Annotated in this window: 57 protein-coding genes and 1 pseudogene (2 of these 58 only partly in view); 33 read left to right on the top strand and 25 right to left on the bottom strand. The window is 51.2% G+C overall.

The window, feature by feature from the left end; all coding sequences use genetic code 11:
- On the bottom strand, window positions 1-194 hold the 5' end (the start) of the coding sequence (paaI, locus tag AC3QL0_RS01350; protein WP_493009730.1) for a hydroxyphenylacetyl-CoA thioesterase PaaI. Its footprint begins 256 nt before the window's first position; 194 of the gene's 450 nt are visible here — the first part of the coding sequence; its start codon is at window positions 192-194; its stop codon lies beyond the left edge, outside the window.
- A gap of 1 nt (window position 195) precedes the next feature.
- A complete protein-coding gene (gene paaG, locus AC3QL0_RS01355; protein WP_493009731.1) occupies window positions 196-993 on the bottom strand; it encodes a 2-(1,2-epoxy-1,2-dihydrophenyl)acetyl-CoA isomerase PaaG in 798 nt (265 codons plus the stop codon).
- Between the two features lie 166 nt (window positions 994-1,159).
- On the opposite strand from paaG, the gene paaN reads away from it, so the two are divergent.
- From paaN to AC3QL0_RS01440, 17 genes are all read left to right on the top strand, one after another.
- The gene (gene paaN, locus AC3QL0_RS01360) at window positions 1,160-2,821 is read left to right on the top strand and encodes a phenylacetic acid degradation protein PaaN (RefSeq protein ID WP_493009732.1); all 1,662 of its coding nucleotides are present in this window, start codon (window positions 1,160-1,162) and stop codon (window positions 2,819-2,821) included.
- 78 nt (window positions 2,822-2,899) lie between these two features.
- On the top strand, window positions 2,900-4,063 hold the full coding sequence (locus AC3QL0_RS01365; protein WP_493009733.1) for an ABC transporter substrate-binding protein: 1,164 nt from the start codon (window positions 2,900-2,902) through the stop codon (window positions 4,061-4,063).
- 69 nt (window positions 4,064-4,132) lie between these two features.
- On the top strand, window positions 4,133-5,005 hold the full coding sequence (locus tag AC3QL0_RS01370) for a branched-chain amino acid ABC transporter permease (protein ID WP_430221677.1): 873 nt from the start codon (window positions 4,133-4,135) through the stop codon (window positions 5,003-5,005).
- A gap of 3 nt (window positions 5,006-5,008) precedes the next feature.
- Complete coding sequence (locus AC3QL0_RS01375) at window positions 5,009-5,965, top strand: branched-chain amino acid ABC transporter permease (RefSeq protein ID WP_493009734.1); 957 nt, start codon at window positions 5,009-5,011, stop codon at window positions 5,963-5,965.
- Complete coding sequence (locus AC3QL0_RS01380) at window positions 5,965-6,756, top strand: ABC transporter ATP-binding protein (protein WP_493009735.1); 792 nt, start codon at window positions 5,965-5,967, stop codon at window positions 6,754-6,756. The genes AC3QL0_RS01375 and AC3QL0_RS01380 overlap by 1 nt, the downstream gene beginning before the upstream one ends.
- Window positions 6,743-7,444, top strand: a complete 702-nt coding sequence (locus AC3QL0_RS01385; protein WP_493009736.1) for an ABC transporter ATP-binding protein — start codon at window positions 6,743-6,745, stop codon at window positions 7,442-7,444. The genes AC3QL0_RS01380 and AC3QL0_RS01385 overlap by 14 nt, the downstream gene beginning before the upstream one ends.
- 3 nt (window positions 7,445-7,447) lie before the next feature.
- Complete coding sequence (locus AC3QL0_RS01390; protein ID WP_493009737.1) at window positions 7,448-9,499, top strand: 3-hydroxyacyl-CoA dehydrogenase NAD-binding domain-containing protein; 2,052 nt, start codon at window positions 7,448-7,450, stop codon at window positions 9,497-9,499.
- Window positions 9,500-9,532: 33 nt separating this feature from the next.
- A complete protein-coding gene (locus AC3QL0_RS01395) occupies window positions 9,533-10,420 on the top strand; it encodes a PaaX family transcriptional regulator C-terminal domain-containing protein (RefSeq protein WP_493009738.1) in 888 nt (295 codons plus the stop codon).
- A gap of 157 nt (window positions 10,421-10,577) precedes the next feature.
- Window positions 10,578-11,783 (top strand): 3-oxoadipyl-CoA thiolase, encoded by a 1,206-nt coding sequence (pcaF, locus tag AC3QL0_RS01400; RefSeq protein ID WP_493009739.1) that lies wholly within the window; start codon window positions 10,578-10,580, stop codon window positions 11,781-11,783.
- Between the two features lie 18 nt (window positions 11,784-11,801).
- On the top strand, window positions 11,802-12,794 hold the full coding sequence (gene paaA / locus AC3QL0_RS01405; protein WP_493009740.1) for a 1,2-phenylacetyl-CoA epoxidase subunit PaaA: 993 nt from the start codon (window positions 11,802-11,804) through the stop codon (window positions 12,792-12,794).
- Between the two features lie 89 nt (window positions 12,795-12,883).
- Window positions 12,884-13,168, top strand: coding sequence for a 1,2-phenylacetyl-CoA epoxidase subunit PaaB (gene paaB, locus AC3QL0_RS01410; RefSeq protein WP_135864575.1), 285 nt, complete (start codon window positions 12,884-12,886; stop codon window positions 13,166-13,168).
- On the top strand, window positions 13,168-13,941 hold the full coding sequence (gene paaC / locus AC3QL0_RS01415) for a 1,2-phenylacetyl-CoA epoxidase subunit PaaC (RefSeq protein ID WP_493009741.1): 774 nt from the start codon (window positions 13,168-13,170) through the stop codon (window positions 13,939-13,941). Before paaB ends, paaC begins: the two co-directional genes overlap by 1 nt.
- 5 nt (window positions 13,942-13,946) lie before the next feature.
- Window positions 13,947-14,462: a 1,2-phenylacetyl-CoA epoxidase subunit PaaD gene (gene paaD / locus AC3QL0_RS01420; RefSeq protein WP_135863704.1), complete on the top strand. Its 516-nt coding sequence runs from the start codon at window positions 13,947-13,949 to the stop codon at window positions 14,460-14,462.
- A 21-nt stretch (window positions 14,463-14,483) separates the two neighbouring features.
- A complete protein-coding gene (gene paaE / locus AC3QL0_RS01425) occupies window positions 14,484-15,560 on the top strand; it encodes a 1,2-phenylacetyl-CoA epoxidase subunit PaaE (RefSeq protein ID WP_430223884.1) in 1,077 nt (358 codons plus the stop codon).
- An 11-nt stretch (window positions 15,561-15,571) separates the two neighbouring features.
- Window positions 15,572-16,330, top strand: coding sequence for a Phenylacetic acid catabolic protein (locus AC3QL0_RS01430; protein WP_493009742.1), 759 nt, complete (start codon window positions 15,572-15,574; stop codon window positions 16,328-16,330).
- 30 nt (window positions 16,331-16,360) lie between these two features.
- On the top strand, window positions 16,361-18,409 hold the full coding sequence (paaZ, locus tag AC3QL0_RS01435) for a phenylacetic acid degradation bifunctional protein PaaZ (protein WP_493009743.1): 2,049 nt from the start codon (window positions 16,361-16,363) through the stop codon (window positions 18,407-18,409).
- A gap of 3 nt (window positions 18,410-18,412) precedes the next feature.
- The gene (locus AC3QL0_RS01440) at window positions 18,413-19,045 is read left to right on the top strand and encodes an acyltransferase (RefSeq protein WP_493009744.1); all 633 of its coding nucleotides are present in this window, start codon (window positions 18,413-18,415) and stop codon (window positions 19,043-19,045) included.
- Window positions 19,046-19,055: 10 nt separating this feature from the next.
- On the opposite strand, the gene ttcA is transcribed toward AC3QL0_RS01440, so the two are convergent.
- From ttcA to AC3QL0_RS01460, 4 genes are read right to left on the bottom strand one after another with little or no spacing between them, the layout of a single operon-like run.
- Window positions 19,056-20,033, bottom strand: a complete 978-nt coding sequence (gene ttcA, locus AC3QL0_RS01445; RefSeq protein WP_493009745.1) for a tRNA 2-thiocytidine(32) synthetase TtcA — start codon at window positions 20,031-20,033, stop codon at window positions 19,056-19,058.
- The gene (locus AC3QL0_RS01450) at window positions 20,030-20,431 is read right to left on the bottom strand and encodes a dihydroneopterin aldolase (RefSeq protein WP_493009747.1); all 402 of its coding nucleotides are present in this window, start codon (window positions 20,429-20,431) and stop codon (window positions 20,030-20,032) included. Before AC3QL0_RS01450 ends, ttcA begins: the two co-directional genes overlap by 4 nt.
- Window positions 20,432-20,448: 17 nt before the next feature.
- Window positions 20,449-21,225 (bottom strand): SDR family oxidoreductase, encoded by a 777-nt coding sequence (locus AC3QL0_RS01455; protein WP_493009748.1) that lies wholly within the window; start codon window positions 21,223-21,225, stop codon window positions 20,449-20,451.
- A 1-nt stretch (window position 21,226) separates the two neighbouring features.
- Complete coding sequence (locus AC3QL0_RS01460; RefSeq protein WP_493009749.1) at window positions 21,227-23,008, bottom strand: M61 family metallopeptidase; 1,782 nt, start codon at window positions 23,006-23,008, stop codon at window positions 21,227-21,229.
- 15 nt (window positions 23,009-23,023) lie between these two features.
- Between AC3QL0_RS01460 and AC3QL0_RS01465 the strand changes: the two genes are divergently transcribed.
- From AC3QL0_RS01465 to AC3QL0_RS01510, 10 genes are all read left to right on the top strand, one after another.
- Window positions 23,024-23,821: an enoyl-CoA hydratase gene (locus tag AC3QL0_RS01465; protein ID WP_493009750.1), complete on the top strand. Its 798-nt coding sequence runs from the start codon at window positions 23,024-23,026 to the stop codon at window positions 23,819-23,821.
- A gap of 273 nt (window positions 23,822-24,094) precedes the next feature.
- Complete coding sequence (locus AC3QL0_RS01470; protein ID WP_430223879.1) at window positions 24,095-24,580, top strand: ATP synthase subunit I; 486 nt, start codon at window positions 24,095-24,097, stop codon at window positions 24,578-24,580.
- A 50-nt stretch (window positions 24,581-24,630) separates the two neighbouring features.
- Complete coding sequence (gene atpB / locus AC3QL0_RS01475) at window positions 24,631-25,509, top strand: F0F1 ATP synthase subunit A (RefSeq protein ID WP_493009751.1); 879 nt, start codon at window positions 24,631-24,633, stop codon at window positions 25,507-25,509.
- A gap of 112 nt (window positions 25,510-25,621) precedes the next feature.
- Window positions 25,622-25,864 carry a F0F1 ATP synthase subunit C gene (atpE, locus tag AC3QL0_RS01480; protein ID WP_113933100.1) on the top strand — a complete coding sequence of 81 codons (243 nt, stop codon included), beginning with the start codon at window positions 25,622-25,624 and terminating at the stop codon, window positions 25,862-25,864.
- 136 nt (window positions 25,865-26,000) lie between these two features.
- Complete coding sequence (locus tag AC3QL0_RS01485) at window positions 26,001-26,471, top strand: F0F1 ATP synthase subunit B (RefSeq protein ID WP_135863682.1); 471 nt, start codon at window positions 26,001-26,003, stop codon at window positions 26,469-26,471.
- A gap of 14 nt (window positions 26,472-26,485) precedes the next feature.
- Window positions 26,486-27,025: a F0F1 ATP synthase subunit delta gene (locus AC3QL0_RS01490; RefSeq protein ID WP_135863681.1), complete on the top strand. Its 540-nt coding sequence runs from the start codon at window positions 26,486-26,488 to the stop codon at window positions 27,023-27,025.
- 36 nt (window positions 27,026-27,061) lie between these two features.
- On the top strand, window positions 27,062-28,603 hold the full coding sequence (gene atpA, locus AC3QL0_RS01495; RefSeq protein WP_135863679.1) for a F0F1 ATP synthase subunit alpha: 1,542 nt from the start codon (window positions 27,062-27,064) through the stop codon (window positions 28,601-28,603).
- A gap of 88 nt (window positions 28,604-28,691) precedes the next feature.
- A complete protein-coding gene (atpG, locus tag AC3QL0_RS01500) occupies window positions 28,692-29,600 on the top strand; it encodes a F0F1 ATP synthase subunit gamma (RefSeq protein WP_493009752.1) in 909 nt (302 codons plus the stop codon).
- A 43-nt stretch (window positions 29,601-29,643) separates the two neighbouring features.
- Window positions 29,644-31,062, top strand: a complete 1,419-nt coding sequence (gene atpD / locus AC3QL0_RS01505; protein ID WP_166406870.1) for a F0F1 ATP synthase subunit beta — start codon at window positions 29,644-29,646, stop codon at window positions 31,060-31,062.
- Window positions 31,063-31,071: 9 nt separating this feature from the next.
- Entirely contained in the window at window positions 31,072-31,494 is a 423-nt protein-coding gene (locus tag AC3QL0_RS01510) for a F0F1 ATP synthase subunit epsilon (RefSeq protein WP_135865769.1), read from the top strand.
- Window positions 31,495-32,092: 598 nt separating this feature from the next.
- Here the strand turns inward: AC3QL0_RS01510 and AC3QL0_RS01515 are convergent.
- From AC3QL0_RS01515 to cyoA, 6 genes are all read right to left on the bottom strand, one after another.
- A complete protein-coding gene (locus tag AC3QL0_RS01515; RefSeq protein WP_493009753.1) occupies window positions 32,093-32,680 on the bottom strand; it encodes an SCO family protein in 588 nt (195 codons plus the stop codon).
- A gap of 12 nt (window positions 32,681-32,692) precedes the next feature.
- A complete protein-coding gene (gene cyoE, locus AC3QL0_RS01520) occupies window positions 32,693-33,592 on the bottom strand; it encodes a heme o synthase (RefSeq protein WP_493009754.1) in 900 nt (299 codons plus the stop codon).
- Between the two features lie 87 nt (window positions 33,593-33,679).
- Window positions 33,680-34,015, bottom strand: a complete 336-nt coding sequence (gene cyoD / locus AC3QL0_RS01525) for a cytochrome o ubiquinol oxidase subunit IV (RefSeq protein ID WP_493009755.1) — start codon at window positions 34,013-34,015, stop codon at window positions 33,680-33,682.
- 1 nt (window position 34,016) lies between these two features.
- On the bottom strand, window positions 34,017-34,649 hold the full coding sequence (gene cyoC / locus AC3QL0_RS01530; RefSeq protein WP_493009756.1) for a cytochrome o ubiquinol oxidase subunit III: 633 nt from the start codon (window positions 34,647-34,649) through the stop codon (window positions 34,017-34,019).
- Between the two features lie 7 nt (window positions 34,650-34,656).
- A complete protein-coding gene (gene cyoB / locus AC3QL0_RS01535) occupies window positions 34,657-36,633 on the bottom strand; it encodes a cytochrome o ubiquinol oxidase subunit I (RefSeq protein ID WP_493009757.1) in 1,977 nt (658 codons plus the stop codon).
- A 5-nt stretch (window positions 36,634-36,638) separates the two neighbouring features.
- Entirely contained in the window at window positions 36,639-37,547 is a 909-nt protein-coding gene (cyoA, locus tag AC3QL0_RS01540) for a ubiquinol oxidase subunit II (RefSeq protein ID WP_493009758.1), read from the bottom strand.
- 198 nt (window positions 37,548-37,745) lie between these two features.
- Here cyoA and AC3QL0_RS01545 point away from each other — a divergent pair, with 198 nt between their 5' ends.
- From AC3QL0_RS01545 to AC3QL0_RS01555, 3 genes are all read left to right on the top strand, one after another.
- Entirely contained in the window at window positions 37,746-39,170 is a 1,425-nt protein-coding gene (locus AC3QL0_RS01545; protein ID WP_493009759.1) for an aminotransferase-like domain-containing protein, read from the top strand.
- A gap of 95 nt (window positions 39,171-39,265) precedes the next feature.
- Window positions 39,266-39,547 (top strand): hypothetical protein, encoded by a 282-nt coding sequence (locus tag AC3QL0_RS01550; protein ID WP_135866581.1) that lies wholly within the window; start codon window positions 39,266-39,268, stop codon window positions 39,545-39,547.
- 19 nt (window positions 39,548-39,566) lie between these two features.
- Entirely contained in the window at window positions 39,567-40,199 is a 633-nt protein-coding gene (locus AC3QL0_RS01555) for a DUF6436 domain-containing protein (RefSeq protein ID WP_493009760.1), read from the top strand.
- On the opposite strand, the gene AC3QL0_RS01560 is transcribed toward AC3QL0_RS01555, so the two are convergent.
- From AC3QL0_RS01560 to AC3QL0_RS01615, 12 genes and pseudogenes are all read right to left on the bottom strand, one after another.
- Window positions 40,196-40,927: an anaerobic ribonucleoside-triphosphate reductase activating protein gene (locus AC3QL0_RS01560; RefSeq protein ID WP_493009761.1), complete on the bottom strand. Its 732-nt coding sequence runs from the start codon at window positions 40,925-40,927 to the stop codon at window positions 40,196-40,198. The two genes, AC3QL0_RS01555 and AC3QL0_RS01560, sit on opposite strands and share 4 nt — an antisense overlap.
- A 5-nt stretch (window positions 40,928-40,932) precedes the next feature.
- Window positions 40,933-42,903, bottom strand: a pseudogene (locus AC3QL0_RS01565) (ribonucleoside triphosphate reductase).
- A gap of 469 nt (window positions 42,904-43,372) precedes the next feature.
- Window positions 43,373-44,341 carry a 2-hydroxyacid dehydrogenase gene (locus AC3QL0_RS01570; protein ID WP_493009762.1) on the bottom strand — a complete coding sequence of 323 codons (969 nt, stop codon included), beginning with the start codon at window positions 44,339-44,341 and terminating at the stop codon, window positions 43,373-43,375.
- 19 nt (window positions 44,342-44,360) lie between these two features.
- Entirely contained in the window at window positions 44,361-45,656 is a 1,296-nt protein-coding gene (locus tag AC3QL0_RS01575) for a TRAP transporter large permease (protein ID WP_493009763.1), read from the bottom strand.
- Window positions 45,649-46,134, bottom strand: a complete 486-nt coding sequence (locus tag AC3QL0_RS01580; protein WP_493009764.1) for a TRAP transporter small permease — start codon at window positions 46,132-46,134, stop codon at window positions 45,649-45,651. The genes AC3QL0_RS01575 and AC3QL0_RS01580 overlap by 8 nt, the downstream gene beginning before the upstream one ends.
- 24 nt (window positions 46,135-46,158) lie before the next feature.
- Window positions 46,159-47,208, bottom strand: a complete 1,050-nt coding sequence (locus tag AC3QL0_RS01585) for a TRAP transporter substrate-binding protein (protein ID WP_493009765.1) — start codon at window positions 47,206-47,208, stop codon at window positions 46,159-46,161.
- Window positions 47,209-47,244: 36 nt separating this feature from the next.
- On the bottom strand, window positions 47,245-48,204 hold the full coding sequence (locus tag AC3QL0_RS01590) for an NAD-dependent epimerase/dehydratase family protein (RefSeq protein ID WP_493009766.1): 960 nt from the start codon (window positions 48,202-48,204) through the stop codon (window positions 47,245-47,247).
- Window positions 48,195-49,004 (bottom strand): hydroxypyruvate isomerase family protein, encoded by an 810-nt coding sequence (locus AC3QL0_RS01595; protein WP_493009767.1) that lies wholly within the window; start codon window positions 49,002-49,004, stop codon window positions 48,195-48,197. Before AC3QL0_RS01595 ends, AC3QL0_RS01590 begins: the two co-directional genes overlap by 10 nt.
- Window positions 49,005-49,022: 18 nt before the next feature.
- Window positions 49,023-49,913 carry an NAD(P)-dependent oxidoreductase gene (locus AC3QL0_RS01600; protein ID WP_493009768.1) on the bottom strand — a complete coding sequence of 297 codons (891 nt, stop codon included), beginning with the start codon at window positions 49,911-49,913 and terminating at the stop codon, window positions 49,023-49,025.
- Window positions 49,910-51,628: a dihydroxy-acid dehydratase gene (gene ilvD / locus AC3QL0_RS01605; protein ID WP_493009769.1), complete on the bottom strand. Its 1,719-nt coding sequence runs from the start codon at window positions 51,626-51,628 to the stop codon at window positions 49,910-49,912. The genes AC3QL0_RS01600 and ilvD overlap by 4 nt, the downstream gene beginning before the upstream one ends.
- A 22-nt stretch (window positions 51,629-51,650) precedes the next feature.
- Window positions 51,651-52,337: a GntR family transcriptional regulator gene (locus AC3QL0_RS01610; protein WP_493009770.1), complete on the bottom strand. Its 687-nt coding sequence runs from the start codon at window positions 52,335-52,337 to the stop codon at window positions 51,651-51,653.
- Window positions 52,338-52,455: 118 nt separating this feature from the next.
- Entirely contained in the window at window positions 52,456-53,502 is a 1,047-nt protein-coding gene (locus AC3QL0_RS01615; protein ID WP_493009771.1) for a mechanosensitive ion channel family protein, read from the bottom strand.
- 232 nt (window positions 53,503-53,734) lie between these two features.
- Between AC3QL0_RS01615 and AC3QL0_RS01620 the strand changes: the two genes are divergently transcribed.
- Entirely contained in the window at window positions 53,735-54,040 is a 306-nt protein-coding gene (locus AC3QL0_RS01620) for a hypothetical protein (RefSeq protein WP_493009772.1), read from the top strand.
- On the opposite strand, the gene AC3QL0_RS01625 is transcribed toward AC3QL0_RS01620, so the two are convergent.
- Window positions 54,037-54,636 (bottom strand): helix-turn-helix domain-containing protein, encoded by a 600-nt coding sequence (locus AC3QL0_RS01625; RefSeq protein WP_493009773.1) that lies wholly within the window; start codon window positions 54,634-54,636, stop codon window positions 54,037-54,039. The two genes, AC3QL0_RS01620 and AC3QL0_RS01625, sit on opposite strands and share 4 nt — an antisense overlap.
- A 140-nt stretch (window positions 54,637-54,776) precedes the next feature.
- Between AC3QL0_RS01625 and AC3QL0_RS01630 the strand changes: the two genes are divergently transcribed.
- Window positions 54,777-55,907: an MlaE family ABC transporter permease gene (locus AC3QL0_RS01630; protein ID WP_493009774.1), complete on the top strand. Its 1,131-nt coding sequence runs from the start codon at window positions 54,777-54,779 to the stop codon at window positions 55,905-55,907.
- A 3-nt stretch (window positions 55,908-55,910) separates the two neighbouring features.
- On the top strand, window positions 55,911-56,761 hold the 5' portion of the coding sequence (locus tag AC3QL0_RS01635) for an ABC transporter ATP-binding protein (protein WP_493009775.1). Its footprint extends 1 nt past the window's final position; only the first 851 of its 852 coding nucleotides appear in the window; it begins with the start codon at window positions 55,911-55,913; the stop codon is cut by the window's right edge — 2 of its three bases fall inside, at window positions 56,760-56,761.

A 56,761-nucleotide genomic window follows, 5' to 3' on the forward strand; every position in this document is an offset into this window, starting at 1 on the left:
GTAAACATGTAGCCGCCGTGGCAAGTGCCGTGGCCGTTTAGCATGTGCTGCGCAATACGCATGCGGATGGAAGCAGTGCCTGCATCCACATTAAGCAATTCCATGTTCAGATGTTTGGTGGCGTGATCGTCCACCCACATGGCATCCGCACAGGCTTGTGCCAAAGCTTGAGGGGAAAGAGTCGTTGTGCTCATCTTATTTCCCCTTGAATTCAGGTGCGCGTTTTTCCAAGAAAGCGGTCACGCCTTCTGCGTAATCGTGGCTGCGTCCTGCACGGCGCTGTAAGTCACGCTCTAGATCTAATTGTTGATCCAGACTGTTTTCAGAGGCGGCTTGAATCGCTTGTTTGACTAAGCCTAGGCCAAATGTTGGGCCCTGAGCCAGTTGACGTGCCAGTTTAGTGGCTGTGTCTTGCAGTTCGTCGTCTTCTACGGCTTGCCAGATCATGCCCCATTCGGCGGCAGTAGTGGCCGTCACCGGGGCTGCAGTCAGTGCCAAGGCTTTGGCACGAGCCTCACCAATAAGGTTAGGTAAGCTCCATGTGCCGCCCGAATCTGGCACCAAACCAATCTTGGAAAACGCTTGGATGAACTTGGCCGAACGTGCAGCCAAAACGATGTCACATACCAGTGCGATATTGGCACCAGCACCCGCTGCTACACCGTTCACTGCGCAAATTACGGGTTTTTCCAACGCACGAATTTGACGAATCAACGGGTTGTAGAACTGTTCAATCGTCAGCCCTAGATCAGGTGCAGCTCCTGCTTTACGTGGATCCCTATCACCCAAGTCCTGTCCGGCACAAAATCCGCGGCCCGCACCAGTCAACAGCACAGCACGTACTTCAGGATCTTGGCTGGCGCGTTCTAGTTCGGCGCGCAAGGCCAAATGCATCTCGGTGTTAAAGGAATTTAGCTTTTCTGGCCTGTTTAGGGTCAGGTGTAGTACGCCTTGGTCAAGACGACTCAGCACGCAATCGTGTGCAGGGTTCATTGCATGTCTCCTATTGCTTTAGAACCAGTGGTGCCGAACCTTGCTTTGGTAGGCTTTGATTTTTTTGCTTATTTTCTCAAAGTTCGGGTATTCGGGTTGTTACTATTGCATAAACCGTCCGGTCGGTCAATAATATTTGCCAAATGTAGACATAGGAAAAACCAGTATGCAGAGTTTATTTGAACAGCACCGCGCCACCCTCGAGGCGGCGTTAACAGCCCTGCAAAAACGCGGGTTCTGGACAGCATATCCAGAAGTCCCCAGCGGCAAATTTTATGGTGAAACGGCCAAAGATGATGGCTTGGCAGCGTATAACGCTACGCTAAATAGTCACTTTGATTTGCCGGGCCATCCAGGTGCTTATACGGTAGGCCAAGAGCAGTCGCCGTATGGTCCGGTGCTGGGCATTACCTACCCTGCTGTCGATGCACAAGCACTGGTTACGCATTCTCAAGCGGCTGCAAAAGTGTGGGCAGCAGCATCGCACGAAGCACGTGCGGGTGTGTGTTTGGAAATCTTGGATCGCCTGAATAAACGTAGTTTTGAGATGGCCCATGCGGTGATGCATACCTCGGGTCAAGCCTTTCCTATGGCTTTCCAAGCAGGTGGCCCACACGCCCAAGATCGTGGTCTGGAAGCGTTGGCCTATGCGTGGGCTGAAATGGCTCGTATTCCGGCCGAAGCTCAGTGGGTTAAGCCACAAGGCAAAGCCGGTGACTTGGTACTGGAAAAACACTGGCAGATTATTCCGCGCGGCGTGTCGGTACTGATTGGTTGCCAAACTTTCCCTACATGGAACAGTTACTCCGGTTTGTTTGCCAACTTGATGACCGGTAATACTGTCATTGCCAAACCGCACCCTGCTGCGATTTTGCCTATGGCGATTACGGTACAAGTGGCCCGTGCTGTGCTGACAGAGCAAGGTTTCCCTGCAGATGTGGTGCTGTTGGCAGCAGAAGACGCCGGTACTGGGTTGGCCAAAGACTTGGCTGAACATCCTGATGTGGCACAAATTGATTACACCGGTTCACATACTTTCGGTAAATGGTTGCGTGCGAATGCTGCTACCCCGTTGGTGTACACCGAAGAAGCAGGCGTAAACAGCATCGTTGTATCAGCAACGGATGATTTCAAAGGCATGTGCCAGAACATTGCGTTCTCGTTGGCACTGTACAGCGGTCAGATGTGTACTGCTCCGCAGAATATTTTCATTCCCAAAACAGGGATACGTGCAGGCGACGGCCACAAAACCTTGGAAGAAGTGCAGCAAGGTATTGCCGCTGCGATTGATGGTTTGTTAGCAGACCCTGCGCGTGCCGCTATGGTAGCGGGTGCATTGGCGAATGCCGATACATTGGAGCGCGTGCAATCCATGCGCAATGTAGCCCCAATTGTGCGTGATTCTGCACCTATAGAAGGCTTAGAAGGCGCGCGCACTGCCACACCATTGCTGTTGTCGGTACAGGCTGAAGACGAAACGTTGTACGGTGCTGAATGTTTTGGCCCCATCGTATTTTTAGTGGCAGTAGACAGTGCAGAAGAGGGGGTACGTCGCGCTGCTACATTGGCTAGAACTAAAGGGGCGATTACCGCTGCACTGTACGAAACCGATGCTGACGCAACTCAAGTGGCTATTCAGGCCTTTGCGGCAGCGGGTGTGAACCTGTCCATCAACTTGATGGGCGGTATTTATGTAAACCAAAGCGCTGCATTCAGTGATTTCCACGTCACAGGGGCTAACCCTGCAGGAAACGCATGCGTGGCGGATGCTGCTTTTGTAGCAAACCGCTTCCGTGTGGTGATGTGGCGTAGGCCGGTGACACAGTAAGAACAAAGAAATCAGGGAGTGGCCAGCAAGGCCACCCCAATAACAAGTAGTTCACTTCAACAAGCTAGGAGACATGAGATGACTCAATACGCGTCAAAGAAAAACGTGTGCAAACTTGCTGTGGCCGCTGTGCTGTCTTGCATGGCAGTGAGCAGTCAAGCTGAAATCCTGATCGGCTCTTCCGTATCTTCCACGGGTTTTGCATCGTTTTTGGGCGAGCCTGAAGAACAGACACTGAAAATCCTTGTAGAGGATATCAATGCCAGAGGAGGTGTTGGTGTTAAGGGCGAAAAAATCCGTTTGATCTCGTATGACGATGCGAGTGATGCCAACAAAGCGCGTACTTTTGCGACGCGTTTGGTAGAAGATGACGAAGTTGTGGCCATCATCGGTGGTTCTACAACAGGCGCTACGATGGCGATCATGCCTGTAGTGGAAGAGGCAGGTGTGCCATTCATCTCGTTGGCTGGTGCGATTGAAATTACTCAGCCAGTACGTAAACACACGTTCAAAACCCCTCACACTGATCGTATGGCTTGTGCCAAGATTTTTGAGGACATGAAAAAACGTGATCTGCACAACGTAGGCTTGTTGTCCGGGTCGGATAGCTTTGGTTCTTCCATGCGCAAACAGTGCTTGGATATTGTGGACGAGTACGGCATCACTGTTGTGGGCGATGAGGTGTTTGGCCCTACCGATGCGGACATGACTCCACAGCTGACCAACCTGAAAAACAAAGACGGTATCCAAACCATCATGGTGATGGGTTTGGGTTCAGGCCCTGCCATCGTGACACGCAACTACTCACAATTGGCGATTGATCTGCCTTTGTACCAATCTCACGGTGTAGCGTCTGACGCGTTCATCGAGTTGGCTGGTGCTAAAGAAGCTGAAGGCATCCGTTTGCCAGGTACACCGTTGCTGGTAGCAAGTTTGTTGGCTGCTGATGATCCACAACGTCCTGCTGTGCAAGCTTACAAAGAGCGCTACGAAAGCAAAACAGGTAAACCTGTTTCCACATTCGGTGGCTATGCCCACGATGCGCTGTACTTGATCGTAGATGCGATTGAACGTGCTGGTTCCACTGATCCAGCAGCAATCCGCGACGCCTTGGAAGCTACCAAAGGTTTGGTAGGCACAACTGGTATCTACACCATGACGCCTGAAGACCACTTGGGTCTGGATTTGACAGCATTCCGCATGCTGGAAATCCGTGATGGCAAATGGACAATTATTGAGTAATAAGGTCATCCGTGGGGTGTGGCAGTAGCCACCCTCCACGGTGGGCACGCAGAACGTCTGGAGACAGATATGTCCGAATTTATGCAGTTCCTGTTATCGGGACTGACGGTAGGTGCCGTCTATGCTCTGGTGGCACTGGGTTTTACCATTATTTATAACGCTTCTGATGTGGCGAACTTTGCGCAAGGCGAGTTCGTGATGTTAGGGGGCATGATTACAGCTGCGGCGTATACCGCGGGCGCACCTTTACCATTGGCTGCCGCCTTGGCCATTGTGGTGACCGCAGCGATTGGTGTGCTACTGAATAAGTTGGCCATTGAGCCAGCACGTGGCGCACCGGTAGTAAGCCTGATCATTATTACGATCGGGGCATCCATTTTCGTACGTGGGGTAGTGCAACTGGTTTTTGATAAACAGTTGCATAGATTTCCTGCGTTTTCAGGTGATGATCCCATTCGGCTGCTGGGGGCAACAATTTTGCCGCAGAGCTTGTGGGTGATTGCTGGTGCGTTTGTGGTGTTCTTTGGGTTGTGGCTGTTCTTTACGCGCACCCTGACTGGCCGTGCAGTATTGGCAACGGCAAACAACCGTATTGCAGCGGTGCTGGTAGGTATCAACACTAAATACGTGATGACACTGTCGTTTGCTTTGTCGGCAGCTATCGGTGCATTGGCGGGTGTGTTGGTGACACCTATTACGCTGACCAGCTATGACATTGGCATGACCATGGCACTTAAAGGGTTTGCAGCTGCGATGTTGGGCGGTATGGGCAATCCTAAAGGTGCATTGGTGGGTGGTATTTTGCTGGGCGTGCTAGAGGCCATGACAGCGGGCTATATCAGTTCGCAGTACAAAGACGCAGCAGCATTTGTAGTGATTTTGGCGGTGTTGTTCCTGATGCCACAGGGGCTGTTTGGGCGTAAATCCATGGAGAGGGTGTAAACCATGAAAAGATTGTCTCCTAAACATACCACTCTGCTGATTCTGATTGCGCTGATCGCTATTGCGCCGTGGTTCTTCCCGTCCTCCTACTACCTACGCGTGGGTTCACTGGTGTTTGTGAACAGCTTGGCGGTGGTGGGGATTGTGATTCTGACCGGTTTTGTGGGGCAGATCAGTTTGGGTCATGCCGGGTTTATTGGTATTGGTGCTTATGCTTGTGCGTTGGCCCCTAAACACTTAGGTATCTCGGTGTTGTCTGCCGCTGTATTGGGCGCTGTGGTTTCCGGCGTTTTGGCTTGGTTGGTTGGGCGTCCCATCTTGCGTCTCAAAGGCTACTACTTGTCCGTCGCCACCTTGGGTTTTGGTGTGCTGATTTCCATGATTCTGACTAACGAGGCATGGTTGACGGGGGGCCCAGACGGTATCGTGGTGGCTGACCCGGGTTTGCGTGCGTTGCTTAAAGAGTGGGGTTTGAACCTGAATAATGCCGAGTTCTGGTATGCCTTTAGCGGTATTGCGTTGGTAATTGGTGCTGCCATTGCCTTGAACTTGCAATACAGCGCAACAGGTCGTGCCTTACGTGCTTTGCACGGTTCTGAAGTAGCTGCTCGCACCGTAGGTGTAGATGTAGCGCGTTTCAAACTGCGTGGTTTTGTGATCTCTGCCATTTATGCCTCATTTGCGGGTTCCATTTTGGCGATGCAAAACCGTTTTGTGACACCTGATGTAGCCGGGTTTATGCACTCCATTGAAATTGTGACGATGGCCGTGTTGGGCGGTGCGGCGTCTGTATTGGGTGCTGTGTTTGGTGCAACGTTGCTGACAGCGTTGCCGCAGGTGCTGACCTTCTTGCAAGAGTACGAGCAGATAGTGTTGGGCTTGATCATGATGCTGGTCATGATATTCATGCGCGAAGGCGTATTGCCTAGCTTGTCACAAAAACTACGCGGGAGAGGTTAATGAGTCTATTAGACGTTAAAAACGTAGGCATCTCTTTCGGTGGTTTGCGTGCTGTGCATGACGTAAGTTTTGCGGTGCGTGAAGGTGAAATTGTTTCGGTGATTGGCCCTAACGGTGCTGGTAAAACTACCTTGTTCAATATGCTGTCGGGGGTATACCAACCGCAGCAAGGCGAAGTGTTGCTGAACAATGAGCCTGTCACGGGTATGGCGCCACATTTATTGGCACGCCGTGGTATGTCACGTACCTTCCAGAATTTGCAGATTTTTCCTGCTATGACAGCTTTGGAAAACGTGGCGACGGGTTTTCACCTGCAAGAAAACGGTTCGTTATTGGCCGATTTGCTAGGCTTGCCTTCAGCACGTAGACGCACCAAGCGATCAGAAGACCAAGCGCGTGAGCTGCTTGATCGTGTAGGGCTAGGGCGTGCTGCGGAGTTCGAAGCAGGTTCGTTGTCTTACGGTTCGTTAAAGCGCTTGGAAATTGCCCGTGCATTAGCGTTAGGGCCCAAGCTGTTGCTGCTGGATGAGCCGGCGGCAGGGTGTAACGCGGTAGAAACGGAAGAAATTGAGAAGCTGGTGGCCGAGGTTGCTGGCAGCGGTATTGCGATTTTGCTGGTAGAGCACGACATGAAAATGGTGATGCGTATTTCCAATCAGATCGTAGTGCTAGATCATGGCGAAAAAATTGCAGAAGGGGTGCCCGCAGAGATCGCAAGCCATCCGCGCGTGATCGAAGCCTATCTGGGCGCAGCCGCTAAAGAGGAGGCAGCCAAATATGCTGAGTGTTAATCAACTACGTTCCAGCTATGGCCGCATTGAAGTGCTGCACGGTATTGATCTGGAAATCAGTGCGGGTGAGATTGTCGTGGTGGTAGGTGCTAATGGCGCTGGTAAAACTACCTTGTTGCGTTGCTTGTCTGGCATTCAGCCAGTGCAAGATGGCAATATTGTGTTTAGGGGTGAGAACCTGAACACCATGCCTGCTTACCAGCGAGTGAAGCGCGGTTTGGCGCAGTCACCCGAAGGACGCCAGATTTTCACCAGCTTAACGGTGGAAGAGAATCTGCGTTTGGGTGCGTATCTGTACACCGATGACAAAGTAGATAGAGACATGGAAGACGCCTTCAACATGTTCCCTATCTTGCGTGAAAAACGTAATTTGGCGGCGGGTGGGTTATCGGGTGGGCAACAGCAAATGCTGGCGATTGCGCGCGCGTTACTTAGTCGTCCGTCGTGCTTATTGTTGGATGAGCCTAGTATGGGGTTGGCCCCCATTTTGGTGGCTCAGATTTTTGATGTGGTGAAAAGTCTGAAGGAGTTGGACGTCACCGTATTGTTGGTAGAGCAAAATGCGTTTGGCGCATTGTCAGTTGCTGACAGAGGCTATGTGATGGAAACAGGGCACATCACCTTGTCCGGTCCTGCTCAGCAATTGATAGAAGACCCACGCATACGCTCGGCCTATCTGGGGATGTAAACGATGAATATTGCTATTGAACGTAGTGGGGCTATTGCGATTGTGCAGGTGGATAATCCACCCGTAAATGCACTATCCAAAGATGTACGCAGCGGCTTAATTGCTGCCGTACAAACGCTGGATGCAGACCCCTCTGTACAAGCGGTACTGCTGACTTGCGCAGGGCGTACCTTTATTGCGGGTGCAGACGTCAATGAGTTTGGCAAACCGCCTCAAGCACCGCACTTGCCTGATGTGATTGCAGCCATTGAGCAAGCCACTAAACCGTGGCTAGCAGCGATTCATGGCAGCGCGTTGGGTGGTGGTTTAGAAATCGCGTTGGCGTGTAGATTCCGTGTGGCGTTGAGCAATGCGCAACTGGGTGTGCCTGAAGTAAACCTGGGTCTGGTACCTGGTGCGGGTGGTTGTGTACGTTTGCCACGTTTGGTAGGTGCGCGTAAAGCGGCTGAGATGGTCGTTAAAGGTACTCCCGTTAAAGCGCCGGCGGCATTGCAAAGCGGCTTGGTAGATGCGGTGTTTGAAGCTGATCTACAGAAAAATGCACTCACGTGGCTAGAGCAGGTATTGGCACAGCCATTACCGCAGCCTGTATTGCAACGTTCAGTAGCGGGTGAGGCCTTGTCCTCCGAAGAGTGGGCACAACTGGCTAAAGAGTTGTTGCCACGAGATAAACGTTTGCAAGCTCCAGCTATGGCGTTGGAGTGTGTGAAACGTGCGTGCGAAGCGCCGGTAGCAGAAGCGCAAGCCTTCGAGCGTGAAACCTTCCTGACCTTGCGCGGTTCTGCACAAGCACGCGCATTGCGACATGTGTTCTTTGCAGAGCGCGGCGCGACCCGTCCACCAGAAATCAAAGGTATTGATACCAAAGAAATTCAGGTGGCTGGCGTGGTGGGTGGTGGGACCATGGGCGCAGGCATTGCCATGGCATTGCGTGATGCAGGCATCAACGTCGTGTTGATGGAGCGTGATGCTGAGTCGTTGCAGCGTGGTTTGGACCGTATCAGCTCTACGTACCAAAGCAGCGTGAAGCGTGGCCGCATCACGGCGGAAACTGCTGAAGCACGTATTGCAGGTGTGCGTGGTGTGACCGACTACACCGGCTTGGCCGAAGTGGATCTGGTTATCGAAGCCGTATTTGAAGACCTGCAAGTGAAGCGCGATGTATTCACGCAACTGTCCACCGTATGTCGTTTGGATGCCATTTTGGCGACCAATACGTCGTACTTGGATCCATCTGCTATCGCTCTAGATATCGTAGCGCCCGAACGTTTTATCGGCCTGCATTTCTTTAGTCCAGCACAAATCATGAAGCTGCTGGAAATCGTGCCAACAGAACAAACCTCCATGCAAACGCTGGCTACCAGTTTTGCGTTGGCGGCTAAGTTGCGCAAGATTCCAGTACGAGCAGGCATTTGTGATGGCTTTATTGGCAACCGAATTCTGCGCGTACTGCGTGCGCAGGCAGAGCGCTTGTTGCTGGCGGGTGCTACACCTAGCCAAGTAGACGCCGCGATGCGTGCCTACGGTATGCCTATGGGGCCGTTCGAAGCTCAAGATTTGGGTGGTTTGGATATCGCAGCCTTCCAGCGCAAAGCAGCGAAAGAGCGTGGCGAAGAGGTCTTTGCTCCAGTGGCTGAGCAATTGTGCGAGATGGGTAGATTAGGTCAGAAAACCAATGGTGGCTGGTATGACTACGTACCCGGTGAGCGTCAGGCTATAGAGTCGCCAGTGGTGGCTGAAGTCATCGCCAAAGTGGCTACTGATGGGGCCAAACAAGCATGGACCGAGCAAGACATCGCGGATTGCTTAGTGTTGCCTATGGTGAATGAGGCCGCGCTGATTCTGCAAGAAGGCATTGCACAACGTTCTGCTGATGTGGATTTGGTAGAGATTCATGGCTACGGTTTCCCACGTTGGCGCGGTGGCTTGTTGCAAGATGCTCAAGAGCGTGGCGTAGCCGAGGTGGTACAACGTTTGCGTCATTTTGCCGCAATGGGTATGACACCAGAGCCTTGCCAAAAGCTGCTAGCTGTAGCAGAAACTGGTACATTTTGAGGGTTGTAGCCCACTTAATGTTTTTTGAAGCCTATGCCACTCCTGTCTACATCTACGCCGAACACCAACGCGGGTCAGCAGCTAGTCGATACGTTGCTGCAAAACTGCCAGCTTAAAGCGGCAGCGTTTATCGTCACCTTGTACGGTGACGTGGTAGAACCGCGTGGTGGTGTAGTGTGGATGGGAAATATCATCGAATGCTGCGCTGCTGTGGGTATCAGTGAAAATCTGGTACGCACAGCGGTGTCGCGATTGATGGCGGCAGGGCAGTTGCAGGGTGAGCGGGCAGGGCGTCGCAGTTTCTACCGGTTGACCAACGCCGCGCGTACCGAGTTTTCGTATGCGGCAAAAGTGCTGTATGACTACCAAGCCACGCAGCAATGGCGCTTGGTCTACGTAGAAGGCGATGATTCTGATGCCATCATGCGTACCTTGAAACGTTTGGGCTATGCCGCAGTAAGCCCTCGCTTGGCGATGGGGCCAGATGACGTACCACTGCCCAAACAAGTATTGGTGTGGCAGGCCGAAGTATTGCAGGGGCGCGATAACATGCGCACCTTTGTGGCAGAGCATTGGGACTTACCGCGTTACGCCGAAGCGTATCAAGGCTTTATTTCACATTTCCAGCCAGTAGAGGCGTTGCTCTCGCAGTTAGAGCCCGCTACCGCACTGACATTGCGCTTGCTGATGGTGCATGAGTTTCGTCATGTAGCCTTGCGTGCGCCGCACTTGCCAGTAGAAGCCTTACCAGAAAACTGGGAAGGTCATGAAGCCCGTCAGTTGTTTGCCCGTTTGTATTTGGCTTTATCAAAAATGGCTGATACCAAGGTGGTGGCAGACTTCGTTAGTATTGACGGTGAATTGCCTGGCAAGAGCCAGCAAGTAAACCAACGTTTGGAACGTTTGGCGGCCGTTTTGTAAGTAGCAGCAAAAAAATTTAGCCTGAAACATTACAAATTAAGAGAAAACCCTCATTGATCTGTAATGTATTAAATGGCTAAATACTCATGTGAACATATATAACCGTCCGGTCGGTCATTAAATAGACTGGAGCAGATCCAACAGGAGAAACAGACCTATGTCCGAGGCTTTTATCTGTGATGCTGTACGTACACCCATAGGCCGATATGGTGGCGCACTGTCGTCAGTACGAGCAGATGATTTGGCGGCAATGCCGTTGACTGCGTTGATGCAGCGTAATCCTAATGCGGACTGGTCGCTGGTGGACGATCTGATTTTTGGCTGTGCGAATCAAGCGGGTGAAGACAACCGCAACGTGGCTCGTATGGCAGTATTGCTGTCTGGTATGCCAGTGAATGTACCAGCAACCACCATCAACAGACTGTGTGGTTCGGGCTTGGATGCCGTCGGTATGGCAGCTCGCTCCATTAAAGCAGGTGACTGTGATTTCATCGTGGCAGGCGGTGTGGAAAGCATGAGCCGTGCGCCTTTTGTGATGCCCAAAGCGACTAGCGCGTTTTCACGCAGCAATGCGGTGTATGACACCACGATTGGCTGGCGCTTTGTGAACCCCAAACTGGCAGCGGCCTTTGGTGTAGACACTATGCCGCAAACCGCTGACAACGTCGCGGCAGATTTCAATATCAGCCGTGAAGACCAAGACTTGTTTGCTGCGCGTAGCCAAGCACGTTGGGCAGCAGCACAGGCAGCCGGTGTGTTTAACGACGAACTGATGACCGTCAGCATTCCTCAGCGCAAAGGCGACCCTATTCTAGTGACCGAAGACGAACACCCACGTCCTGGTACTGGCGTAGAGCAACTGGCCAAACTGAAAGGCGTAAATGGTGCAGATCTGAGCGTGACAGCGGGTAATGCTTCTGGTGTGAACGATGGTGCATGTGCCTTGGTAGTGGCCTCAGAGGCTATGGCGGCACAACAAGGTTTCAAACCGTTGGCTCGCGTCGTAGCAATGGCTGCTGCGGGTGTAGAGCCACGCGTGATGGGTATTGGTCCAGTAGAAGCCACTCGCCGCGTACTGAAACGCGCCGGTTTGCGCTTGGAGGACATGGATCTAATCGAATTGAATGAGGCGTTTGCTGCCCAAGCTCTGGCCGTAACACGCCAATTGGGGCTGGCGGATGATGCGCCACATGTGAATCCCAACGGGGGCGCTATTGCTATAGGCCACCCACTGGGTATGAGTGGTGCTCGTCTGGCAGCAACCGCAGCATATCAGCTGCATCGCCAAGGCGGCCGCTATGCGCTGTGCACAATGTGCATCGGCGTAGGGCAAGGTATCGCACTGATTATTGAACGAGTATAGAACGCAAGGTGACATCCTATGTATGCACAGGTAATTAATACGGGCAGTGATCGCGTACGCCGCATTGATGAAATGTCGGCAGACGAGCAGGCCTTCATGGAGCGTATTGAGCGCGGCGAAAAAATCGAACCTAAAGAGTGGATGCCAGAAGGATACCGCAAAACGCTGATCCGCCAAATTGGCCAGCACGCGCACTCTGAGGTAGTAGGTCAGTTGCCAGAAGGTAACTGGATTACACGCGCTCCTACGCTAGAACGTAAAGCAATTTTGTTGGCAAAAGTACAAGATGAAGCCGGTCATGGCTTGTACTTGTACTGTGCGGCCGAAACGCTGGGTGTCAGCCGCGACGAACTCATCGAGCTGTTGAACTCCGGCAAGATGAAGTATTCCTCCATCTTTAACTACCCAACATTGAACTGGGCCGACATCGGCGCAGTGGGTTGGTTGGTGGATGGTGCCGCCATTATGAACCAGGTGCCTCTGCAGCGTACATCGTACGGCCCGTACAGCCGCGCCATGATTCGTATCTGTAAGGAAGAGAGCTTCCACCAGCGTCAGGGCTACGACATCATGATGAAGATGTGCGAAGGCAGCCCAGAACAAAAAGCGATGGCTCAAGATGCGTTGAACCGTTTCTGGTATCCCGCTTTGATGATGTTTGGTCCTTCCGACAAAGATTCTGTGCACTCGGCACAGTCTATGGCATGGAAAATCAAAATCAACACTAACGATGAACTGCGTCAGAAGTTTGTGGATCAAACCGTGCCACAAGCCAAGTACTTGGGCTTGACCGTGCCAGACGAAAACCTGGTGTGGAACGAAGAGCGCGGTGCATACGATTTCTCCGAACCTGACTGGAATGAGTTCTTTGAAGTGATCGCCGGTAATGGCCCGTGCAACAAAGAGCGCTTGGGTGCACGAGTTAAAGCGTGGGATGACGGTGCATGGTTCCGTGAAGGTCTAGCCGTACACGCTCAGAAAAAGCAGTCGCAACAGCGCAAGCACGCCTAAGCGTACAACACAGCGCCGATGGTGACATCGCTGTCGGCACGTACATCTAAAACTGTAGCAATAACAAGTGAGATAAGGAGGACAACACCATGTCTCAAGAATGGCCTCTGTGGGAAATTTTTATTCGTGGTCAACACGGTTTGAATCATAGACACGTAGGTAGCTTGCATGCGCCTGACGCGGAAATGGCAATCAACAATGCTCGTGATGTGTACACCCGTCGTAATGAAGGCGTGAGCATCTGGGCAGTGAAATCCGAGGATGTGGTAGCAAGCGCGCCATCCAAACGTGGCCCGTTGTTCGAACCTTCCAATTCCAAAGTGTACAGACACCCAACATTTTTCAAGATTCCTGAAGAAGTGGGGCACATGTAATGACTACTACCCAGTTAGACACAACGACGGCTTTGCAGCAGCTGTTGCTGCGCATGGGCGATAGCACTTTGATTCTGGGTCACAGGATTTCAGAGTGGTGTGGCCACTCCCCTATCTTGGAAGAAGATATCGCCATGGCGAACGTGGCGCTGGACTTGATTGGTCAGACACAGTTTTGGTTGGGTCTGGCTGCCGAGATAGAAGGCGAAGGCAAAACAGCGGATCACTTGGCTTACCTGCGTGATGCTGTGGCATTCCGCAATCTGCTGTTGGTAGAGCAGCCTAACGGCGACTATGCCCACACCTTGATGCGTCAGTTCTTATTTGATGCGTGGCACCACTTGCAACTGCAAGCACTGGAGCAATCCAGTGATAGCCGTGTAGCAGAGATTGCTGCCAAAGCCTTGAAAGAAGTGAGCTACCACTTGGAACGCAGCGGTGATTTGCTGATTCGTTTAGGTGATGGTACAGACGAAAGCCACCGCCGTATGCAAGAGGCACTGGATAACTTGTGGGCGTACACCGGTGAGATGTTCATGGGTGACGAATTTGATGCAGCCTTGGCAGAAGCCGGCATTGCACCACAACCTGAAAGCCTGCGTGACGCATGGTTGACTTGTGTGAAAGAAGTGATGGCAGCAGCCACACTGACCTTACCCGAGAATCCCTTCATGCATAAAGGCGGCAAACAAGGTCGTCACACCGAGCACTTGGGTTATATCCTTGCGCAAATGCAATTCTTGCAACGCGCCTACCCTGGCTGTACGTGGTAAGCATCATGAACACGCTATCTCGTCCAGAACTGGATCAGGTATGGCAATGGCTAGACGCCGTGCCTGATCCTGAAATTCCAGTGATCTCATTGGTGGACCTCGGCATTATCCGTGAAGTGTATTACGAGGAAGACACGTTGGTTGTGGTGGTGACTCCCACCTATTCCGGCTGTCCGGCCACCACTGTGATCAACGAGGACATAGAAGCCGCCCTGCGTGCTCAGGGTATAGAACAGGTGCGTTTGGAACGCCAGCTCTCGCCACCTTGGAGTACCGACTGGATGAGCGAACGCGGTAAAGAGCGTTTGCGGAACTACGGTATTGCACCACCAGTAGAGCAAAGTACCGATGGCAAGCCCGCTCGTATTTGGTTGCGAGCCGAAGGCGCACCAACGGTACCTTGTCCACGCTGCAACTCCACACGCACAGAACGGGTTAGCCAATTTGGTTCTACGCCCTGTAAGGCCAACTACCGCTGCCAGGATTGTCTGGAACCGTTTGATTATTTCAAATGTATTTAAGCCTAGCCATTGGAGGAAATCATGGCACGCTTTCACCCCTTGCAAGTTATAGATGTGCGTCGCGAAACGCGCGATGCCGTAGTCGTTACACTGAAGCCGCGTCCAGAAGACGACGCATTGTTTACGTTTATCCCAGGTCAGTATCTGACCTTCCGTCGCGAATTTGAAGGCGACGAGCTGCGCCGTTCGTACTCCATTTGCTCCGGCTTGGAGGAGGGCGTGTTGCGCGTGGGGATTAAACGGGTGGATGGTGGTGCGTTTTCCTCGTGGGCAAACGAAGAACTGACTGAAGGCGCTGTGCTGGAAGCCATGCCTCCTATGGGTAACTTCCATATTCCTATGGAACCCGAAAGCTCACGTCATTACCTAGGTTTTGCGGGTGGTAGCGGCATTACGCCTTTGCTGTCCATCATCAAAAGCACGTTGTCGAGCGAGCCACAAGCGAGTTTTACGCTGGTGTATGCCAACCGTCAGATCAGCTCCATGATGTTTCGTGAAGAACTGGAAGATCTGAAAAACCAGTACATGGAACGCCTGTCTATCATCCATATTTTTGATAGAGAAGGCCAAGAGATTGAGTTGTTTACAGGTCGTATTGACCGTGAAAAATGCGATGGTTTGTTTGGTGGTTGGATCAACCTGCCGTCCGTTCATACTGCCTTTATTTGTGGCCCTGAGCCCATGATGCTGACCATTGCCGATGCTCTGAAAGAACATGGTTTGGCTAAAGAACGCATCAAGTTCGAGTTGTTCGCTTCGGCGCAGCCTGGTCGTGCTCGTAAGCAATCTACCAGTTCTGAAGCCGGTAGTGCCGCCAGAATGTGTGCAGCAACCGTGACGCTGGATGGTGTAGCACGCAGTTTTGATTTCCCTAAAGAAGGTCAAAGCTTGTTGGATGCGGCGCTAGAAAACGATCTGGATGCGCCCTATGCCTGTAAAGCTGGCGTGTGCTCTACCTGCAAAGCCAAAGTGCTGGAAGGTGAAGTAGAAATGGCCGTCAACCACGCTCTGGAAGATTACGAAGTTGAGCAGGGTTATGTGCTGAGTTGCCAGTGCTATCCCTTGAGTGACAAGGTGGTAGTGAGTTTTGATGAGTAAGGGGAGTCGCTATGTCCGATACCATGAAAATTGAAGAATACTTAGAACAGGGCGGCGTACTGAGCTCGCCTGAAAATGCACCAGCTCGCTATCGTGGCGAGTTGATGCGCATGATGTCTGCTTTCGTGGATAGCGAACTGGCTGCTTCGGCAGGCTTTGCGTCTTCTATTAACTTTGCTCCCAACATCAAAGCACGTATTGCGGCTAGCCGTATTACGCTGGAAAAAGCCGATCACGCACAACGTGTATTGGAAATTATGCGTAGCTTCGGCACCGATGTAGAGCGTTACGAGCAACAGCATGACTGGGCCGCTCGTTTGCCTAGAGATAATGCGCTGCCTACGGCGCGTCAGGGTTCGGACATGCGCTTATCGGTGTTCTACTTCCCTCTGAGTAACTGGGTAGATGCGGTAGTGATGAACGTGCTGCAAGGTTTTGCCGCTGAAGTACAGTTGGAAGAGCTGAGCAAAGTGTCATACGGCCCCTTGGCTGAAGTGTTCCGCGAGATTGCCCCCCAAGAAGTGCGTCATGCCGAATTGGGTCAGGAAGGCTTGTCTGTGTTGGTAAAAGCAGGCACGCATACTCAGCAAATCAAAGAGAGCTTGGCGTACTGGCGCCCACGTGTAGCAGCAGGTTTTGGTCAACAAGACTCCACGCGCTACGCCATGATGTGCAGACTGGGTCTGCGTCATGAAAGCAATAGTGATCAGTTGCTGCGCTGGGAAAAGCGCGTGAACGATCATTTGCAGGCACTAGGTTTACACGCCTGATCAAAACTCTATAACAGGAAGGAAAGTTTCATGACCATTTCATCGTCAAAGCCCACGCGTCTTGAAAGCTATGTCTGCGGTAGCTGGACAACTGGTACCGGGGCCGGGCAGACGTTGTTGGATGCGGTAACTGGTGAGGCGGTAGCTGTAGTAGATTCCACAGGTTTAGACTTTGCAGCCATACGTGAGTATGGCCGCAAAACAGGTGGTAAAGCATTGCGTGCTATGACGTTTCATGAGCGCGCTGGCATGCTCAAAGCGTTGGGTTTGGCCTTGTTGGAATGCAAAGAGGAACTCTATGCATTGTCCACACGCACTGGTGCAACACGACGCGACAGCTGGATTGATATTGAAGGGGGTATAGGAACACTGTTGACCTATTCCTCTAAAGGTAGACGCGAACTGCCTAATACATCGGTATTGTTGGATGGCGGTATTGAGCGTTTATCCAAAGACAACAGTTTTAGCGCACAGCACATTTTGACACCGCTGCAAGGCGTGGCTATTCACATTAATGCGTTCAACTTCCCTTGCTGGGGTATGTTGGAAAAACTGGCGCCTACGTGGTTGGCCGGTATGCCTGCTATTGTGAAACCTGCCAGCCAAACCTCGTACCTGACCGAATTGATGGTGCGTCGTATGTTGGATACCGGTGTACTGCCTGAAGGGGCATTGCAGTTGGTATGCGGTTCAGTAGGTGACTTGTTGAGCCATGTAGATGGCCAAGATGTAGTCACCTTTACAGGTTCTGCGTCTACAGGCCGTATGCTGCGTAGCAGCCGCGCCATAGTAGAAAACTCTGTACGTTTCACGATGGAAGCCGACAGCCTGAACGCTACAGTTCTAGGCACAGACGTCACACCAGATAGCCCTGAGTTTGCGCAGTTTGTGCGTGAAGTCGTGAATGAGATGACCGTTAAAGCGGGTCAGAAATGTACCGCTATACGTCGTGTCATGGTGCCACGAGCATTGGTACCTGCGGTGCAAACGGCGTTGTCGGAAGCCTTGGGCAAAGTGGTAGTGGGTGATCCTGCTGCTGAAGGCACCAAAATGGGGCCTTTGGCTAGCCAAGATCAGCGCAAAGAAGTGCAAGAGCGTGTTCAAGAGTTGTTGGCAGAAACCCAAGTGTGGTTTGGTCAGCCAGAGCAAAGCGATGCAGGCGCATCGGGTGCGTTCTATAACCCGGTATTGCTGTACTGCGATCAGCCTATGAGCGCTAAAAAAGTACACGATGTAGAGGCGTTTGGCCCCGTTAGCACGGTGATGCCTTACGACTCCTTAGATGACGCGATAACGCTGGTACGTAAAGGGCAGGGTAGTCTGGTGACTTCCGTTTTCAGCTACGATCCAGCCGTTGTGCAGCACGTAGTGTTAGGCATGGCTGCATTCAATGGCCGTATCTTGGTGTCTAACCGAGATAGCGTGAAAAGCTCAACTGGGCACGGTTCGCCCGTTCCTGGTGTAGTGCACGGCGGACCAGGCCGGGCAGGCGGTGGCGAAGAGCTAGGTGGTTTGCGCAGTGTGTTCCATTACATGCAGCGTACAGGTGTGCAAGGGCCACCAACTATGTTGTCCGCCGTCACTGGCCGTTGGGTAGCCGGTGCTCCAGCACAAACAGAAGGGCCGCATCCTTTCCGAAAATCGTTGGCAGAGCTAAAAATCGGCGATCAGCTGATTACGGCAAAGCGTACGGTGAGTTTGGATGATATTGAACATTTCGCGCACTTCACAGGCGATACCTTCTATGCTCACATGGACGAAGAAGCTGCTAAAGCCAACCCCTTCTTTGATGGTCGTGTAGCACACGGTTATCTGGTGGTGTCTTTTGCGGCGGGCTTGTTTGTGGAATCGGCACCCGGTCCAGTATTGGCTAACTATGGTGTGGATAACCTGCGTTTCCTGACGCCTGTGTATGCCGGTGATACCTTGGGTGTGCAGTTAACGTGTAAAGAAATCAATCCACGCAGCAGCGCTGAACACGGTGAGGTACGTTGGGATTGCGAAGTTACCAATCAAAATGGTGATGTAGTCGCACTCTACGATGTACTGACTATGGTTGCGAAAAGCTGGGAGAACTAACCCATGGCCCAGATTTTTTCTTTCGGTGGCGTGATCCCCGTTGTAGACCCTTCAGCGTACGTGCACCCTTCGGCGACGCTGATTGGTGATGTCATCATCGGCCCTGCTTGCTATGTAGGCCCGGGCGCTGTATTACGTGGTGATTTTGGCCGCATACAGTTGATGGCTGGGGCTAACATTCAAGATAACTGTGTCGCCCACAGTTTTCCGGATGCTGACGCCATCGTAGAAGAAGATGGGCATATTGGGCATGGCGCTATTTTGCATGGCTGCAGAGTAGGTAAAAATGCCATGGTAGGGATGAACGCCGTCATCATGGACCGAGCCATAATTGGCGAAGACTCTATTGTGGGGGCGATGGCGTTTGTCAAAGCCGCCATGGAGATTCCACCGGGGCAGTTGGTGATGGGGGCGCCTGCACGTATTGTGCGCTCGCTCAAGCCTGAAGAAATTGCGTGGAAAAGCGAAGGTACAGCGTTGTACCAGCGGTTGGCACTGGAAGCAGGCCAAACTATGCGTCAAGAAGCAGCGCCGTTGTCTGCACCCGAGCCAAATCGGCCTAGGGTACAGGGGCCTGAGTATGATCCGTTATTGATCACACGCTTAAAACGGGCCGCTGGGATAGAACCCAGCTAAGCAAGCCGCGTTATTTATCTAGACGGGCCACCACAGCAGGACGCTTGGTGGCTTCGTCGTTTTCATCCTGCCCAAACGTGTGAGTAAGCGGCTGGTTGAAGTCTTCTGTGTCAAAGGCCATATCGCCTTCAGCATCAGGCTGACCGCTGATGGTTAAGCCTTCAAAGTCGAACAGCTCTTTGTCCATCAAGTGTGATGGCACCACTTTGTTCAACGCACCAAACATATTCCATGTACGGCCTGGGAATTTTTTGTCCCATTCTGCAATCATGCGGTTGGCTTCTTGGCGTTTCAAGTTGACTTGAGAACCGCACAAGTTACAAGGGATGATGGGGAATTCGCGAACTTGAGCGTATTCAATAATGTCTTTCTCGGCCACATACGCCAGAGGACGGATCACAATGTGCTTACCGTTATCCGACATCAGTTTTGGTGGCATGGCTTTCAAGCGGCCACCATAAAATAGATTCAGCATAAAGGTAGCCAGAATATCGTCACGGTGGTGACCCAAGGCAACCTTGGTCGCGCCCAGTTCTTCGGCTACACGGTACAAGATACCGCGACGCAGACGTGAGCATAGCGAACAGGTAGTTTTACCTTCGGGGATCACACGTTTGACGATGGAGTACGTGTCTTGAGTTTCGATGTGGTAATCCACACCAATACTTTCTAAGTACTCAGGCAATACATGTTCAGGGAAACCGGGTTGTTTCTGATCCAGGTTCACTGCCACGATATCAAAGTGTATAGGCGCACGGGCTTTAAGCTTGATCAGTAGATCCAGCAACGTGTAGGAGTCCTTACCACCCGACAAACAGACCATGATCTTGTCGCCGTCTTCAATCATATTGAAGTCGCCAATCGCACGTCCGGCTTCACGCAGCAGGCGTTTTTCCAGTTGCAGGAAGTTGTGACGTTGTTTTTTTTCTTCGCGGGTCAGTGCGGACGTTTCTTCGCTGACGGCGGCTTCAGGGGAGTGGAGAGTCATGGTGTAACGATACGGCTTTGTTCAAGTTCAATGCCAACGGCATCGCAGTCGCTGAATGCCTGAGGTTTGCTGATGCGCAAGCGTAGGCGCATAAGGTCCGGGAAATCGGTAAATAGCCTGCGGGCTACTTGTTCAACCAGAGTTTCGAGCAAGTTTACGTGGGCTTGTGTGCACTCTTCAATGATGGCGTTACGCAATTGGCGGTAATCCAACACCGTAGCGATATTGTGATCATCTACAACGTGGTGTGTGAGCACGTCGAATTCAGCATCAATATTAATAGGCTGTGTAGCGCGTAGCTCATGCTCCAGTATGCCGATGCGGGCACCCAATTCCAGATTGGTAAAGAAAACGCGGCGAACGGAGGGTGGCGGAGGTATTGCCGAAGCGAGAGTCATAACAAAAAGAAGAGTATTTAAAGCAAACTGAAATCGCGTTGTAGGCCCATGAGGTGTTGGCCACCATCTACAACAAGAGAGGAACCGGTGATGCTGGGGTTTTCTGCCAGCATTAATGCCGCATTGGCGATGTCATCCGGGGTGCTGGCGCGACCTAGAGGGGCCAGAGCATGGGTGCGGGCGAAATCGTCTTCACTTTGCAGATGACTGGGCATGGTCAGGCCAGGAGCTAATCCTACCACGCGAACATAGGGTGCTAGCCCCTGAGCAAGCATGGTGGTGGCTGATTGCAACGCTGCTTTACACAGCGTGTACGAGAAAAAGTCGGGGTTATAGCCCCACAATTTTTGGTCCAGCAAGTTGATCACCACACCTTGGCGCGCAGGGTGGTGGGGTTGTATGTGTTGCTGAAGTTGTTGTGCGAGCTCTATAGGCGCAACAAGGTTAGGCCCCAAGTGCTGGTTTAACAGCTCGGCTGAAAACTGGCTGGCATTGTCATATTCGAACAGCGAGGCGTTGTTAATCACTGCATCTAGCTGCCCTAGTTGTTCCACGCTACGGGTGAAAATGTCTTTACGATCTTGAGCATTCGACAAATCACCCTGTACCAGAGCACAACGACGTCCTAAGGCTTCTATTTCTGCTGCGGTCTGTAGGGCTTGTTCATGCGAACGATGATAATGCAGGGCAATATCCCAGCCCTGACGGGCAAAGCGTAATGCCATGGCTTTGCCCAAGCGCTGGGCTCCGCCCGTAATCAGTACACAGTTAACAGCAGATGAAGCGTGTGTCATGTCAGGAAATAAGACGTTTAAGCGAACAAGTCTGTTGTGGGGCCGGGCCTAATTTGGCACGGAAGCTGCGTAATTCATCACGGCGAAATACGTGTAGCTCTACCTTGTCTCCGGCGGTGTAAGCGGCAAGCAGCTTGTTTAAAGATGCTTGATCGTTGACGCGTAAACCATCCAGAGCCACGATTATATCGTTTGCAGAAATTCCTGCGCGATGAGCTGCACCGTCTTCATAGGCAGTTGCCACTTGCAGCCCTTGTGGGCTGTTTTTGAGGCGTACCCCCAAGGAAGGTAGAGGACTCTCTGCTTGCCATTGTAAATCTATGCCTTGAGCCTGTAATAGCGGCTGCAGAGGCACATCGTCACGGCCATGGGCATAGCGCTGAATGAAGTCGCTAGTATCTACACCTGTGGCCTCTAATATCAACCCAGGAATAGCTGCTTCGGTAACGCCATGAGGTTTGCCTTGGTAGAAGTCACGGCCATAGCGCTGCCACAATAAACGCATGACATCATCTAGACTGCGTTGATCTTGTGTGTGTTGACGCAAATAGAGGTCTAAGCCTAAGGCTACCAAGGCCCCTTTACTGTAATAGCTCACTAGTGCGTTAGGCGAGTTCTCGTCTTGTTTGTAGAAACGCGTCCACGTATCAAAGGAGCTTTCCGTGATGGATTGCTTAAATCTACCGCCTGTACGGTGTACTACGTCAATGTTTTTGGCCAACAAGCTCAGGTATTGCTCTTCGCTGACTACCTTGGCGCGCAACAGCATCAAATCATCGTAGTACGAGGTAAAGCCTTCAAACACCCACAGCAGCTCGGTGTAGTTAGGCTGTAAATACTGATACGGCGCAAAGGCGGCAGGTTTAATACGTTTTACATTCCAAGTATGGAAGTATTCGTGGCTGACTAAGCCCAAGAAGGTTTGATAACCGGCAGTTTTGGGCTGGCCGCGTTGGCTAAGCGTAGGCAAGTCACAGCGAGAAGCCATCAAGGCTGTGGAGCTGCGATGTTCCAAGCCGCCGTAGTCGTCACCTGTCACCATGGTCATAAAGACATAGCGATCGGAGCTATCTAAAAACGGTACACGGTTGTCATCGGGCTCAAATAAGCTGATTTGGGCTTCGCAAATGGCTTTGGCGTCAGCGGCAATGCGTTCCAGATCTAGGTTCGGAATAACGCCGGTAAACACCATTTCGTGCAATGCACCATGGGCATGAAAGCTGATATGCTGTGGTGTACCCATCTCTACAGGGTGATCCAGTAGAGCGTCATAATCTGGAGCCATATACAGCCCAAACTCATGACGTTTTGCAGCACCTTTGGTGCGTTTTGGGGCCAGCGGCAAGCTGGTGTAAACGCGCCAGTCTTTTTGTTTTTTTGGTGCTTGCAAATCGACAAAGCAGGGCTGATCTTCTTGACCGTGTACGCCTAAAAATACGCTGGTGCCGTTAAAGAAAGAATGGCTTTCATCGACGTGAGCGCTGCGCACTGACAAATCCCATGCATAGACGGTGTACTCAATATGCAAAGGGCCGTTAGTAGGAGCGCATAGCCAGCGGTGGCTATCCAATTTTTGTACGGCAACGGTTTTTTTGTCAGACATGGCGCTTAAGCTCTCGATTTGACGGGAAAAGTCTCTAATCAAGTAGCTACCAGGGATCCACGCAGGTAAAAAAAGTTCTTGTCCTTGGGGATTGGGTTTGGGAATATGCAGGGATACCTGTATACGGTGTCCGGCAAGATCAGGAAAACAAACGCGATACAGTATATTTTTGGCAGTCATCTTTTACTTTCAAGAATGCTTAACGGAGGCAATGTGAGCGAACCATCTTTAGTTCTGGTCGAAACCCGCGGACGCGTGGGTCTCGTGCAGATGAATAGGCTTAAGGCACTGAATGCATTAAATAATGAATTGATTAGCGAGTTAGCGCAAGCCATGCGGGCGCTGGACGTTAATCCTGATATCAGTGTGATCGTATTGACGGGCAGCCCCAAAGCGTTTGCGGCTGGTGCTGACATTGCCGCCATGAAAGACTGGTTCTTTCAAGACGTGTATGGCGCTGATTTCTTGGGTGGCAATTGGGAAGACTTACGTCGTATACGCAAACCAGTGATTGCAGCCGTGTCAGGCTACGCATTGGGTGGTGGCTGCGAGTTGGCCATGCAGTGCGACATGATTATCGCTGGCGATAACGCGCAATTTGGTCAACCTGAAATCAAGCTGGGCATTATTCCTGGTTACGGCGGCACACAGCGCTTGCCTCGCGCCATTGGTAAAGCCAAAGCGATGGATATGATCCTGACTGCACGCATGATGAACGCGCAAGAGGCTGAAGACGCTGGTCTGGTGTCTCGTGTAGTGCCAGCTGAATCACTGATGGAAGAAGTGATGAAAATTGCTGAAACCATTGCCAGCATGCCATTGCATTGCGTGATTATGGCCAAAGAAAACGTTAACCGTGCTTATGAGAGCCCATTGGCAGAAGGCTTGTTGTTTGAGCGTAGAAATTTCCATGCGTTATTTGCAACTCAAGATCAAAAAGAGGGCATGAACGCATTTGTGGAAAAACGACCACCAAAATTCCAACACTGTTAATAGTGTCTTTGATTTTGAGCAAGCTATACGGGGCGCGGCTTTGCGCCCCGTTAACATATTTCGTTGCCGTATTATGACTAAAAGAAGGTAACGATTTGTGGCGTGAATGCCTTTGTTAATTTGCGTGAAGCAAAAAAAAGACGCTATACTTTACGGGTTTGGCACCAAGCAACTTAGTGATGAATTGCCATATTTACACGATTTTTCGCATGTAAAGTGTTGTCTTGCAAGGAAATCGTATCCGAGCAAGATATTCAATCAGGAAGGCTAAGTATGCAGCGGGCCAACAACACCGATAGCACTCAGTTACAGGCTGTCGGACCAGAAACCAACGAAGTACAAGATCACAACAAGCTGGTTCTGACACCAGAGCAACGAAGCCGACTGGCTAAGCGTTCTGGGGCAGGAATAGTTCGTGTGCTTATGGCTCAGGCAGTCATGGCAGTAGTGGTCATCTTGATTTCGTGGATGGTCGCAGGTAGCAATGCAGCACTCTCAGCTTTGCTGGGTGCAGCAGCCTACTTGATACCGAATGCACTTTTTGCCATGCGGCTATTGCTGAATTTGTTCAGCGGTAAGACAGCAACAGTACAAGCCTTCTTTGTGGGTGAACTGTTCAAGCTAGGCTCAGCATTGGGTATTTTGGCGCTAGTAGTCTGGTCTGATACGGGTTGGCTAGTGTGGCCGGCCTTGTTGTTTGGGCTGCTTGGTGTATTAAAGGGATATGTGCTGCTGCTTGTCGCAGGCAAGTTGCCATAAACGATTAACGGGTCTAGTGCCCATAATGTATACGTCACAGGGTAATTCAGATGGCTGCCAGTGGTAATTCGCCTCAGTCTGACTACATTCAGCACCACCTTGTTCACATGAACAGTGTGGGTGAAAAGCAGAGTGTTATAGCCGATTTCAGCATCATTAACTATGACTCGATCTTCTGGTCGCTGCTCATGGGTTTGCTGGTTGTGTTTTTCTTGTACCGTGCAGCACGCTCTGCAACAGCAGGTGTACCAGGTCGTTTCCAAACTGCCGCTGAAATGCTGGTTGATTGGGTTGCAGATCAGGCTAAATCCATCGTTCACAATGAAGAATCCCGCCGCTTTGTGGCACCAATGGCACTGACAGTGTTCTTGTGGATCATTTTGATGAACGTGCTGGACTTGGTTCCCGTCGACTTCCTTGGTTGGATCTTTATCCAAACAGGTTTGGCTAGTGAGCACGGCGATCCTCTGTACTACCACCGTATTTTGCCAACCGCTGACTTGAACATCCCTATGGGTATGTCGTTGGCCGTGTTGTTGATGACACTGTACTACAGCGTCAAAATGCATAAGCCTGCTGGCTTTGTGAAATCATTATTTACAGCCCCCTTTACCTTTGGTGGTATTGCTGGTGTGCTGCTGGCTCCGTTCAACTTCTTGCTGAACATTATCGAGTACGGAGCCAAAACGGTTTCTCTCGGTATGCGACTGTTCGGTAACATGTTCGCGGGTGAGCTGGTTTTCATGCTGATCGCTTTGTTAGGCGGTGCATGGACAGGGTTTAATGGCTCAAGCATTGGCTTGGGTGTAGGTCATGTATTGGCCGGTTCTATATGGGCAATTTTCCATATTCTGATCGTGCTGCTACAGGCGTTTATTTTCATGATGCTGACTCTCGTTTACGTAGGTCAGGCTCACGAAGGCCATTAAACATATTCCGGGTTTGGCGCGGTGTCCGACCCGGGGCTGATCAGGTTTTCTGCTACGCCGTTCCGTTTTTATTTGTTTTTTTGAACACAAGATTTTTAACCAAGGAGTTGTCATGACCAACGTTGCTTTAGTTGCACTGGCTTGCGGTATTATCGTCGGTCTGGGTGCATTTGGTGCCAGTATCGGTATTGCCCTGATGGGTGGTAAATACTTGGAAGCTTCTGCTCGTCAACCAGAGCTGATGAACGCTTTGCAAACCAAAATGTTCCTGTTGGCTGGTCTGATCGATGCGGCCTTCCTGATTGGCGTTGGTATTGCCATGTTGTTTGCGTTTGCTAACCCATTTGTTGGTTAATAGCGGCGCGTCCGCTGGCCCTACGGCGGACAGGCAGTTGAGGTTGGCGGTGCTGTAAATTGCGCCGCTCTCGACTTGAACATAGGGTGTCGGTACATTTTTAGCCCGGCACAAGAGGTATTTAAGGGATACGACCGTGAATTTAAACGCGACTCTCTTTTTCCAGATGATCGTGTTTTTCGTCTTGGCTTGGTTTACGATGAAGTTCGTATGGCCACCACTGACGAGAGCAATCGATGATCGTCGCCAAAAGATTGCCGATGGTCTAGCTGCAGCCGATAAAGGCAAAGCTGATCTGGCACAAGCCCAGGCACGTATCAGTCTGATGGAAGCATCCGCGAAGTCCGATAACCATGCACGTTTGGCTGAAGCTGAAAAGCAAGCCGCTGCACTTATCGAACAAGCACGCGCTGAAGCTGAACATGAAAAAGCCCGTATCATCGCCCAGGCTCACCTGGACGCGGTACAGGAAGTGCAGCGTTTGCGTGATCAACTGCGTGGCGACGTGGCCAAACTGGCCGTAATTGGCGCTGAGCAGATTCTGCGACGCGAAGTTGATTCTTCTGTGCATGCCGAGCTGTTGAACCAGCTTGAAGCAGAACTTTAATCTGAAGGTAGGCCATGGCTGAACTATCGACTATTGCCAGACCTTACGCTGAGGCGCTGTTCGAGGCTGTACGCCAAGAACAGGGTGCACTTGAGCAATGGGCGGCCCTCTTGTCCGAAATGGCTCAGGTGGCTGATCTTCCCGACGTTCGTGAAGCACTGGCTACGCCCACGCTGAACAATACGCAGCGTTTTGAGATTTTTTCAGGTCTGCTGAAAACCCCACTGAATGACAAGGCACGCAATCTGCTGAACTTGCTGATTGCTAACGGACGCCTGCTGCTGTTGCCGCAGGTTGCTGAACAGTTTGACCTTCTGAAACATAAACAAGAAGGTAGTGCTGTAGCCCGCATCAGCAGTGCGTTCCCCTTGCAAGGTGATGAGCTGAACAAGCTTGTTGCCGCACTTGAGAAAAAATTCGGTTTGAAGCTAGAGCCTGAAGTCACCGTTGATACTGATTTGATCGGCGGCGTTCGCGTAGTGGTAGGCGATCAGGTACTTGATACTTCCGTGCAGGCCCGTCTGGCCCGCATGCGCGACACATTGGCAGCTTGATGGCAGGCCAGAATACAGGATTCCAGGAGTCTGAACATGCAACTTAATCCGTCTGAGATCAGCGAACTGCTCAAGAGCCGAATTGAAGGCCTTGGCGCGTCTGCAGACATTCGCACGCAGGGCACGGTCGTTTCCGTGACTGACGGTATTACACGTATCCACGGCTTGTCCGATGTGATGCAAGGGGAAATGCTAGAGTTCCCTAACAACGTATACGGCTTGGCGCTGAACCTGGAGCGTGACTCCGTTGGTGCCGTTATTCTGGGTGAGTACACAGGCGTGTCGGAAGGCGATCCTGTTAAAGCTACAGGTCGTATTCTTGAGGTTCCTGTGGGTCCTGAACTGCGCGGTCGCGTAGTGGATACACTGGGTAACCCAATTGATGGTAAAGGCCCTATCAACGCTAAAGCTACGGACGTAATCGAAAAGGTTGCTCCTGGTGTGATTGCTCGTCAATCCGTTGATCAGCCTCTGCAAACTGGTATTAAAGCGATTGACTCCATGGTGCCAGTTGGCCGTGGTCAGCGTGAATTGATTATTGGTGACCGTCAGACTGGTAAAACAGCTGTGGCAGTTGACACCATCATCAACCAGAAAGGCAAAAACGTTACTTGTGTATACGTAGCTGTTGGTCAGAAAGCTTCTACCATCAACAACGTAGTACGCAAATTGGAAGAGCACGGCGCTCTGGAATACACAATCGTAGTTGCAGCGTCGGCTTCCGAGTCCGCAGCGATGCAATACCTGGCTCCTTACGCCGGTTGTACGATGGGTGAATACTTCCGTGACCGTGGTGAAGATGCTCTGATCGTTTACGATGACTTGACCAAACAAGCTTGGGCATACCGTCAGGTTTCCTTGCTGTTGCGTCGTCCTCCAGGTCGTGAAGCTTACCCAGGTGACGTGTTCTACCTGCACTCCCGTTTGCTGGAGCGTGCTGCTCGTGTAAACGCTGAGTACGTAGAGCGTCTAACTAACGGTGAAGTAAAAGGCAAAACTGGTTCTTTGACCGCGCTGCCAATTATTGAAACCCAAGCTGGTGACGTTTCCGCTTTCGTTCCTACCAACGTAATTTCTATTACTGACGGTCAGATCTTCTTGGAAACAGACTTGTTCCACTCCGGTGTACGTCCTGCGATTAACGCTGGTATTTCCGTATCCCGCGTGGGTGGTGCAGCTCAGACCAAAGTTATCAAGAAAATGTCCGGTGGTATTCGTACTAACCTGGCTCAGTACCGTGAATTGGCTGCGTTTGCGCAGTTCTCTTCTGATCTGGATGAAGCTACACGTCGTCAGCTAGAGCGTGGTCGTCGTGCTGTGGAGTTGTTGAAACAGCCTCAGTACGTAACATTGGAAGTGTGGGAAATGGCAGTTAGCCTGTTCTCCATTAACAATGGTTACTTGGATGACCTCGAAGTTGCGCAGATTCTGCCATTCGAAAAAGCTTTGAAAGACTCGCTGCGTAGCAAACATGCAGACCTGGTAAACCGTATCCAAGATACGGCTAACCTGAGCAAAGAAGATGAAGCTGAATTGGCTGCCGCCATTCAAGACTTCAAAAAGCACGGCTCTTTCTAAGTCTGGAGCTAAGGCAGGGGCAGGCTTGTTCTGCCCCATATAGCGGGGCAGGTGCCCTGTCCCGATAACGCCTTTACAGGAAAGTGTGATGGCTGGAATTAAAGAAATTCGTACAAAGATCAAGAGCGTGCAAAACACGAGCAAGATCACCAAAGCCATGGAGATGGTGGCGGCATCCAAAATGCGCAAGGCGCAGGAACGGATGCGTGCAGGCCGTCCTTATGCGACCAAGGTACGCGAAATTGCAGCGCACCTGATGCAGGCACACCCAGACTACGCACACCCCTACTTGCTTGAGCGTGAAAAGCTGAATGCAGTTGGTGTGGTAGTAGTTAGTACGGATAAAGGCCTGTGTGGTGGTTTGAATACCAACATTTTGCGTTTGGTATTGGCTCGTCTGCGCGATTTTGAAAATCAAGGCATTAAGGTACAAACCACAGCGCTGGGTAGCAAAGCTGCTTCTACGCTGGCACGTGTTGGTGCCAATTTGGTGTCTCAGGAAGTGCAGTTGGGTGATGAACCTAACCTTGAGCGTCTGATCGGTGCAGTCAAAGTGCAGATGGACGATTTTGTTGCTGGCAAGATTGATGCAGTCTACCTAGCTACAAGTCGCTTCGTAAACACCATGACTCAGGATCCTACGTTTATTCGTTTATTGCCACTGCCTAGCGGTTTGGCAGATCCTTTCCAGGTTGTGGGCGAGAGTGCAGCAGCAACTACAGCACTCAAATCTGAATACGGTTGGGATTACATCTACGAACCCGATTCGAAAACTGTTATTGATGAACTGTTGTTGCGCTATGTAGAAGGTCTGGTGTATCAGGCTGTAGCGGAAAACATGGCTTCTGAGCAATCCGCCCGTATGGTGGCGATGAAGGCCGCATCCGATAACGCCAAAAAAGTGATTGGTGAGCTGCAACTGGTTTACAACAAAACCCGTCAAGCTGCTATTACTAAAGAAATTTCTGAAATCGTGGGGGGTGCTGCAGCCGTGTAATCGGTGTGTGGCTAACCATTAAGTTATTATGCAAGGACTAAACATGAGCAACGGTACCATCGTTCAGTGCATCGGCGCCGTGGTGGATATTCAGTTCCCCCGCGACAGCATTCCTAAGGTTTATGACGCCTTGAAGCTTGTCGATACAAGCTCCAAATTCGCCGAAGAAGGTTTGACCTTCGAAGTTCAGCAGCAATTGGGTGACGGCGTTGTCCGTACGATTGCTATGGGTTCCAGCGACGGTTTGCGCCGTGGTATGGAAGTAGGCAACACCAACGCTCCTATCTCCGTTCCAGTTGGCTCCGCCACTCTGGGTCGTATTATGGACGTACTGGGTCGCCCAATCGACGAAGCTGGCCCAATCCCTACTGAAGAGCGTCGCGCTATTCACCAGGATGCCCCTAAATTTGACGAGCTGTCCCCATCCGTGGAATTGCTTGAAACCGGTATCAAAGTGATCGACTTGGTTTGCCCCTTTGCTAAAGGCGGTAAAGTAGGTCTGTTCGGTGGTGCGGGTGTGGGTAAAACCGTGAACATGCTTGAGCTGATCAACAACATCGCTAAGCAACACAGTGGTTTGTCCGTGTTCGCTGGTGTAGGTGAGCGTACTCGTGAAGGTAACGACTTCTACCACGAAATGGCAGAAGCTGGCGTTATTCAACTGGACAACATCGGCGAATCCAAAGTAGCCATGGTGTTCGGTCAGATGAACGAGCCTCCAGGTAACCGTCTGCGCGTGGCATTGTCCGGTCTGACTATGGCGGAAAAATTCCGTGACGAAGGTCGTGACATTCTGTTCTTCGTAGATAACATCTACCGTTACACCTTGGCCGGTACTGAAGTATCCGCGCTGTTGGGTCGTATGCCTTCCGCCGTGGGTTACCAACCTACACTGGCTGAAGAGATGGGTAAACTGCAAGAGCGTATTACTTCCACTAAAACTGGTTCTATTACCTCTATTCAGGCCGTTTACGTTCCTGCGGATGACTTGACTGACCCATCCCCAGCAACAACTTTCTTGCACTTGGACTCCACAGTTGTATTGTCTCGTGACATCGCTGCTTTGGGTATTTATCCTGCGGTTGACCCACTGGGTTCTACAAGCCGTCAGTTGGATCCTCAAGTGGTTGGTGAAGAGCACTATGCAATTGCTCGTGGCGTACAGCAAACTCTGCAGCGTTACAACGAATTGCGTGACATTATTGCGATTCTGGGTATGGATGAGCTGTCTCCAGAAGACAAACAGATTGTTGCTCGTGCACGTAAGATCCAGCGTTTCCTGTCTCAGCCTTTCCACGTGGCAGAGGTGTTTACAGGTGCTCCTGGTAAATTCGTTACATTGAGCGAAACACTGCGCGGTTTCAAAATGATCGTTGATGGTGAGTGCGATGCACTGCCAGAGCAAGCCTTCTACATGGTTGGCGGCATCGACGAAGCATTCGAAAAAGCGAAAACCCTGTAAGGACTACTCATGGCTACGCTTCAAGTTGATGTGGTCAGTGCGGAAAAATCGCTGTTTGCCGGGGAAGCCAAGTTTGTTGTGCTTCCTGGTGAATCAGGCGAGCTGGGTATTTTGCCCGGCCACACCCCACTGATTTCTCGGATTCGTCCGGGTATGCTGAAGATCGTTATGGCCGACAACAGTGAAGAAGTGATTTTCGTTGCTGGCGGTATTCTCGAGGTTCAGCCTTCCAAAGTAACGGTTCTGTCTGACACAGCTATTCGTGCTGCTGATTTGGACGAAGCCAAAGCATTGGAAGCCCGCGAGCGCGCCGAAGAAGCTCTGCGCAATACCAAAGATCAAGCGGATATGGCTGTAGTAGAAGCTGAGTTGGCCATGCTGGCCGCTCAAGCAGCTGCAGCACGTAGATTCAAGCAAAATCCTGGTCACTAAACTGACTAGGTGTTAGCCTGAAAGATGCATGATCTACGGATCATAGAGCGATCAAAAACCCCCTGCTGATGCAAATCTGCAGGGGTTTTTGTTTTGCCCTGCTGATGCGGTCAAAGCATTTCTCCGCTACCTTTGATACTACTGTAGGTGTGCTGGGCCGCGCTGGCGTAGAGTGTGTCAACGAAGCCTATTAAGGGCTTTGTTCATGTGGGTTGTCCACAGTTAGTGGAACGTTTATCACGATGCTGTGTATAACGATTTTTAGACGTTTTAAGGCATCTAATTTTACTGTGTGTGGGTAAGGGCTGGTTTAGTCTATAAACAGCGTGTGGAGCTTTATAGTGACTGTCTTATGATGGGTAATATAAAGCAGCTATAGGGATAACAACACCAGCCGAGTAAAGCTGCGTAACGATAGCGTGCATGCGCGTTTCAGCCGCTATTAGGGTGCTGCGCTAAGCAATGCATTGGAAATAAAAAATGCCCAGCTAACTGTGTGCTGGGCATCGCTATTGTGCAAGCTGTAGAACAGCGTATTTGTGCTGCGTTAGAGAGAAAGTAGCTGTGTAGATGGGGCCGTATATAGGCAGCGAATTTTTTACTTCCCGTCTATCAACTGCTGTATGTCATCAACAATGTTATCCACAGGCGTGCCATAGTTGATATACAAGCGTAATTTACCTTTAGGATCGTACACGTAGGCACCTGCAGCGTGGTCCATAGTGTAGCTGTCTGGGGTAGGGCCAGGAACGCGTTGGTAAAACACTTTGAAGTCGCGGGCCATTTTCTCTACTTCGTCCGGGCTGCCAATCAAAGCGTGGGCGCTAGGATCAAAGCTGTCCAAGTAAGCACGCATGACTTCGGGGGTGTCTCGCTCGGGGTCTACAGTCACAAACAATATTTGCAGTTTGTCGAAGTCTTCGCCCAGTTTCTCTTTTACTTCTGCCATTTCTACCATGGTGGTGGGGCAGACGTCAGGGCAGTGTGCAAACCCGAAAAATACATAGACGACTTTGCCTGCGTAATCTGCCACGCTGGTGTAGCGGCCAGTATCGTCAGGCATGTTCCAGTCTTGGGCGTACTCTACTTGACTGAAATCCATGGCATGAAAGGCGGGCTTCTCGTCAGAGCAAGCGCTAAGCCACAACAGGGGTAAACACAGTAGTAGGGTACGAGTCCAAGACATAACGAACAGCTTTTATAGCAAGTAGTGATCCAGCAACAAGGCAAGGAATATGCCGCTTAGGTGCCAGAGAGACCAACGGAAGGTTCTTTTTGCCAAATCGTCGGAGTAGTTTTTGTACAGCGCATACCCGTAGGCACAAAATATGCCGCTCAGCACAATGGCAGTAATCAGATACAGCCAAGAACTCATGCCATAGAAAACGGGCAACAATGTCGTGATAAACAGCGCAATGGTGTAGAGGAATATGTGGCGCGCAGTATAGTCCATGCCGTGTGTAACAGGCAGCATAGGCAGGCCAGAGCGCTTGTAATCCTCAACCCTATACATCGCTAGTGCCCAGAAGTGTGGGGGTGTCCAGACGAAGATAATCAAGAACAGAATGATGGCTTCTATATGCACTTCACCGCGTATGGCTGCCCAGCCCAGCAGCGGAGGCATCGCACCTGATGCACCACCAATCACAATATTTTGGGATGTCAGGGGCTTCAGAATAATGGTGTAGATAATGGAGTAGCCAACAAAGGTTGCCAGAGTCAGCCACATAGTGAGCATATTGGCATATGTCACCAGAATAAAGCAGCCCAGCGAACACAGAATGGCAGTGAATAGCAGTGCCTGGCGATCAGAGAGTTCGCCACGAGCAGTAGGACGCCACGCTGTACGCTTCATGCGGGCATCAATGGATTTTTCTACGAAGCAGTTCACAACGGCGGCAGCCGACGCTACCAGCCAAATGCCAAAGCAAGACAGCAGAATTCGTACCCATTCGGCACGGTCTGGCCAATGGGGGAGTGCCAGCATCATACCGATGAAGGCGCAGAAAGCAATGAGTTGTACCACCTTAGGCTTAGTCAGTACCCAAAATTGGGACCAACGTGAAGCAGTGACGGCGGTGAGGGTCGCATGATTCATAGTGCGCTCCAGTAGCAGGAAGCATCCGGCCAGCCGTAGGGCCGGCCGGGTGCGAAGAGCGAACGGACTAACAGTTCAGGGCTGAACTTATCCGTTGATCATCATGTGGTAATGCATGCTCCAGATGATCCAGATAGACAATGCAATAACGATGAACAAAATAACTAAGGTGAACACGAAACTGGCCAAATTCCAGCCGTTTTCGGACGAACGGTTCATGTGCAAGAAGAACACCAACTGAACGATTACCTGGATCACAGCAAAGGCAACCACGATCAACATAGTGGTTGGTTTGCTGAGAACAGGGTTCATCACCAAAGCAAAAGGAATAACAGTCAGAATCACGCACAGAACAAACCCAATGCCGTACGACTTGGCGCTGCCGTGGCTTTCTCCTGCGCGGCTTGTGGAGGAATGTGACATGTTAAAGAGCTCCAAACAGGTACACGACGGTGAACACGCAGATCCAAACCAGATCCAGGAAGTGCCAGAAAATGCTCAGGCACGACAGGCGTGTGATGTTGGTAGGTGTCAGGCCGCGTGTAGTCAGTTGATGGATAACCACAGCCATCCAGATCAAACCGGCAGTAACGTGAATACCGTGTGTGCCAACCAATGTGAAGAAGGCACTCCAGTAAGCGCTACGGGTAGGACCAGCACCTTCAGCAATCAGGTGCAGGAACTCGTAGATCTCCATGCCAATAAAGGAAGCACCCAATACAAACGTTACGCATAACCAGCGTAGTGCGGCTGCTTTATCTTGGCGATGTACTGCCAGCATGACAAAGCCGTAGGTAATACTGGAGAACAGCAGAACAAAGGTCTCAACCAGTACGAAAGGTAGTGAGACTAGTTCTTTGCTGGTGGGGCCACCAGCAAACGCATTGCTTAATACCGCAAAAGAAGCGAACAACGTACCAAACAGTACGAGGTCGGACATGAGGTATATCCACATGCCCAGGACTTTTGTGGAGCCCTGGTCGTGTGAGTGATCGTCTGCGTGGGCGTGATCGCCGTGGGCAGCCGAATGAGCGGATTGTTGAGTCATAGTCGACATGTTGCTATCAACCTTTCTGTGCAAGCGCAGCTTGATGATGCGCATTCTCTATACGTTCAATTTCATCAGGCTGGACGTAGTAGTCCACATCATCGTTGTAAGAGCGAACGATGAAGGTGATGATCGTTGCAGCGAAACTGCCTGCAGCCAACCACCAGATGTGCCAGATAAGCGCGAAACACATCAACAGCAGGAACCCGTTAACAATCATTGGTACGCCAGTGTTGCGTGGCATATGGATAGGTTCGTAATGCTTAGGAGGTGGTGGTAAACCACGCTCTTTAGCTTCGTGGAACGCATCCAGATCATCAACCACAGGGGTAACAGCGAAGTTATAGAACGCTGGAGGAGAAGAGGTTGCCCACTCCAATGTACGGCCATCCCATGGGTCGCCAGTAACATCCAGGTTTTTGTTGCGGTCGCGGAAGCTGACGTACAACTGCAGCAGCATGAAACCAATACCTGCCAACACGAACAGTGCACCCACGAAGGCTACGTACAGGTACGGTTGCCATGCAGGGTTGTCGTATTGGTTCAGCCTACGTGTCATGCCCATGAAGCCCAGCATGTACAACGGCATGAACGCCAAGTAGAAGCCGATGACCCAGCACCAGAAGGAGTAACGACCCAGACGCTCATTGAGCTTGAAGCCGAACATTTTCGGGAACCAGAAGTAGAACCCAGCAAAGTAACCAAACAGCGCACCACCAATAATGGTGTTGTGGAAGTGAGCGATCAGGAACAAGCTGTTGTGCAGAACAAAGTCAGCACCAGGAATAGCCAACAACACGCCTGTCATACCGCCGATGGTGAATGTCACCAAGAAAGCGATAGTCCACATCATAGGTACGGAGAACTCTACGCGGCCACGGTACATCGTGAACAGCCATGTAAAGATCTTCACACCAGTTGGGACGGCAATAATCATGGTCATAATGCCGAAGAAGGCATTGACGCTGGCGCCGGAACCCATGGTAAAGAAGTGGTGCAGCCACACTACGAAGGACAGCAGACCAATAGCAATGGTCGCGCCTACCATGGATTTGTAGCCGAACAGTTTTTTGCGTGCAAAGGTAGCTGTCACTTCGGAGAAAATACCGAAAGCTGGCAGCACCAAAATATACACTTCAGGGTGACCCCATGCCCACACCAAGTTTACGTACATCATTGGGTTACCGCCCAATGTGTTGGTGTAGAAGTTGAAGTCTAAGTAACGGTCTAGTGTCAGAGCGCCCAGAGCTACGGTCAAGATTGGGAACGCAGCAATAATAATCGCGCAAGTGACAAAAGAGGTCCATGTAAACACGGGCATTTTCATCAGGCCCATGCCTGGTGCACGCATTTTCAGGATAGTCACAAACAGGTTAACCCCGGTCAGCAGTGTACCTAGACCGGATGCCTGTAAGGCCCATATGTAGTAATCCACCCCCACTCCAGGACTGTATTCAATCCCAGATAATGGCGGATACGCTACCCAACCTGTTTGAGCAAATTCACCTACACCCAAGGACAGCATAACCAGCACAGCGCCGACTACGAAGATCCAGAAGCTGAACGCGTTCAAGAATGGGTAAGCCATGTCTCGAGCGCCGATCTGCAGAGGCACTACTACGTTCATCAGACCCACAACAAATGGTGTGGCGACGAAGAAGATCATGATCACGCCGTGGGCGGTAAAGATCTGGTCGTAGTGTTCTGGGGGCAGGAAGCCTTCGCTACCGGGGCCGGCAGCAGCTAACTGTGCACGCATCATCAGTGCATCGGCGAAACCGCGCACTAACATGACGAGAGCTACAACGATATACATGATACCGATGCGTTTGTGGTCTACGGTCGTGAACCAGTCACGCCAGAGTACGCCCCACTTCTTAAAGTAGGTGATCGCACCTAGTAGGGCGACACCGCCCAACACGATACCGATCAGGGTCACCACGACGATGGGTTCGTGCAGGGGTATGGCGTCCCATGTCAGTTTTCCAAACATGACCTTTACTCCTTGGTTGTATTGGATGGCTCGGCATCCAATGCCGGCGCCGGTGTGGTGTTAGCACCTACACCAATGAACTGGTCTATTACTTTCTTGAACAGTTGAGGTTCAACTGAGCCGAAGTAAGTAATAGGGTAGTAATGACGAGTAGGCTTAGCCAATTCAGCAAAGCTAGTCATATCCAGTGTTTTGTCGGACTCGTGTACTTCGTCTACCCATGCGTCAAACTCAGCATCCGTCAACGCGGTTGCCATGAAGTGCATTTGGGAGAAGCCGTTGCCACTGTAGTTGCCGGACATACCGCGGAACTCCCCGGTTTCATCGGCAATCAGGTGCAATTGAGTACGCATACCCGCCATGGCATAAATCTGACCACCCAACTGAGGGATGAAGAAAGTATTCATGGTGGAGTTTGAAGTGATGCTAAATGCCAAGGGGCGATTCGCAGGGAACTTCAACTGGTTAACGGTAGCAATGCCTTGGTCTGGGTAAACAAAGACCCATTTCCAGTCGGTAGCAATGACTTCCACGTTCAGTGGTTCTACTGTCGACTCTAGAGGCTTATAAGGATCCAATTCGTGGGTGGATTTCCACACAATGAATGCAAGAATGCAAACAATGATCAAGGGAACCCCCCAAACCACAACTTCAATTTTTGTGGAATGAGTCCAGTTTGGTGTGTATTTTGCTTTTTGATTAGATGCCCGGTAACGCCATGCAAAGATAAATGACATGACGATGGCGGGAATCACCACAATAAGCATAAGCGCGACGCAAATAATAATCAGATCGCGTTGGGCAATGCCTACAGCTCCTTTAGAGTTGAACAGCACCCAGTCGCATCCGCTAAGACCCAAAAGCATAAAAGCCATGAGAGCATAACGGGTACGGTTCCAGCAAGTTTTCATCATGCCTAGACCTTGTGTAATGGTTTTTCCAAGAAGATGAGCGTGTATTGACGCAACAACAGGGACGTTGCACTTACTCTTGGTATGATGGCTATGTAAGGAGAAGAGTCAGCACCATACAAGTGTAAAGAATGTTCCATGCAAGTTCGCTATTGTATGGTAATTTTATGGGGTTTTGTATAGAGGAGGTGAGTTTCCGTTATGGAAGTTCCAACCACAATCCGTAAATTAAAAAAACCAAACTCCTCTTGGGTCAGGCCTTTCCAAGACGGAGAAGGATCCCTTTATCAACAGATTTCCAACCAAATCATCAATGCGGTACATGATGGCGTGTTGCGTCCAGGGGACCGTTTGCCACCTCAGCGTGAGCTGGCGCAAGCGATGGGTGTAGATCTTACAACGGTTACACGGGCGTATGCAGAGATACGCGCGGCCGGTTTAATGGATGCATACGGGGCAGGGGGCTCCTATATTTCCTGTACGAGCGCTGAGGATCACGGGACTGTAGACCTCAGCATGAACACGCCTCCTTTATTAGGAAGTGCGTTGTTTAGTCGTATGATGTTGTCAGCTATGAGCCATGTGCAAAAGCTGATGTCTAATGCCGATTTCATGAGTTATCGCATTGGGGCTGGTCTAAGCCAAGATCGCCAAGCAGCGGCGGCATGGCTGAAACCTATGCTAAGCAACGTGGATGGTGATCGCATTGTGATTTGCTCAGGGGCTCAAGCTGCTCTGAGCGCGTTGCTGTTGGCGCGTACCCAACCTAATGATGTGGTAGTGGTAGATAGTTTGACGCATCCTGGCTTCTTGGCCGCTATACGCGTATTGCAGCGTAGAGTGGTTACGGTGCCTGCCGATGCGGATGGTATGTTGCCTGATGAACTAGAAAAAGTATGCAGAGAAAACAAGCCGTCCTTACTTTATCTAGTACCTACTATTCATAACCCCACTACCGCGACTATGCCGCAATCGCGGCGCGAAGCTATTTATAGAGTGATCACGCGCCATGACGTGGCTGTGATCGAAGACGATCCCTATTGGTTGTTGGCAGGTGATGCCGCACCACCTATTGCGGCGTTGGGGCTGTCATCTACATCGGGACCACCGGTGTTTTATGTCTCTACCTTGTCTAAGTGTTTGGCGCCGGGATTGCGCACTGCTTATTTGGTGGTGCCACCGTCAGAACCTATAGAGCCTATTTTGGATGCATTACGCTCATTAAGCTTGATGCCTGCGCAAACTATGGTGTCTAGTGTCACGCACTGGATACAAGAAGGGGCGGCACAAGAATGGATGCGCCAAATACGCCAAGATGCGGGTCAGCGGCAGAAAATTGCTGCCAGTATCTTGCCGGGCAAACCTATTGCTCACCCCTATGGCCTGCACCTGTGGTTAGAGCTATCACCGAAGTTGGATCAATATAGGTTGATACAAACGGCACAAGAGCAAGGCTTAGGGGTTACCAGCTCAGACGTGTTCTGCGCTTATGAGTCGTCTCCGGGGGCTATTCGTATTGCTTTGGGTGGGGCGCCAGATCATACTCGCTTGCAAGTAGCCCTAGAGAAATTGGCAGATATTTTGCTATCTGCTGATAAACCTCAACGAATTTCGGCTATCGTGTAGTTATTTTTGCCTTACATGTTTTTTGTAAATACATACAAGAATGTCTTGTATGCAGTAAAATAAAGCTCATGTAGGGTTTAAAAAATGGATGAAGTATGTCGTCTCAGCAAGGCCAAGGGCCAAGACGTTCGCGTTTGCACTTTCACATTATTATGGCTGGAAGTGGGGTGTTTATTATTCTGATGCTCGCTATTTTGGCGTACGTCATGTCTAGACCGCAAACTCCAGCAGTGCAGGCAGCTGAGCAGCAAGCCATACTGAAATGTCGTGAGCGTAGTGTAGATCCCAGTCGTTCTCTGATTGCACAGCAGGAATTGGCGAAGTCATGCCAAGAAATGACTAAGCAATACGTACGTAAATTTGGGCAGCAGCCGTAAGTAGTGGGTTGGAGTCAGAATGAAAACAACGCCATCGTCTACGGTTGAGCGCCCAAGTTTTGTGCGTCGTAATGCTTTACGTATCTTTGTGAGCGTCTGCATGCTGATTTTGTTCGGCATGGGGGCAGCATTGTGGCGTTACTTTGGGATAAGTGGCTTAAGTGCTTACCCAGAACAAGCTATTGTGTTTGAAGATACGGCACTGCAACTGCCTATAGAATTAGCAGGAGCTACGGGCCGCATTCGTATGGTGCACTTCTGGGACCCAGAATGCACCTACTGTAATAGAGAAACCGGTGCGCACCTTAGCTATTTGATTAGCATGTACAAACGCGCCAATATTGATTTCTATAGCGTGCAAAAACCCGGCTCTACCGGTGAGTTACCGACTTTCTTACAAGGTAAGCTTAAACCTTTGGATTACATCCCTGGCATGGAACACATTCCGGCTAGCCCTGCGGTTGGCATTTGGGATGCGTCTGGGCGTTTGGTGTATGCCGGGCCGTATAGCTTGGGTATGGTGTGTACGTCGGCCAATAGCTTTGTAGAACCTATATTAGATAGGCTGGTCGCTGGTGAAACGGTAAATCAGCGGGCAGGCTTTTTGGCAGTGGGCTGTTATTGCCCGTGGACAGAGCCCGCCAAGCCTTAACGTACGCTAAAGTTCTCGAATAGCCCTGATAAATGGTCTAGTGTGTTGGGGGCTGGAAAGTGTGCATGACTGACATGGTTCAGCGCATGATTGATGCAGCCCTCACTGCGGAAACGTTGCAGACTCAAAGTAGATACGCCTAGCGATGCCAGTTCATCTGCCATCTTGCACAGCTGCTCATCACTATGCAAACTGGCATGTATGGTGGTGCGGCACTCGTAACTGACCCCACTTCTGAGCAAAATTTCCAAGCTGCGTTTAGCGGGTTCACCGCTGCGAGGCAGTTTGGTGATGGCTGGATAATCAGTAAAACGGGTTTTGATGTCCAAACCTACCCAATCCACCAAAGGCAGCACACCCTGTAACGCATCAGGGTATGCGCCGCCGGTGTGTAAACCTATTTTGAAACCACGTTCGCGTACTTGTGCCATCGCTACTGGCAAGATGGGATCTAGTAAGGCTTCACCACCACTAAATACCACGGCATCTAATAACCCATGCCGTGTATCCAGCCATGTTAAGACGTCGTCCCAATCTACAGGGCTTTTGGCAGTGCGCTCTAGTAAATGTGGGTTATGACAATAATGACAGCGCCACGGGCAGCCTTGGATAAAGATGACGGCGGCCAGTTGGCCCGGGTAGTCGGCAGCACTGAAGGGCGTCAGCCCGCCTATTTTTATCTTGCGCCCGGGGCGTATGGGCCAAGGCGTGACCGTGGTGGTTGTCATAGTGCTTAGGCTCGTTTGCGTAGAGGCTCAGTGTTGTGCTGCGGATGTTCTGCAAAGTGCAGGCGCTCGTGAAACTCCCCTTGTTTGCCAATATTGAATGAGGATACAGGGCGGTGATAGCCCATGACACGTGTCCACACTTCGCAGGCTTGTCGTTCTTCATTACGCAAAACAGGGTGTTGGGTGGTAGTCATCGTCAGTACTCCAATAGCTTAATGGTGAGTGGTGGTGTGACGGGCTAGCAGCTCGTCATCGCATTTGGGGCAGAACTCATGTCGCCCAGACAGGTAACCATGCTTAGGGCAAATGGAAAAAGTAGGGGTGATGGTGATGTAAGGCAGGCGGAAGTTTTCCAAACTACGTTTAACCAGCGTGCGGCAGGCATCCACCGACGAAACGGCTTCATTCATATACAGGTGCAGAACGGTGCCGCCGGTGTACTTACATTGCAAGTTGTCTTGGTGCAGCAAGGCCTCAAACGGATCATCACTAAAACCAACGGGTAATTGCGATGAATTGGTGTAGTAAGGCATGTCTTCGGTGCCGGCTTGTAGTATGTCGTTATAGAGTTTTTTATCTTCTTTGGCGAAACGGTAGGTGGTGCCTTCGGCGGGAGTGGCTTCTAGGTTATAGAGGTGGCCAGTTTCTTCTTGGAATGCCACCATGCGTTCCCGCACGTGATCTAGCAAACGCAGTGCAAAGTCGTGGCCCCAAGGCGTGGTGATATCGTGCTTATCTAAGGTGAAGTTACGGATCATTTCGTTAATACCGTTCACACCCAAGGTGGAGAAGTGATTACGCAGCGTACCTAGGTAGCGTTTGGTGTAAGGGAATAGCCCGTCATCCATATGCTGCTGTATGACCTGACGTTTGATTTCTAGGCTGGTTTTACCTAGTTCTAACAGCGCATCTAAGCGATTAAAAAGAGCCTGCTCATCCCCGGCGTATACGTACCCTAAACGGGCGCAGTTAATGGTGACTACACCTACCGAGCCAGTTTGTTCTGCTGAGCCAAATAGCCCATTGCCGCGTTTCAGCAGTTCGCGTAGATCCAACTGCAAACGGCAGCACATGGAGCGCACCATATTGGGTTCTAGCTCAGAATTGATGAAGTTCTGAAAGTAAGGCAGCCCGTAACGTGCTGTCATGGCAAACAGGCGATCTGCATTTTCGCTGTGCCAATCAAAGTCTTTGGTGATGTTGTATGTGGGGATAGGGAAGGTGAACACGCGGCCTTTGGCATCACCTTGGGTCATGATCTCCATATAGGCACGGTTAATCATGTCCATTTCAGCTTGCAGATCACCATAATTAAATGGCATCTCTACACCGCCAATCACCGGCGTTTGCTCTTGCAAGTCTTCGGGGCATACCCAATCAAAAGTGAGGTTAGTGAAAGGGGTTTGCGTACCCCAGCGTGATGGCACGTTGAGGTTGTAAATCAGTTCTTGCATGCACTGCTTCACCTCGTCATAAGGCAAATTATCTTTGCGTATAAATGGTGCCATGTAGGTGTCAAAAGAACTAAAGGCTTGAGCACCTGCCCATTCGTTTTGCAAAGTACCCAAGAAATTCACGATTTGACCCACCGCACTGGATAAGTGTTTGGGCGGAGCAGACTCTACTTTTCCGGGTACACCGTTTAGCCCTTCATGCAGCAAGGTGCGCAGTGACCAGCCCGCACAATAACCAGAAAACACATCCAAGTCGTGTATGTGTAGGTCGGCATTGCGATGTGCCAGACCTACTTCCGGTGGATAAATATGGCTTAGCCAATAATTGGCTACTACCTTGCCTGCGACGTTTAGAATTAGCCCGCCCAAAGAGTACCCTTGGTTGGCGTTGGCATTGATACGCCAGTCACGCCTGTGCAGGTATTCCTCCATGGTGTTGCCTACCTCTACAACAGGAGCTAGTGAGGGGTGATGGTCATCATCCAGCGCGTGACCAGGTAGCAGTGTCATAAGGCTCTCCATCTACATATTGTGTTTAAAAGTATTTTTGAAACTATATATAGTGGTTTAGAGCATAGGTGCTAGTGTGATAACAAACCTTGATCTGGATTAAAAACTTGTGGGTTTGTGTTTTGTGCAGAGGGCGTGAGTAGGGGGAGTCTGATGGTTGTATTCATCGCACACGCTGGGGACTGCAGGAATACTTTTTGTGATTTGAGACACCAAATCAAAAAAGTTTCCTCTCCGTCCCCTGACTGTTCTGAATGTGGTGAGGTTTACAGCCCTTTCTTTGGCGTACAAATTAAAAAATACTTTCGCAGCCGCAGGGCTACGGCAGACAGTGATTGATCTGTGGGTTTTTACACTCTAGGTGTGCAAACCACATCTCACCAGTTAAACCATGAAAGCCGCATTCATTTCCCATGTTAGGAGACTGCCACAGTACAAACTGGGGCGAGTAGTGGTTTCGCCCCAGAATGCCAGATGTTGATTAACGATTAACCGAATTACGCAGTGTTTTGCCTGCTTGCCAGTCTAATAAGTTATCCACAGCCAAATCCACCATGCCCAAACGCGTACGTTTGGTGGCGCTGCCTATGTGGGGTGTCAGCACCGCATTGGGGGCATTGAGTAATTCTTTGGCAATGTTCGGTTCGTTTTCAAACACATCTATACCTGCGGCACCCAGTTTGCCGCTTTGCAGCGCATGGGCTAAGGCCACATCGTCCACTACACCACCACGGGCAATATTCACCAGTACTGCAGTAGGTTTCATCAGTGCCAGTTCGGTGGCGCCGATGAGGTGGTGAGTGGCTGGGGAATAAGGCACCACCAAAATTACATGATCCGCTTCTTTCAGCAGGGTTTCTTTGTCTACCCACGTTACGCCGGGAGTGTCTTCGGCAGCTAGGGCGGTGCGGTTGTGATACAGCACACGCATACCAAAACCCATCGCGCGGCGTGCTACGGCACTGCCTATACGGCCCATACCAATGATGCCCAAGGTGCTGCCGTGTATATCCATACCCAACCAACCATCCATAGACATGGATTTCCATTGCCCATCACGCAGCCAGCGCTCGGATTCGCTGATGCGTCGGGCAGCGGCAAACATCAATGCCCACGCGAGGTCAGCGGTGGTTTCGGTTAATACGTCGGGAGTATTGCTGACCGGGATGCCTCGGGCTGTGGCTGCAGCTACGTCAATGTTGTTATAGCCTACTCCTATGTTGGCGATGACTTTCAGGTTGGGTAGTTGCTCCAAAATGGCGGCATCGATACGGCTGCTTGCCGAAACGATCAATGCCTCGGCACCTTGTGCCCAGGCTACCAACTGTTCACCTTGCAACGCGTTGTCTGCTTGATGGGCGTGTACGGTAAAACCAGCCGCTTCCAATTTGGCCAGTGACTCAGGGAAAACGCGAGCACAAACGGCAACGCGGGGGGAAGTAACACTCATAAGGGGCTCCAACAAGCAATTAGCCTAAATAGCGAGGTAGGTACAGCGACAGTACGGGGAAGGCAATCAAGATTGCCAAACGGATGATGTCGGCAAACACAAAAGGCATCACACCACGGTACATGGTAGCTAAAGGAACCTCAGGTAATAGGCTACGTAAGACGATGACGTTCATCCCGAAAGGGGGCGTAATAAAGCTGATTTCCGTGACCACCACCACGATAATGCCAAACCAAATTAGATCAAAACCCAGATACTGAACCAGAGGGTAGAACACGGGTACGGTTAGCAAAATCATGGACATGCTTTCCAGTACAGCGCCCAGCACAATATAAAGCAGGCTGATCAGAATGATGACGGTGTACGGGCTAAGGTCAAACTGCATGACCATGGTTTTGAGGTCATCAGGCAGTGAGGTGAAGTTGATGAAATTGGCAAACAGCAACGCGCCAATAATCACCATGAATAGCATGCCGGTAGTTTGGGTGGATTCTATTAATACTTCGGATAGGCTGCGCCACGTTAAGGTGCCGCGTAGTAACGAGAACAGCATGGCACCAAAAGCGCCAATACCAGCGGCTTCGGTAGAGGTGAAAATACCGCCATAAATGCCGCCCATCACAATGCCGAACAGTACCAGCAAGCCCCATACTTTTTTGATAGCTTGCCAGCGTGCTGCCCACCCTTGGCGTTCACCCGCTGCGGGGCCAGCATTAGGATTACGCCACGTTACCCATGCCGATGCCAGCAAATACAGCAAGATGGCTAAGGCGCCGGGAATCAAGCCTGCTGCAAACATTTTGCCAATGCTTTGCTCGGTCAAAATGCAGTACACCACCATCACAATGGAAGGCGGCAACAAGATCCCTAACGTACCACCCGCTGCAATAGAGCCCGTGGCCAGAGCAGGGTCGTAACCAAAACGGCGCATTTCTGGGTAGGCCACTTTGGACATGGTGGCAGCCGTTGCTAAGCTAGAACCACACACGGCACTAAACCCACCACAGGCCAAAATGGTAGAGAGCGACAACCCGCCGCGTCGGTGGCCCAAGAAAGCGTGAGCAGCGTTATACAGCTCTTTGGATAATCTGGCTTGGGTGATGAAGTTGCCCATCAAAATGAACAACGGCAGCACAGACAAGGTGTATTGGAAACCGCTTTCATACACCATGGAGCCCGCCATAGCGTAGGCGGATGACCAGTTACGTATCAGTGCTGTACCTACCAAACCTACCAGTGCCATGGCAAACGCCACGGGTACTTGCAGCATGATAAGGGCAAGCATGGCCGCAAAGCCTAACAGCGCTTCAGTCATGATGTAGCCCTTGGAAAATGGTTTGTAGAAGTTGCAGCAGGTGATACAGCGTGGTTACGCTAAGCATCACTGCCATGAAGTAAGCAACAGGGGCAATGGGCAACAGTAAAACGGCCGTTTTGTCACCGTAGTCTGCGATTTCAGCGGCTTTTCCCCAGCTCACGACAGCTAGCAACCCTATGATGCCTAACGAAATCAGGTCACCCAAAATACGTTGTAGCCAACGAGTACGGCCATGCAGTGCCATCGCCACCAAGTCGACGGTAATATGGCCTTTAGCGGCTGACGATAGGGCGATGCCTGAAAAGATCACGCCTACCATCAGCAATTCGGTTAGCTCTACCGAGCCAATCACCGGGAAATTGAAGAAATAGCGTCCCGCCACGTCCAGCATGGTGAGGCACATCATCAGAAAGAGTGTCACTTCGGCGATGCGTCGTATGACGCACAGCACAGGACGAAGCAGAGCATTCATCATGATTTCCTGATTGAGTCGCAGGGATTAAGAGCGGCTGTCTATTTCCGCATCCAACTGTTGCAGTTGCTCGCGGAACTCGGCGAGTACCGCTGGGCCATCAATATTCTTGGCCGCTGCAGCATCTAACCAGGCCTGCTCAAAGCGTTGAGTGCGCTCGCGTACCGCTGCCACGAGTGCTTCGTCAGCCGCTATGATTTCTACCCCTTTTTCTTGGCCCGCTTTGAGTGAGCCCGCATCCGCGCCACCCCAGGCAGCGCCCGCCATGCGAGCGGCATACTCTCCGCTGAGCCTATCCAGAATTTCACGGTCTTGTGGATCTAGGCTGTCGTAGGCATTTTGGTTCATGATCAGACCATGAGAATCACCGTAAAGCCCACCGGGGAAGCGAGTGATGTAACGCACCACGTCGTCTAGCTTAAAGGCCGCCAACGACTCGCCAGGAAAGAACAGTCCATCTACTACACCGGTGCTCAGCAGCTCATAGGAGTCGGGAGCGGGTTTGACGACGGGATTCACGTTTAGCGCTTGGGCTACGTCAGCAGCCATACCACCACCTACACGTATTTTTAGACCATTAAAGTCCTCAATAGTGCGGATAGGTTTGCTGCCCGTCATCACTAAGCCCGGGCCGTGGCCATACATGCTAAGTAGTTTGACGCCACGGTGCTCGCCAGCATCTTTCAGGTATTGGTCGTAAATGCGCCATGCCGCAACAGAGCGCGCTTCGCCGTGATCGCCGGTTAAGGGTAAAGACGCCAGTTTGGTCAGTTCAAAACGGCCTGGGTAATAAGCGTGTGAGATAAAGGTGATGTCTACCAAACCGTTACGTGCGGCATCGTAGTGGCCCGCAGGGTTGGTGACCGGCTTGGGTAGTAAGCGAGGTTTAATGCGGCCTTCGGTTTGTTCTTCTATTTCGGCTAACCACGGCACGATAAAGCCTGCAACCAACGAGTGGGTAGGTGGAAGCCAGACCGATACGGTTAATTCTGTGGGGGCGGCATGAGCAACATGGGCACTGCTTAGCGCAAGTGCTAGGCCAGAGCAGTACAGCAGTTTTTTACAGAGTTTCAGCATAATAAGTCTCCTTGTGGTCTCTATGTTTTATATGTATCAAGCTGATGGGGTGGTAAGCAGGGCTCTGTGTATCAGGTTTTCAATCGTGTGGTCATGGGTGAACCCAAGTTGGTTAGCGAGGGTGGTGTCCAAGGTGGGCCAGCGGCCAAATTGTGCTTCTATGTCGGCGTTAGGTTGCCAACTCACTAAGTCGTTGCGATCAGCGCCATAGCGTTGTGCTAACCCTTGCACCAACTCGCCCGTAAGTACGCGTAATGCGGGTAAGGTGACTACTCTGCTAGTAGGCCAAGCCGAGGCTGGCGATACGGCCGCATGCAGCAGTTGCGCTAGACAGCAGGGTAAAGAGATCAACCAGTTCGCTGCATCAGACGACACTGGGCAGGTATAGGCCGTACCGGCAGCCATGTGCTGTACAACGTCGCTGGAAAAGCTGGATAAGGCAGCTATGGCTTGTAGTGGTCTGGCAATAATGCCGGGTAAGCGCACCGAACGACCATCGATGTGACCAAGACGGCTGTAATCAGCAATCAGCAGCTCAACCATGCGCTTATGCGTGCCATAACTTAAGGTAGGCTGTATAGGGGTTTGATCAGTAATGTGGCTAGGCAATGGCGTACCAAACACGCCAATAGAACTGGTAAACACCACTGTGGCTTTATGCGTTTGGTGGCGCAGATCTTCTAGCAAAGCCATCGACGCCTGTAGATTCACCTCCAAGCTTAAACGCAGGTTTTCTTCGGCACGTTTGCTGGTGATGCCGGCTAGATGAAACACATAATCGGCAGGTTCAGCCAATACTTGCTCGCGTACCGTGGTTTGGCAGATGTCACCCTCTACATCGTGTAGAAATGTGGGGGCGTGCTCTATGGGCGGTAGCGCTAGATCCGTGCGGCTTAAGCGCGTGATGGCTTGGTCCGCAAAATGGCTTTGCGTGCATAACCAACGAGTCAGCGCATGGCCTATATAACCGGCAGCACCGGTGATGACTATGTGCATGATGTGTGCTCCGGCGTGGTGCATAAGCCGGCTTGCTGCAAGATCACGAGAAACTTCAGCCCTTGCTCAAATGTAGCGGCGGGTTTGTACTCGCAACCTATGCTGCCTAGGTAGTGCGTGTTTAGTAGATAGAGCAGGGCTTGCAGCATTTCCGGGTGCTGTTGCAGGTTAGGCTCATGGCGTTGAGCAGGATCAGCAATTTGCACATGAGACACCACATCTCGGCATGATTGCAGGGTTTCCAGTAGCGGTAAGCCTTCTACTAAGCTGTGATAGAAGTCGAACTGCAGCTTGAGTTGAGGGGAGTTCATCGCCTGCACAATAGTCAGCACATCAGCGGGGTTCCAGTAGGCATAACCAGGTAAATCACGACGGTTGAGTGCTTCCAGTTGCAAGGTGATGCCGGTGCCAGCCGCTTGGTTCAAAGCGTAGCTAAGGTTTTCTTGTAGCGTGTCTTGCCAGTGCTGGGTATCTATATGCTGCGTAATGCCAGCCATAACGTGAATAGCGGGTACGCCTAAGCTGTATGCGGTGTGCAAGGCGCGATCAAAGTCGGCTTTGAAACGCTCTTTGGCTTCGGGTAGGGCAGCCAACCCGAAATGATCAGCCTCAATAGGGGTGTTGATCAGTAGTGGCTGTAGTCCGTGGTCTTCTAAGGGCAGTAAGTATTCTTGCGGGTGCAAATCGTAGGGAAACAGCATTTCCACATAGCTGAAGCCTTGAGCGGCAACGCGTGCACAGCGTTCCGCAAAGCTCACATGTTCTGGGAATAACAAGCTGAGATTGGCAGCAAAACGCATGGTGGCTGGCTCCTGTGGCTACGCTTGTGCCTGAAATGTAGGCAAGCTATCAGGGTGGCTCAGACACACCAGCGCTGAAATTTCAGCGGTCCCTAACCCTAAGGCGCTGGCTAGCCGCAGGTTTTGCTGCACTGTTGCGGCGAGCGCGGTAGGGGTACGGGTTTGCTTGGCTAAGTCTAAAGCGCTGTCTATGTCTTTAAGCATGGTGTCTAACGCACCCACACTATGGTGTTGTGCTTGCAGCATGCGAGGCGTAAATAAGGGCAGCAGTTTGGAGTCCGCCCAGCCACCTTGTAGGGCTTCGGGTAGTTTGGCCGCATCCATACCAGCAGCGCGGGCTAAGCTTAAGGCTTCGGCGATGGCGTTTAGCGTAGCAGCCACAATGGTTTGGTTGCACAGTTTGGCAGTTTGGCCGGTGCCGGAGTCACCCATGTGGGTGATACGAGCGGCATAGGCCAAGATAGCAGGTGATGCTTGCTGTAACGCGGTTGCTTCGCCGCCTACCATCACGGTTAATGTACCTTGCTCGGTGCCCGCCACACCACCGGAAACGGGGGCGTCTAACCAGTTAGCCTGACACTGTTGTTGCAGCCGTTCAGCCAGTTGCTGAGTGATAGCTGGGGCGATGCTGGAATGGTCTACCACCCATGATACGTTGGGGGCGTGGGCCACACCATTTTCGCCAAACACCACTTCCTGTACTGCTGTGGCATCCAGCAAACACAGTAATACGCCGTCTACATCCGTAGCCGCTTCTTGAGGCGTGCGGCATGCGGTTGCCCCTAGCACTGCCATTGCTTGTGCTTTAGCAGGGGAGCGATTCCACACATTAACCTGATGTCCTGCGGCTAATAACCGCTTCACCATGGCTGTGCCCATTAAGCCTAAACCGCAGAAAGCTAGTTTCATTCCTCGCCCTCCGCTGGATCATAGGGCCAATCCAGATTGCCGGAATGTGTGGTGGCCCCTTCGTTGGCTGGGCCTACCAATTTTGCGTATTTCTCTAGTACGCCAGCTAAAGGAGCACGCTCCAGCGCAGGTTTGTTGGCGCGACGCAAAGCGAGTTCTTCATCGCTGATCTGTAAGTTCAGGCTGCGGGTAGCGGCATCAATGTGAATGGTGTCGCCGTTTTGGATTAAGCCTATAGCACCACCCATTGCGGCTTCAGGGCTGGCGTAACCAATACACATGCCACGGGTAGCACCAGAAAAACGGCCATCTGTTAGTAAGGCTACTTTTTCGCCTTTGCCTTGGCCGTAGATAGCTGCTGTGACGCTTAGCATTTCGCGCATGCCGGGGCCACCCATGGGGCCTTCGTTACGTATCACCAGCACATCGCCATCTTGGTAGGCTTGCGTGGAGACCGCTTTCATACAGGATTCTTCGTTTTCAAAGACTCGGGCTGTGCCGGTGAACTGTAGCGATTTCAGACCAGCAATTTTTAGCAGCGCGCCATCGGGACACAGATTGCCTTTGAGTACGACCACGCCGCCGGTGGGGTGCAATGCCTGAGAACAAGGGAAGACGATTTTATTGTCAGGGTCGGGGAAGTGTTCTAGCGCTTCAGCCAGTGTATTGCCCTCAATGGTGAGAGTGTCGCCGTGTAAGAAGCCACCTTTTAATAAGGATTTCAGCACCACTGGTGTGCCGCCGATGCGATCCAAATCACGCGCTAGATACAAGCCGCCGGGCTGCAGGTTCGCAATTAATGGTGTGCGCTCAAACACACGGCCTACATCTTCCAGTGTGAAACGAATACCCGCTTCGTTAGCAATGGCGGGGATGTGCAACGCTGCGTTGGTAGAACCACCGGTCGCGGCGACGACTGCACAGGCGTTTTCCAAGCTTTTTTTGGTGACTAAATCGCGAGGTAGTGGGCCGCCGGTAGACAAGATAGACATCACTTGTCGACCAGCACGGCGTGCCAAAGCCAAGCGACTGCTGTAGACCGCGGGCGTCATGGAAGAGCCTAGCAATGACAAGCCCAGGGTTTCGCCTACCATCGCCATAGTGTTGGCTGTGAACTGACCCGGACAGGCGCCAGCAGTAGGGGATGAGCTGCATTCAATACCGCGTAGTTGGTCCAAACTGATGGTGCCACTTTGGTAACGGCCTACCGCTTCTATAGTGGTCAAAATGGTGCTGTCTTGGCCGGTTTCTGCATCAAAACCCGGCAGCATTGAGCCACCGTACACAAATACCGAAGGCACGTTGGTGCGTACCATACCCATCATGATGCCGGGTAAGGTTTTATCGCATCCAGCAAACCCCACTAAGCCATCATAAGCATGGCCACGCACCATCAGTTCTACGCTGTCGGCAATGGTCTCGCGGGATACTAAACTCATGCGCATACCCGCATGGTTCATCGATGTGCCGTCTGATACTGAAATAGTAGAAAAACTGATGGGCACACCACCGCCTTCCGCCACGCCTAAACGGGCGTGGTCAGCTTGTGGGGCTAATGACATGGAACAGGGTGTGTTATCACCCGTGGTGCTCACAATACCTACAAAGGATTGCTCCAGCGAATGGTCATCCATACCTGTGGCGCGTAAAAAGGCACGGTGTGGCGCGCGGGTGGGGCCACTGGTCACGACGCGGGAACGGTGTTTGTGCAACATGGAATGTCTCCTCCGATGAGGCTTAGGCTGTAGGTTGTTGTAATTGCAGCAACTGCTCAAAAGGCCAACTGATGTCGGCTTGCAAGGCTTCTTGGGCGGCCTTGGCGTCTCTGTTGCGCAGTGCATTCACGATGGTTTCGTGGTGATCATCAATAGGGGTACGTTCTGGCCCGCAGTGCTCGCGCACTTCACGTAAATAGGGACCAGATTGCAGCCATAGGCTTTCAATCATGCCCAGCATGACGGGAGATTGAGCGTAGCGATAAATGCAGAAGTGAAACTGCCTATTCAGTTCCAAACTGGTGGTCATACCGTCAGGTTGGCTGCGGCTGCGGTGTATGTCTTTGGCAAGTTGGGTAAGCAGCTCTAAATCTGGTTCGCTGACATTGCCCGTGGCCCATTGTGTGACCGCGCCTTCAATCAGCACACGTGAGCGGCGCAAATCTTCGAGGCGTTCAAGGGTAATCAGCGGTACACGAGAAGAACGGCTGCGCATAGGTTCTAGTGCTTGTTGAGCCACCAAACGACGCAATGCCTCGCGTACAGGCATGGTGCTGGTATCTAAGTTGTCGGCCAATTCCTGTATGCCCAACACCTGACCAGCACGGTATACGCCGTGCATGATGCGGTTGCGCAGTACCTGATACACCGCGTCGTGCACGGAAGTGCGAACAATAGGCCCTGTTGTACCGGGAAGATGTGCGTCCATATGCACTCACCTAAAATTAATATGATTTTTGATCTTTGATCAAAGATATAGGGAGACAAAAAAAACCAACACCCGGGATTTCCCTTGATGTTGGTTTTGATAGGGGGCTGCTATGGCCTTAGGAGGCAGGAATGCTTTGTTTATTTACGTACAGCGTTTGTGTGGGGTAAGCAAAATCAGCACCGTGTTTTTGCACGATATCGATGATCTTCAAATACACATCTTGCTGTATACCTAACCATTCTGCCCAGGCGGTGGTTTTGGTGAAGCAGTAAATCATGATGTTCAACGACGAGTCAGCAAAGGCATCGAAATACACCAAAATGGTTTGGGTTTGGTCTACGTCGGTATTGCTGTGTAAATAGGCGTTGATCTCGTCCACAATCACGCGGATTTTGGCGGAGTCTTCGTAGCGCAAGCCAATTTGCGTATTGATACGGCGGTTAGTCATGCGCCCGGGGTTCTGCACGCTAATAGTCGAAAACAGTGAGTTGGGCACATACAGCGGGCGGTTATCAAAGGTTTTAATTTTGGTAATACGCCAGCCAATCTCTACTACCGTACCTTCAATATTACGGTCGGGGGAGCTAATCCAGTCTCCTATATTGAACTGCCTATCATAGTAAAGCATTACCCCTGAGAAAAAATTACTCAGGATATCCTTACCGGCCATACCGATAGCGATACCACCAATACCCCCGAAAGCCATCAAGCCCGACAAACTTAGCCCGAAGTGCTCACCAAACATCAACAGCAGCACCACAAACAAGGCGATTTTCAGCATTCTGGCAATCACACGTGTAGATGTAGGATCGCTACCTTTGCTGATTTGGTGTTTTTCAAAGAGGGTAATCAGCAGCGATATTTGCCGCAGAACAATCAGCGCGATTACTAATACGGTGATGAAATCAATGACACTGGTGCTGGCTGTACGCAGCTTGTAGTCCACGATGGCGTATTCAGCATATTGGTTCACTGTTAACGCAAGCGAGCACAGAAAGGCGCTTTGTATGACGTGAAAGGTGATTTTGCGCGTCAGACTTTGTTTACGTTTCAGTCGTACGTCAGCCCATAACGCACCGAACAAACAAAATAATGCAATACCTAGACCTATGGAATACTTGATTAATAAGTCTCCGGATACGGCAAGCAATTCTTCTGGCATAGAGTTGAATGAAGCTAAAAAGAAAAATGCAGAATACCACGGCTATGCGCATGCCTAGGTGTCAAAAAGTGTGTTGAAACTGCAGTCTTCAACTGCATTGTGGGTGTTTGGCTGCGTTATTTCAGGAAGCGCTTGATCTGTTTAATGTCGTTCTATATTATGAATTTTACGTTCTATATATAGAACATTGTTCGTTTTACTGAATTGTTGGTGCTTGAGGGGCATGACTATCATGGATATTCTTTTTCTAGGCTCTGATTTGGAAGCCTTTAGTGCGTCTTCCTGTCATACGCGTCATTTGGATGGGTTGCTACGACCCGCTAATCTGCATCGTGTTAAACAGTGTTCATCTTCTGAGCTGCATACATTGGAAGAACACAGCATTGATGTGATTATTTTGGATGCAACCGTGCCCACGATGGAAAAGAATCAGAAAAACGAAGACATGTTGGGCGCGGTATTACGTGTAGCCAGACGCGGTTATATTTTCAACACGCCTGTAGCAGCTAGCCAAGCAAGGCTTAGCAAAGCGGCTTAACGTCGTATGGATTCCACCACTAGCCACGCGGTGGCGGTGGTATCCCCAATATTACTGATCACGTGTGGCTGATCAGCGGGGTACCGGGCTGTTTCGCCTGTTTGCAGTTGCTGCTCGCTATTACCTGACTGTACTTTCCAGAGCCCTGAGAGCACCGTTAAGTGTTCTCGGGTGCCGGTTTCATGGGGATCAGAAGCCAGCACGCCACCAGGCTCCACGGTTAAGGCATACCATTCGGTAGTGCCTGCCAAATCTATGGGCCCCAAAATGCGTAGCTCACAGGTGCCATCTTTGTTTTTGATAACAGGCGTTGCATGAGCGGATTGCAGGGTAATGGTAGGTTCCGCTGCCGAGACCGCTTGCATACCCAAACCCAAAATATCTCCCACACTGATATCCAGTGCTTGCGCCAATTTCCACAGCACAGCAATCGTAGGATTGGTCAAATTGCGTTCTATTTGCGACAGCATGGATTTGGACACCCCAGAGCGTTTAGAGAGGGCATCCAAAGAGAGCTTCTGTTGGCTACGAATGGCTTGAATAGCCTGGCCTACAGGAGGTGGATTGTGCGGAAGGGAGGTCATATCCCGTGCCATATCTCTACCTTTATATGGGGTGATTCGGTGGGCTGATTTTACTACGGGCTACAAATTAAATTCTGTGACAATGCACACTGCCCCGATTTTGTTTCTTACCGTTAAAATAGCGTGGGCCAAAATACAGGATAGAGTGATATATGGGGCTTACCCAGGATGCCGTTATCGTAACCGAAACCTCTGGGCAAACGACCGTCGTGCGTTTGCAAGGCCAGTGGGAGGCAGGCGTATTAAGTGACGAAAAGCATAGCAAACGATTGCTGCCCGAATTACGTAAGGTTGCAGGCAGTACGCCGATCTCCTGGGATCTGACCCAAGCTCAAGGGCTAGACTATGTGTCTGCCCAAATATTGTGGGATTGCTGGGGACGGCAATGGCCAGAACAATTACAAACTACAGATATTCAGCAGGCCATTCTGGAGCGTGTGGCAGAGCTCACAGTAGAACCTGTTAGTGAGCCCCAATGTTCACTCTTGCAGCGTGCATTTGTTTCATTAGGGAGCATGACGTTTAACGGCCTGAATCACGCTAAAGGCATGATTAGGTTGTTGGGGCAGTTATTGCTGGATGTGCTGAAGTTGATTCGCCGTCCATCACGTGGCCCGTGGCATGATTTCTCTGCACACTTGTTCAGAATGGGCGCACAAGCCTTACCCATTACCGCGTTGGTGGGCTTTTTGATTGGTGTGGTGGTGGCATATTTATTGGCGCTGCAATTGCGCCAGTTTGGTGCCGATGCGTTTATCGTCAATATTTTGGGTATCTCGTTAATACGGGAACTCGGGCCGTTGTTAGCCGCTATTTTGGTGGCAGGTAGGTCAGGCTCTGCCATTACTGCACAAATAGGCGTGATGCGGGTTAACGAAGAGTTAGACGCTATGCAGGTGATGGGTATTGCGCACGGCTATAGGCTAGTGATGCCCAGAGTATTAGCACTGGCTGTTGCCATGCCGTTGGTAAGTGTGTGGACCACATTGGCTGCCTTACTAGGGGGGATGTGGGCATCTGAAGCCAGTTTAGGTTTATCGCCTGCGTACTTTGCGCAAGCACTACCAAACGCGGTGCAGGTCGCCAACGTGTGGTTAGCCACAGCTAAGTCTGCCGTGTTTGGTGCGGCGATTGCCCTGATAGGTTGTTACTGGGGTTTGTGGGTGAAACCCAATACGGAAAGTTTGGGTGCGGGTACCACTGCATCGGTGGTGACCTCTATTACTGCCGTTATCTTGCTTGATGCGGTATTTGCGATCTTGTTTAAAAGCGTGGGGTTCTAAGTCATGCATCAGACACAGGCCCAAGCCGCAGAGAAAAATAGCGATATCTTGGTAGATATTAAAAAATTGTGGACCGTTTTTGGCACGGGCGACAAAGCTTTTGCTGTGCACCAAGATTTAGATTTACAAATACGTCGCGGTGAAATACTCACGATTGTGGGTGGTTCAGGTACCGGTAAAACTGTATTGCTGCGCCATATCTTGGGGTTAACACGTCCTACCAAAGGAACGGTGCGTATTGATGGGCAAGACCCAGCATCATTACCCCCAGAGGGCGCGTCGGCACGCATAGGGATGCTATTTCAACGTGGTGCGTTGTATTCGGCATTTAATGTGCTGGACAACGTGGCCTTTGCGTTGCGTGAGCAGCAAAGTTTGCCCGAGCAAGTCATACGCGATGCGGCGATGGTGAAGCTACAGATGGTAGGGTTAAAGCCTGAACATGCTTCACGTATGCCTTCTGACTTATCGGGTGGGATGATCAAACGTGTGGCGTTGGCGCGCTCGTTGATTATGGACCCGCCCTTATTGCTGCTGGATGAGCCTACTGCAGGTCTGGACCCACGCGGCTCAGACGAGTTTTGTGAATTGCTGTTAGCGATGCACAAAGAGTTGGGCTTTACCGTGGTGATGGTAACTCACGATTTGGATACCTTGTACGCGTTGAGTGACAGGGTGGCCGTGTTGGCAGAAAAGAAAGTGATTGTGGAAGGTACTACCGACGAAGTAGTGCAGTTCAAACATCCTTTTATAGAACAGTTTTTTCTGGGTGAACGAGGCCGTCGCGCACGCGAACCCATGCAATCTTCAGCGACGGCACAGACCGTCTCGACGCAGCATCCGGAGTCGAATTA

Source organism: Paenalcaligenes sp. GW821-LYS-B07-1, from assembly GCF_058803365.1.

Bases quoted from the DNA above. Each gene is read 5' to 3' on its own strand.
- paaG (WP_493009731.1), bottom strand. From the start codon at position 993: ATGAACCCTGCACACGATTGCGTGCTGAGTCGTCTTGACCAAGGCGTA.
- paaN (WP_493009732.1), top strand. From the start codon at position 1,160: ATGCAGAGTTTATTTGAACAGCACCGCGCCACCCTCGAGGCGGCGTTA.
- AC3QL0_RS01365 (WP_493009733.1), top strand. From the start codon at position 2,900: ATGACTCAATACGCGTCAAAGAAAAACGTGTGCAAACTTGCTGTGGCC.
- AC3QL0_RS01370 (WP_430221677.1), top strand. From the start codon at position 4,133: ATGTCCGAATTTATGCAGTTCCTGTTATCGGGACTGACGGTAGGTGCC.
- AC3QL0_RS01375 (WP_493009734.1), top strand. From the start codon at position 5,009: ATGAAAAGATTGTCTCCTAAACATACCACTCTGCTGATTCTGATTGCG.
- AC3QL0_RS01380 (WP_493009735.1), top strand. From the start codon at position 5,965: ATGAGTCTATTAGACGTTAAAAACGTAGGCATCTCTTTCGGTGGTTTG.
- AC3QL0_RS01385 (WP_493009736.1), top strand. From the start codon at position 6,743: ATGCTGAGTGTTAATCAACTACGTTCCAGCTATGGCCGCATTGAAGTG.
- AC3QL0_RS01390 (WP_493009737.1), top strand. From the start codon at position 7,448: ATGAATATTGCTATTGAACGTAGTGGGGCTATTGCGATTGTGCAGGTG.
- AC3QL0_RS01395 (WP_493009738.1), top strand. From the start codon at position 9,533: ATGCCACTCCTGTCTACATCTACGCCGAACACCAACGCGGGTCAGCAG.
- pcaF (WP_493009739.1), top strand. From the start codon at position 10,578: ATGTCCGAGGCTTTTATCTGTGATGCTGTACGTACACCCATAGGCCGA.
- paaA (WP_493009740.1), top strand. From the start codon at position 11,802: ATGTATGCACAGGTAATTAATACGGGCAGTGATCGCGTACGCCGCATT.
- paaB (WP_135864575.1), top strand. From the start codon at position 12,884: ATGTCTCAAGAATGGCCTCTGTGGGAAATTTTTATTCGTGGTCAACAC.
- paaC (WP_493009741.1), top strand. From the start codon at position 13,168: ATGACTACTACCCAGTTAGACACAACGACGGCTTTGCAGCAGCTGTTG.
- paaD (WP_135863704.1), top strand. From the start codon at position 13,947: ATGAACACGCTATCTCGTCCAGAACTGGATCAGGTATGGCAATGGCTA.
- paaE (WP_430223884.1), top strand. From the start codon at position 14,484: ATGGCACGCTTTCACCCCTTGCAAGTTATAGATGTGCGTCGCGAAACG.
- AC3QL0_RS01430 (WP_493009742.1), top strand. From the start codon at position 15,572: ATGTCCGATACCATGAAAATTGAAGAATACTTAGAACAGGGCGGCGTA.
- paaZ (WP_493009743.1), top strand. From the start codon at position 16,361: ATGACCATTTCATCGTCAAAGCCCACGCGTCTTGAAAGCTATGTCTGC.
- AC3QL0_RS01440 (WP_493009744.1), top strand. From the start codon at position 18,413: ATGGCCCAGATTTTTTCTTTCGGTGGCGTGATCCCCGTTGTAGACCCT.
- ttcA (WP_493009745.1), bottom strand. From the start codon at position 20,033: ATGACTCTCCACTCCCCTGAAGCCGCCGTCAGCGAAGAAACGTCCGCA.
- AC3QL0_RS01450 (WP_493009747.1), bottom strand. From the start codon at position 20,431: ATGACTCTCGCTTCGGCAATACCTCCGCCACCCTCCGTTCGCCGCGTT.
- AC3QL0_RS01455 (WP_493009748.1), bottom strand. From the start codon at position 21,225: ATGACACACGCTTCATCTGCTGTTAACTGTGTACTGATTACGGGCGGA.
- AC3QL0_RS01460 (WP_493009749.1), bottom strand. From the start codon at position 23,008: ATGACTGCCAAAAATATACTGTATCGCGTTTGTTTTCCTGATCTTGCC.
- AC3QL0_RS01465 (WP_493009750.1), top strand. From the start codon at position 23,024: ATGCTTAACGGAGGCAATGTGAGCGAACCATCTTTAGTTCTGGTCGAA.
- AC3QL0_RS01470 (WP_430223879.1), top strand. From the start codon at position 24,095: ATGCAGCGGGCCAACAACACCGATAGCACTCAGTTACAGGCTGTCGGA.
- atpB (WP_493009751.1), top strand. From the start codon at position 24,631: ATGGCTGCCAGTGGTAATTCGCCTCAGTCTGACTACATTCAGCACCAC.
- atpE (WP_113933100.1), top strand. From the start codon at position 25,622: ATGACCAACGTTGCTTTAGTTGCACTGGCTTGCGGTATTATCGTCGGT.
- AC3QL0_RS01490 (WP_135863681.1), top strand. From the start codon at position 26,486: ATGGCTGAACTATCGACTATTGCCAGACCTTACGCTGAGGCGCTGTTC.
- atpA (WP_135863679.1), top strand. From the start codon at position 27,062: ATGCAACTTAATCCGTCTGAGATCAGCGAACTGCTCAAGAGCCGAATT.
- atpG (WP_493009752.1), top strand. From the start codon at position 28,692: ATGGCTGGAATTAAAGAAATTCGTACAAAGATCAAGAGCGTGCAAAAC.
- atpD (WP_166406870.1), top strand. From the start codon at position 29,644: ATGAGCAACGGTACCATCGTTCAGTGCATCGGCGCCGTGGTGGATATT.
- AC3QL0_RS01510 (WP_135865769.1), top strand. From the start codon at position 31,072: ATGGCTACGCTTCAAGTTGATGTGGTCAGTGCGGAAAAATCGCTGTTT.
- AC3QL0_RS01515 (WP_493009753.1), bottom strand. From the start codon at position 32,680: ATGTCTTGGACTCGTACCCTACTACTGTGTTTACCCCTGTTGTGGCTT.
- cyoE (WP_493009754.1), bottom strand. From the start codon at position 33,592: ATGAATCATGCGACCCTCACCGCCGTCACTGCTTCACGTTGGTCCCAA.
- cyoD (WP_493009755.1), bottom strand. From the start codon at position 34,015: ATGTCACATTCCTCCACAAGCCGCGCAGGAGAAAGCCACGGCAGCGCC.
- cyoC (WP_493009756.1), bottom strand. From the start codon at position 34,649: ATGTCGACTATGACTCAACAATCCGCTCATTCGGCTGCCCACGGCGAT.
- cyoB (WP_493009757.1), bottom strand. From the start codon at position 36,633: ATGTTTGGAAAACTGACATGGGACGCCATACCCCTGCACGAACCCATC.
- cyoA (WP_493009758.1), bottom strand. From the start codon at position 37,547: ATGATGAAAACTTGCTGGAACCGTACCCGTTATGCTCTCATGGCTTTT.
- AC3QL0_RS01545 (WP_493009759.1), top strand. From the start codon at position 37,746: ATGGAAGTTCCAACCACAATCCGTAAATTAAAAAAACCAAACTCCTCT.
- AC3QL0_RS01550 (WP_135866581.1), top strand. From the start codon at position 39,266: ATGTCGTCTCAGCAAGGCCAAGGGCCAAGACGTTCGCGTTTGCACTTT.
- AC3QL0_RS01555 (WP_493009760.1), top strand. From the start codon at position 39,567: ATGAAAACAACGCCATCGTCTACGGTTGAGCGCCCAAGTTTTGTGCGT.
- AC3QL0_RS01560 (WP_493009761.1), bottom strand. From the start codon at position 40,927: ATGACAACCACCACGGTCACGCCTTGGCCCATACGCCCCGGGCGCAAG.
- AC3QL0_RS01570 (WP_493009762.1), bottom strand. From the start codon at position 44,341: ATGAGTGTTACTTCCCCCCGCGTTGCCGTTTGTGCTCGCGTTTTCCCT.
- AC3QL0_RS01575 (WP_493009763.1), bottom strand. From the start codon at position 45,656: ATGACTGAAGCGCTGTTAGGCTTTGCGGCCATGCTTGCCCTTATCATG.
- AC3QL0_RS01580 (WP_493009764.1), bottom strand. From the start codon at position 46,134: ATGATGAATGCTCTGCTTCGTCCTGTGCTGTGCGTCATACGACGCATC.
- AC3QL0_RS01585 (WP_493009765.1), bottom strand. From the start codon at position 47,208: ATGCTGAAACTCTGTAAAAAACTGCTGTACTGCTCTGGCCTAGCACTT.
- AC3QL0_RS01590 (WP_493009766.1), bottom strand. From the start codon at position 48,204: ATGCACATAGTCATCACCGGTGCTGCCGGTTATATAGGCCATGCGCTG.
- AC3QL0_RS01595 (WP_493009767.1), bottom strand. From the start codon at position 49,004: ATGCGTTTTGCTGCCAATCTCAGCTTGTTATTCCCAGAACATGTGAGC.
- AC3QL0_RS01600 (WP_493009768.1), bottom strand. From the start codon at position 49,913: ATGAAACTAGCTTTCTGCGGTTTAGGCTTAATGGGCACAGCCATGGTG.
- ilvD (WP_493009769.1), bottom strand. From the start codon at position 51,628: ATGTTGCACAAACACCGTTCCCGCGTCGTGACCAGTGGCCCCACCCGC.
- AC3QL0_RS01610 (WP_493009770.1), bottom strand. From the start codon at position 52,337: ATGGACGCACATCTTCCCGGTACAACAGGGCCTATTGTTCGCACTTCC.
- AC3QL0_RS01615 (WP_493009771.1), bottom strand. From the start codon at position 53,502: ATGCCAGAAGAATTGCTTGCCGTATCCGGAGACTTATTAATCAAGTAT.
- AC3QL0_RS01620 (WP_493009772.1), top strand. From the start codon at position 53,735: ATGGATATTCTTTTTCTAGGCTCTGATTTGGAAGCCTTTAGTGCGTCT.
- AC3QL0_RS01625 (WP_493009773.1), bottom strand. From the start codon at position 54,636: ATGGCACGGGATATGACCTCCCTTCCGCACAATCCACCTCCTGTAGGC.
- AC3QL0_RS01630 (WP_493009774.1), top strand. From the start codon at position 54,777: ATGGGGCTTACCCAGGATGCCGTTATCGTAACCGAAACCTCTGGGCAA.